At 61.2% G+C, this 54489-nt stretch carries 65 protein-coding genes and 4 pseudogenes (1 of these 69 only partly in view); 30 read left to right on the plus strand and 39 right to left on the minus strand.

Annotated elements, in window-relative coordinates; all coding sequences use genetic code 11:
* Positions 1 to 66: 66 nt before the first annotated feature.
* The 4 genes from ASF58_RS25915 to ASF58_RS27510 all read right to left on the minus strand — a co-directional run bounded on the left by ASF58_RS25915 (position 67) and on the right by ASF58_RS27510 (position 2159).
* Positions 67 to 243 carry a hypothetical protein gene (locus tag ASF58_RS25915; protein WP_156375703.1) on the minus strand — a complete coding sequence of 59 codons (177 nt, stop codon included), beginning with the start codon at positions 241 to 243 and terminating at the stop codon, positions 67 to 69.
* Complete coding sequence (locus ASF58_RS15440; protein WP_055954187.1) at positions 234 to 1163, minus strand: toprim domain-containing protein; 930 nt, start codon at positions 1161 to 1163, stop codon at positions 234 to 236. Before ASF58_RS15440 ends, ASF58_RS25915 begins: the two co-directional genes overlap by 10 nt.
* Positions 1154 to 1597: a hypothetical protein gene (locus tag ASF58_RS15445; RefSeq protein ID WP_055954190.1), complete on the minus strand. Its 444-nt coding sequence runs from the start codon at positions 1595 to 1597 to the stop codon at positions 1154 to 1156. The genes ASF58_RS15440 and ASF58_RS15445 overlap by 10 nt, the downstream gene beginning before the upstream one ends.
* Before the next feature lie 304 nt (positions 1598 to 1901).
* Positions 1902 to 2159 (minus strand): helix-turn-helix domain-containing protein, encoded by a 258-nt coding sequence (locus tag ASF58_RS27510; RefSeq protein ID WP_156375704.1) that lies wholly within the window; start codon positions 2157 to 2159, stop codon positions 1902 to 1904.
* A 125-nt stretch (positions 2160 to 2284) separates the two neighbouring features.
* Between ASF58_RS27510 and ASF58_RS25920 the strand changes: the two genes are divergently transcribed.
* The 5 genes from ASF58_RS25920 to ASF58_RS15470 all read left to right on the plus strand — a co-directional run bounded on the left by ASF58_RS25920 (position 2285) and on the right by ASF58_RS15470 (position 10567).
* The gene (locus tag ASF58_RS25920; protein WP_156375705.1) at positions 2285 to 2863 is read left to right on the plus strand and encodes a hypothetical protein; all 579 of its coding nucleotides are present in this window, start codon (positions 2285 to 2287) and stop codon (positions 2861 to 2863) included.
* A gap of 376 nt (positions 2864 to 3239) precedes the next feature.
* Complete coding sequence (locus ASF58_RS15455) at positions 3240 to 3782, plus strand: GNAT family protein (protein WP_156375706.1); 543 nt, start codon at positions 3240 to 3242, stop codon at positions 3780 to 3782.
* On the plus strand, positions 3782 to 4693 hold the full coding sequence (locus tag ASF58_RS15460) for a hypothetical protein (protein ID WP_055954199.1): 912 nt from the start codon (positions 3782 to 3784) through the stop codon (positions 4691 to 4693). The genes ASF58_RS15455 and ASF58_RS15460 overlap by 1 nt, the downstream gene beginning before the upstream one ends.
* A gap of 9 nt (positions 4694 to 4702) precedes the next feature.
* A complete protein-coding gene (locus ASF58_RS15465) occupies positions 4703 to 7060 on the plus strand; it encodes a hypothetical protein (protein ID WP_055954202.1) in 2358 nt (785 codons plus the stop codon).
* Entirely contained in the window at positions 7061 to 10567 is a 3507-nt protein-coding gene (locus ASF58_RS15470; RefSeq protein ID WP_055954205.1) for a hypothetical protein, read from the plus strand.
* Here ASF58_RS15470 and ASF58_RS15475 read toward each other — a convergent pair.
* The 4 genes and pseudogenes from ASF58_RS15475 to ASF58_RS27225 form a co-directional block, all read right to left on the minus strand.
* Positions 10564 to 10938, minus strand: a complete 375-nt coding sequence (locus tag ASF58_RS15475; RefSeq protein ID WP_055954208.1) for a hypothetical protein — start codon at positions 10936 to 10938, stop codon at positions 10564 to 10566. The two genes, ASF58_RS15470 and ASF58_RS15475, sit on opposite strands and share 4 nt — an antisense overlap.
* Positions 10939 to 12886: 1948 nt before the next feature.
* On the minus strand, positions 12887 to 13163 hold a 277-nt coding region (locus tag ASF58_RS15485), incomplete at its 5' end, for a flagellin (protein ID WP_280137547.1).
* A 52-nt stretch (positions 13164 to 13215) separates the two neighbouring features.
* A pseudogene (locus ASF58_RS27220) lies at positions 13216 to 13734 on the minus strand (flagellin); the annotation flags it as partial.
* 1284 nt (positions 13735 to 15018) lie between these two features.
* Positions 15019 to 15318 (minus strand): annotated as a pseudogene (locus ASF58_RS27225) (flagellar protein); the annotation flags it as partial.
* A 219-nt stretch (positions 15319 to 15537) separates the two neighbouring features.
* Here ASF58_RS27225 and ASF58_RS15500 point away from each other — a divergent pair.
* Positions 15538 to 15945, plus strand: coding sequence for a flagellar biosynthesis repressor FlbT (locus tag ASF58_RS15500; protein ID WP_055954220.1), 408 nt, complete (start codon positions 15538 to 15540; stop codon positions 15943 to 15945).
* A gap of 121 nt (positions 15946 to 16066) precedes the next feature.
* Here ASF58_RS15500 and ASF58_RS15505 read toward each other — a convergent pair whose 3' ends face one another.
* The 5 genes from ASF58_RS15505 to ASF58_RS15525 form a co-directional block, all read right to left on the minus strand.
* A complete protein-coding gene (locus ASF58_RS15505) occupies positions 16067 to 16288 on the minus strand; it encodes a hypothetical protein (protein ID WP_055954224.1) in 222 nt (73 codons plus the stop codon).
* A gap of 1001 nt (positions 16289 to 17289) precedes the next feature.
* Positions 17290 to 17958, minus strand: coding sequence for a Fic family protein (locus tag ASF58_RS15510; protein WP_055954226.1), 669 nt, complete (start codon positions 17956 to 17958; stop codon positions 17290 to 17292).
* Entirely contained in the window at positions 17939 to 18130 is a 192-nt protein-coding gene (locus ASF58_RS15515) for a hypothetical protein (protein WP_055954228.1), read from the minus strand. Before ASF58_RS15515 ends, ASF58_RS15510 begins: the two co-directional genes overlap by 20 nt.
* 295 nt (positions 18131 to 18425) lie before the next feature.
* Positions 18426 to 18893: a MucR family transcriptional regulator gene (locus ASF58_RS15520; RefSeq protein WP_055954231.1), complete on the minus strand. Its 468-nt coding sequence runs from the start codon at positions 18891 to 18893 to the stop codon at positions 18426 to 18428.
* 102 nt (positions 18894 to 18995) lie between these two features.
* Positions 18996 to 19259, minus strand: coding sequence for a hypothetical protein (locus tag ASF58_RS15525; protein ID WP_055954234.1), 264 nt, complete (start codon positions 19257 to 19259; stop codon positions 18996 to 18998).
* Between the two features lie 44 nt (positions 19260 to 19303).
* On the opposite strand from ASF58_RS15525, the pseudogene ASF58_RS27230 reads away from it, so the two are divergent.
* A pseudogene (locus tag ASF58_RS27230) lies at positions 19304 to 19435 on the plus strand (IS1595 family transposase); the annotation flags it as partial.
* 29 nt (positions 19436 to 19464) lie between these two features.
* On the opposite strand, the gene ASF58_RS25925 reads toward ASF58_RS27230, so the two are convergent.
* The gene (locus ASF58_RS25925) at positions 19465 to 20154 is read right to left on the minus strand and encodes a hypothetical protein (RefSeq protein WP_156375707.1); all 690 of its coding nucleotides are present in this window, start codon (positions 20152 to 20154) and stop codon (positions 19465 to 19467) included.
* A 33-nt stretch (positions 20155 to 20187) separates the two neighbouring features.
* Between ASF58_RS25925 and ASF58_RS25930 the strand changes: the two genes are divergently transcribed.
* The gene (locus ASF58_RS25930) at positions 20188 to 20439 is read left to right on the plus strand and encodes a hypothetical protein (protein WP_156375708.1); all 252 of its coding nucleotides are present in this window, start codon (positions 20188 to 20190) and stop codon (positions 20437 to 20439) included.
* 616 nt (positions 20440 to 21055) lie between these two features.
* Here the strand turns inward: ASF58_RS25930 and ASF58_RS15535 are convergent.
* The gene (locus ASF58_RS15535) at positions 21056 to 21493 is read right to left on the minus strand and encodes a hypothetical protein (protein ID WP_055954240.1); all 438 of its coding nucleotides are present in this window, start codon (positions 21491 to 21493) and stop codon (positions 21056 to 21058) included.
* Between the two features lie 13 nt (positions 21494 to 21506).
* Positions 21507 to 21752 (minus strand): helix-turn-helix domain-containing protein, encoded by a 246-nt coding sequence (locus ASF58_RS25075; RefSeq protein WP_082513098.1) that lies wholly within the window; start codon positions 21750 to 21752, stop codon positions 21507 to 21509.
* A 111-nt stretch (positions 21753 to 21863) separates the two neighbouring features.
* Here ASF58_RS25075 and ASF58_RS15540 point away from each other — a divergent pair, with 111 nt between their 5' ends.
* The 9 genes from ASF58_RS15540 (at position 21864) to ASF58_RS15580 (ending at position 25636) form a co-directional block, all read left to right on the plus strand.
* The gene (locus tag ASF58_RS15540; RefSeq protein WP_055954243.1) at positions 21864 to 22214 is read left to right on the plus strand and encodes a hypothetical protein; all 351 of its coding nucleotides are present in this window, start codon (positions 21864 to 21866) and stop codon (positions 22212 to 22214) included.
* A 57-nt stretch (positions 22215 to 22271) separates the two neighbouring features.
* A complete protein-coding gene (locus tag ASF58_RS15545; protein ID WP_055954246.1) occupies positions 22272 to 22469 on the plus strand; it encodes a helix-turn-helix domain-containing protein in 198 nt (65 codons plus the stop codon).
* Positions 22466 to 22933, plus strand: coding sequence for a hypothetical protein (locus ASF58_RS15550; protein ID WP_055954248.1), 468 nt, complete (start codon positions 22466 to 22468; stop codon positions 22931 to 22933). Before ASF58_RS15545 ends, ASF58_RS15550 begins: the two co-directional genes overlap by 4 nt.
* Before the next feature lie 67 nt (positions 22934 to 23000).
* Positions 23001 to 23441 carry a hypothetical protein gene (locus ASF58_RS15555; RefSeq protein WP_055954251.1) on the plus strand — a complete coding sequence of 147 codons (441 nt, stop codon included), beginning with the start codon at positions 23001 to 23003 and terminating at the stop codon, positions 23439 to 23441.
* 67 nt (positions 23442 to 23508) lie between these two features.
* Positions 23509 to 24321, plus strand: a complete 813-nt coding sequence (locus tag ASF58_RS15560) for a hypothetical protein (RefSeq protein ID WP_156375709.1) — start codon at positions 23509 to 23511, stop codon at positions 24319 to 24321.
* A 75-nt stretch (positions 24322 to 24396) separates the two neighbouring features.
* Complete coding sequence (locus ASF58_RS15565) at positions 24397 to 24861, plus strand: hypothetical protein (RefSeq protein ID WP_156375710.1); 465 nt, start codon at positions 24397 to 24399, stop codon at positions 24859 to 24861.
* 4 nt (positions 24862 to 24865) lie between these two features.
* On the plus strand, positions 24866 to 25165 hold the full coding sequence (locus ASF58_RS15570; protein ID WP_055954259.1) for a hypothetical protein: 300 nt from the start codon (positions 24866 to 24868) through the stop codon (positions 25163 to 25165).
* 28 nt (positions 25166 to 25193) lie between these two features.
* A complete protein-coding gene (locus tag ASF58_RS15575) occupies positions 25194 to 25460 on the plus strand; it encodes a helix-turn-helix domain-containing protein (protein WP_082513099.1) in 267 nt (88 codons plus the stop codon).
* Positions 25457 to 25636 (plus strand): hypothetical protein, encoded by a 180-nt coding sequence (locus ASF58_RS15580; protein ID WP_055954261.1) that lies wholly within the window; start codon positions 25457 to 25459, stop codon positions 25634 to 25636. The genes ASF58_RS15575 and ASF58_RS15580 overlap by 4 nt, the downstream gene beginning before the upstream one ends.
* A 471-nt stretch (positions 25637 to 26107) precedes the next feature.
* On the opposite strand, the gene ASF58_RS15585 is transcribed toward ASF58_RS15580, so the two are convergent.
* The 4 genes from ASF58_RS15585 to ASF58_RS15600 form a co-directional block, all read right to left on the minus strand.
* Positions 26108 to 26347 (minus strand): hypothetical protein, encoded by a 240-nt coding sequence (locus tag ASF58_RS15585; protein WP_055954265.1) that lies wholly within the window; start codon positions 26345 to 26347, stop codon positions 26108 to 26110.
* A 154-nt stretch (positions 26348 to 26501) separates the two neighbouring features.
* On the minus strand, positions 26502 to 27236 hold the full coding sequence (locus ASF58_RS15590; RefSeq protein WP_082486924.1) for a Crp/Fnr family transcriptional regulator: 735 nt from the start codon (positions 27234 to 27236) through the stop codon (positions 26502 to 26504).
* A 311-nt stretch (positions 27237 to 27547) separates the two neighbouring features.
* Complete coding sequence (locus ASF58_RS15595; protein WP_055954271.1) at positions 27548 to 27850, minus strand: ribbon-helix-helix domain-containing protein; 303 nt, start codon at positions 27848 to 27850, stop codon at positions 27548 to 27550.
* Positions 27847 to 28494 carry a ParA family protein gene (locus ASF58_RS15600; protein WP_244477353.1) on the minus strand — a complete coding sequence of 216 codons (648 nt, stop codon included), beginning with the start codon at positions 28492 to 28494 and terminating at the stop codon, positions 27847 to 27849. Before ASF58_RS15600 ends, ASF58_RS15595 begins: the two co-directional genes overlap by 4 nt.
* 713 nt (positions 28495 to 29207) lie before the next feature.
* On the opposite strand from ASF58_RS15600, the gene ASF58_RS15605 reads away from it, so the two are divergent.
* The 4 genes from ASF58_RS15605 (at position 29208) to ASF58_RS25935 (ending at position 32249) form a co-directional block, all read left to right on the plus strand.
* Positions 29208 to 29540, plus strand: coding sequence for a hypothetical protein (locus ASF58_RS15605; protein ID WP_156375711.1), 333 nt, complete (start codon positions 29208 to 29210; stop codon positions 29538 to 29540).
* A gap of 8 nt (positions 29541 to 29548) precedes the next feature.
* Positions 29549 to 29767, plus strand: coding sequence for a hypothetical protein (locus ASF58_RS15610; RefSeq protein WP_156375712.1), 219 nt, complete (start codon positions 29549 to 29551; stop codon positions 29765 to 29767).
* 5 nt (positions 29768 to 29772) lie between these two features.
* Positions 29773 to 30741: a site-specific integrase gene (locus ASF58_RS15615; protein ID WP_244477354.1), complete on the plus strand. Its 969-nt coding sequence runs from the start codon at positions 29773 to 29775 to the stop codon at positions 30739 to 30741.
* 989 nt (positions 30742 to 31730) lie between these two features.
* Positions 31731 to 32249 (plus strand): hypothetical protein, encoded by a 519-nt coding sequence (locus tag ASF58_RS25935; RefSeq protein ID WP_156375713.1) that lies wholly within the window; start codon positions 31731 to 31733, stop codon positions 32247 to 32249.
* 11 nt (positions 32250 to 32260) lie between these two features.
* Here the strand turns inward: ASF58_RS25935 and ASF58_RS15620 are convergent, their stop codons facing one another.
* The 6 genes from ASF58_RS15620 to ASF58_RS15645 all read right to left on the minus strand — a co-directional run bounded on the left by ASF58_RS15620 (position 32261) and on the right by ASF58_RS15645 (position 35164).
* Positions 32261 to 32512: a hypothetical protein gene (locus ASF58_RS15620; protein WP_055954285.1), complete on the minus strand. Its 252-nt coding sequence runs from the start codon at positions 32510 to 32512 to the stop codon at positions 32261 to 32263.
* Positions 32513 to 32705: 193 nt separating this feature from the next.
* The gene (locus tag ASF58_RS15630) at positions 32706 to 32933 is read right to left on the minus strand and encodes a hypothetical protein (protein ID WP_055954291.1); all 228 of its coding nucleotides are present in this window, start codon (positions 32931 to 32933) and stop codon (positions 32706 to 32708) included.
* Positions 32930 to 33352, minus strand: coding sequence for a DUF5681 domain-containing protein (locus ASF58_RS15635; RefSeq protein ID WP_055954294.1), 423 nt, complete (start codon positions 33350 to 33352; stop codon positions 32930 to 32932). Before ASF58_RS15635 ends, ASF58_RS15630 begins: the two co-directional genes overlap by 4 nt.
* A gap of 9 nt (positions 33353 to 33361) precedes the next feature.
* Positions 33362 to 33607 (minus strand): hypothetical protein, encoded by a 246-nt coding sequence (locus ASF58_RS15640; protein ID WP_055954297.1) that lies wholly within the window; start codon positions 33605 to 33607, stop codon positions 33362 to 33364.
* Entirely contained in the window at positions 33604 to 33789 is a 186-nt protein-coding gene (locus ASF58_RS25940) for a hypothetical protein (protein ID WP_156375714.1), read from the minus strand. The genes ASF58_RS15640 and ASF58_RS25940 overlap by 4 nt, the downstream gene beginning before the upstream one ends.
* A gap of 235 nt (positions 33790 to 34024) precedes the next feature.
* Positions 34025 to 35164, minus strand: a complete 1140-nt coding sequence (locus tag ASF58_RS15645; RefSeq protein WP_162242056.1) for an AAA family ATPase — start codon at positions 35162 to 35164, stop codon at positions 34025 to 34027.
* Between the two features lie 91 nt (positions 35165 to 35255).
* Here ASF58_RS15645 and ASF58_RS15650 point away from each other — a divergent pair.
* Positions 35256 to 36469, plus strand: a protein-coding gene (locus ASF58_RS15650; RefSeq protein WP_156375716.1) for an IS3 family transposase whose coding sequence is annotated in 2 segments (ribosomal slippage) — positions 35256 to 35535 and positions 35535 to 36469 — 1215 coding nt in all. Because the reading frame shifts where the segments join, the coding sequence is not laid out codon by codon here.
* Positions 36470 to 36686: 217 nt separating this feature from the next.
* A complete protein-coding gene (locus ASF58_RS15655) occupies positions 36687 to 37226 on the plus strand; it encodes a MucR family transcriptional regulator (protein ID WP_055954304.1) in 540 nt (179 codons plus the stop codon).
* 165 nt (positions 37227 to 37391) lie between these two features.
* Here the strand turns inward: ASF58_RS15655 and ASF58_RS15660 are convergent, their stop codons facing one another.
* Positions 37392 to 37814, minus strand: a complete 423-nt coding sequence (locus tag ASF58_RS15660; RefSeq protein WP_055954307.1) for a type II toxin-antitoxin system VapC family toxin — start codon at positions 37812 to 37814, stop codon at positions 37392 to 37394.
* Positions 37811 to 38059, minus strand: coding sequence for a plasmid stabilization protein (locus tag ASF58_RS15665; protein WP_156375717.1), 249 nt, complete (start codon positions 38057 to 38059; stop codon positions 37811 to 37813). The genes ASF58_RS15660 and ASF58_RS15665 overlap by 4 nt, the downstream gene beginning before the upstream one ends.
* Positions 38060 to 38164: 105 nt before the next feature.
* Between ASF58_RS15665 and ASF58_RS26535 the strand changes: the two genes are divergently transcribed.
* Positions 38165 to 38656: a hypothetical protein gene (locus ASF58_RS26535; RefSeq protein WP_082513102.1), complete on the plus strand. Its 492-nt coding sequence runs from the start codon at positions 38165 to 38167 to the stop codon at positions 38654 to 38656.
* 32 nt (positions 38657 to 38688) lie between these two features.
* On the opposite strand, the gene ASF58_RS15670 is transcribed toward ASF58_RS26535, so the two are convergent.
* From ASF58_RS15670 to ASF58_RS25095, 3 genes are read right to left on the minus strand one after another with little or no spacing between them, the layout of a single operon-like run.
* On the minus strand, positions 38689 to 39120 hold the full coding sequence (locus tag ASF58_RS15670) for a hypothetical protein (protein ID WP_055954315.1): 432 nt from the start codon (positions 39118 to 39120) through the stop codon (positions 38689 to 38691).
* A 27-nt stretch (positions 39121 to 39147) separates the two neighbouring features.
* Entirely contained in the window at positions 39148 to 39540 is a 393-nt protein-coding gene (locus tag ASF58_RS25090) for a type II toxin-antitoxin system VapC family toxin (RefSeq protein ID WP_082513103.1), read from the minus strand.
* Positions 39533 to 39781 (minus strand): AbrB/MazE/SpoVT family DNA-binding domain-containing protein, encoded by a 249-nt coding sequence (locus ASF58_RS25095; protein WP_082513104.1) that lies wholly within the window; start codon positions 39779 to 39781, stop codon positions 39533 to 39535. The genes ASF58_RS25090 and ASF58_RS25095 overlap by 8 nt, the downstream gene beginning before the upstream one ends.
* Before the next feature lie 397 nt (positions 39782 to 40178).
* Here ASF58_RS25095 and ASF58_RS15675 point away from each other — a divergent pair, with 397 nt between their 5' ends.
* Positions 40179 to 40799 carry a recombinase family protein gene (locus ASF58_RS15675; protein ID WP_055954317.1) on the plus strand — a complete coding sequence of 207 codons (621 nt, stop codon included), beginning with the start codon at positions 40179 to 40181 and terminating at the stop codon, positions 40797 to 40799.
* Between the two features lie 42 nt (positions 40800 to 40841).
* Here the strand turns inward: ASF58_RS15675 and ASF58_RS25100 are convergent, their stop codons facing one another.
* The 4 genes from ASF58_RS25100 to ASF58_RS15685 form a co-directional block, all read right to left on the minus strand.
* Positions 40842 to 43829 (minus strand): EAL domain-containing protein, encoded by a 2988-nt coding sequence (locus tag ASF58_RS25100; RefSeq protein ID WP_162242057.1) that lies wholly within the window; start codon positions 43827 to 43829, stop codon positions 40842 to 40844.
* A 476-nt stretch (positions 43830 to 44305) separates the two neighbouring features.
* A complete protein-coding gene (locus ASF58_RS25945) occupies positions 44306 to 44527 on the minus strand; it encodes a hypothetical protein (protein WP_156375718.1) in 222 nt (73 codons plus the stop codon).
* 100 nt (positions 44528 to 44627) lie between these two features.
* Positions 44628 to 44993, minus strand: a complete 366-nt coding sequence (locus ASF58_RS25950; RefSeq protein WP_156375719.1) for a hypothetical protein — start codon at positions 44991 to 44993, stop codon at positions 44628 to 44630.
* A 71-nt stretch (positions 44994 to 45064) separates the two neighbouring features.
* Positions 45065 to 46549, minus strand: coding sequence for a PAS domain-containing methyl-accepting chemotaxis protein (locus ASF58_RS15685; protein WP_055954323.1), 1485 nt, complete (start codon positions 46547 to 46549; stop codon positions 45065 to 45067).
* Between the two features lie 848 nt (positions 46550 to 47397).
* On the opposite strand from ASF58_RS15685, the gene ASF58_RS15690 reads away from it, so the two are divergent.
* From ASF58_RS15690 to ASF58_RS25105, 3 genes and pseudogenes are all read left to right on the plus strand, one after another.
* Positions 47398 to 47628: a hypothetical protein gene (locus ASF58_RS15690; RefSeq protein WP_055954326.1), complete on the plus strand. Its 231-nt coding sequence runs from the start codon at positions 47398 to 47400 to the stop codon at positions 47626 to 47628.
* 314 nt (positions 47629 to 47942) lie between these two features.
* Positions 47943 to 48164: a hypothetical protein gene (locus ASF58_RS25955; protein ID WP_156375720.1), complete on the plus strand. Its 222-nt coding sequence runs from the start codon at positions 47943 to 47945 to the stop codon at positions 48162 to 48164.
* A gap of 99 nt (positions 48165 to 48263) precedes the next feature.
* A pseudogene (locus tag ASF58_RS25105) lies at positions 48264 to 49363 on the plus strand (IS630 family transposase).
* 306 nt (positions 49364 to 49669) lie between these two features.
* Here the strand turns inward: ASF58_RS25105 and ASF58_RS25960 are convergent.
* Both ASF58_RS25960 and ASF58_RS25110 read right to left on the minus strand, forming a co-directional pair.
* Entirely contained in the window at positions 49670 to 50074 is a 405-nt protein-coding gene (locus ASF58_RS25960) for a hypothetical protein (RefSeq protein WP_156375721.1), read from the minus strand.
* Between the two features lie 355 nt (positions 50075 to 50429).
* Positions 50430 to 51487, minus strand: a protein-coding gene (locus ASF58_RS25110; protein WP_200930212.1) for an IS630 family transposase whose coding sequence is annotated in 2 segments (ribosomal slippage) — positions 50430 to 50995 and positions 50995 to 51487 — 1059 coding nt in all. Because the reading frame shifts where the segments join, the coding sequence is not laid out codon by codon here.
* Positions 51488 to 51631: 144 nt separating this feature from the next.
* On the opposite strand from ASF58_RS25110, the gene ASF58_RS15710 reads away from it, so the two are divergent.
* Positions 51632 to 51865 (plus strand): hypothetical protein, encoded by a 234-nt coding sequence (locus ASF58_RS15710; RefSeq protein ID WP_055954339.1) that lies wholly within the window; start codon positions 51632 to 51634, stop codon positions 51863 to 51865.
* A 345-nt stretch (positions 51866 to 52210) separates the two neighbouring features.
* Here the strand turns inward: ASF58_RS15710 and ASF58_RS15715 are convergent, their stop codons facing one another.
* Positions 52211 to 52777, minus strand: a complete 567-nt coding sequence (locus ASF58_RS15715; protein WP_162242058.1) for a PAS domain-containing protein — start codon at positions 52775 to 52777, stop codon at positions 52211 to 52213.
* Between the two features lie 191 nt (positions 52778 to 52968).
* Here ASF58_RS15715 and ASF58_RS15720 point away from each other — a divergent pair, with 191 nt between their 5' ends.
* Entirely contained in the window at positions 52969 to 53310 is a 342-nt protein-coding gene (locus ASF58_RS15720; RefSeq protein WP_055954345.1) for a hypothetical protein, read from the plus strand.
* Positions 53311 to 53627: 317 nt separating this feature from the next.
* On the opposite strand, the gene ASF58_RS15725 is transcribed toward ASF58_RS15720, so the two are convergent.
* On the minus strand, positions 53628 to 54489 hold the end of the coding sequence (locus tag ASF58_RS15725; RefSeq protein ID WP_055954348.1) for a CheR family methyltransferase. The gene runs 1652 nt beyond the window's last position; the window shows 862 of its 2514 coding nt (coding positions 1653-2514); its start codon lies beyond the right edge, outside the window — the gene reads right to left on this strand; it ends in the stop codon at positions 53628 to 53630.

Here is a 54489-nt window from a genome sequence, read left to right on the forward strand (position 1 = left end):
GCCCGTCGTCTACGAGCAGGAGACCCGGCCGCACCCGTCACCTGAGACCCTGCTCAGCCAAGCCCCCTAACCGTCCACAGAAACGGGGCAATCCCAATGTAGGATCGGAAACCGAGCGCGCTGCTTCGGCTTGGGGCGCTCCTGGTCGATCCGGTCGAACCCAGCCGCCTCGTCGTCGTAGATGGGCGCGAAGGGGCGGCGGTCCATGTGGTCGCCGGGATCAAAGCCATTGCTCAACGCCATGTGGTCGCGCCTCCCTTCACCACGTCGTTGAGGTCGTTGCCGATCTTCGGGGTGATGATGTCCACGGATCGGCTGGCGCGATGCCAGCGGGTGCCTACCTCGCTGCAGGCGCGGTCACTGGCGCCACCGTCCCCAAGTTCGCCGAGGAGGGTCAGGGTCTCGATCCCGTCGAGGACCGGGAAGGCGGCGACGTTTGCGGTGGAGCCGAGAGCCCAAGTCGGTCGGATGCCGAGCTGGCGGGCAGCAAGGCATGTCTCGATGCCCTCGCCGATGGCCAAGCCGGTAGAAACCGTATCCTCGGCATCCAGCATGACCGCCGCACCGGTTGCGGTGCCAAGCATCTTACGGCCGACCTTCACCCCATCAGGGGTCAGGGCGGTGCGATGGATGCCGATGATGTCGCCGGTTCGGACACATCGGAGCGCTGCCACCATGGCCGGCGCGGTCATGCCCTCTCCAAATGGGCACCGGGAGTGGAAGCGCAGCACATCGCCTGCGATCTCCTCGGGAAGGTCCAGGCAGCGGGAGCGCAGATAGGTCTCAACGATGGTGCCGAGCGGGGTGCGCGCCTCCTCCCAGATCCGCCCAGCGGCCTTCTGGCGGCGAATGATGTCGGCGCGCTCCCGTGCCTCGGCCTGCTGCCGGGCCTTGGCACGACGAGCTTCCTCGGCCGGATCAACGGGGCGGTCCTGGCGCCACCGATCCAGGGCCATGCCGAGCGCATCGGCCACGTAGTCCCGGCAGGCGCGGAAATCATCGCCTGCATGGGAGTGGACAATGAAGCCATCGGGGGAGCCTGCGGACAGGCGCACCGAAAGGCTTCGGTCCTTCGCGGAATGGTTCGGGCCGGGCGCGAGCACCTGGTTGCCGACGACCTTCCCCCGCAACACGCGGGCGATTTCAGTCAGGCTTACGCGCATGTGCGACCGTCCTCCTTCTCAAGGCGGTCGGTGATGTCCGCCAGCCAATCGGCTTGCGGCACCGTCAGCTCGCGCCCATGCGTGGCTATGGTCCAGATGAAGTTGCGTTCGCGCCGGCTCAGGCGGCCTCGGTCGTTGTCCCGGCAGTAGCGAGCCATTTGCCGGTGATCGGCGGTCTGCTTCTCGGTGAAGACCCAGGCGTGCCGCCGCTGCGGGCGGTAGGCTGGGGGCTGGCCCGCACGATACGGGCTCAGATTGGCGAGTGGGCTTGCCGGGGTGCTGATCGCATCGGCCAGCGCGTGAAAGTCCAGGCCGGCGCCGGCGAGGGTCCGGCCGATGGCACGGCAGGCGCCGAGGGCTTCCCCGTCCGTGTCACTACCGAGCACGGGGACGAGGAGCCGAACGCGCGAGGGGATGAGGGATCTCGCGTTCATCGTGCGAGCCCTCCCCATTCCTCACGGAAGCCGTAGGCGTTAGCCGCAATGACGGCGGCGACCTCAGGGCCAACCCTGAACCGGGTCTGCACCCGCCGGGCACGAAGCTCGTCGGGGTGCGGGCCCTCAAGGGCCGGCATCGGAACCGCGGATTGAGATTGATTGCGGGGCTTCGGAAGCTTATATGAAGGCACAGCTTTTGACCTATTCGGCCCTGCGCGAGTGACCCTCGTTGCGGGGCCGATTTTTTTCGCTTCAGGGCTGTTTGCAGAGCCGGCGGGCCGGGGCTCGCCAGCGGCGAGCGTCAGGCGGCGGCCTGCTCAGAGCAGATGCCGAGTAGCCGTTTCAGAGGAGCAGTCGGGACGCGCCATTGGCCCCCGACTTTGAAGGACGGGATGTCTCCCGCCTCTCTAGCTTTGTAGGCGGCGTTCCGCCCGATCCCGAGCAAGAGCCCGGCCGTGACTACGTCGACGGTGGGGTGGGAGAGAGCGCCGTGGATATCAATGCCAGATCCGCCCGCTCGCAGCGCCGTATCTGTGTTCGAAGGAGATTGCAGGGTCATCGCGCCTCGCAGACGGTTAATGCCACGACGGGACTTACGAAACCCATAAGGCAGCGGTAGTCACCTCTTGTCAAGCGGATACGTTCTCGATATCAGGTACGAATTAGTACGTTGAGGGACGACCGATGACCGATGAAGCGCCAAGCCCAAAAAAAGGCGGTAGACCTGCGAAGTACCCTGGCGAAGGCAAGCGCCCGACCGTCACGTTCCGCTGCCGGAACGCACTTCAGGACAAACTCCAGGCATCGGCAAAGGACAGTGAGCGGTCTCTGAGCGAAGAAATTGAACGCCGGCTAGAGCAAAGCTTTGACGCCCGCGAAACTGTGGAAACCATCACTCGGGAATTGGCAGTTTCCTCTGTCGATCGCGTTTTCGAGAGCCTCTATCGCGATGCTGGGGGCGGCGAAAACTTTTTCACGGGCATCCAATTTGCGCGAACCTTGGCGCATACGCAGCAAGAGGCTGATGGCATTTTCGCGGGCGAAGATGAGTGGTTTAGGAACTCACACAAACTCCGCTATGTGAAGGAAGAGGCCGCAAAGCAGATCCCGTTTCTCATTGATATGCTGGTCAAGCGCCTTGACCCTGACGCCCCGAAGGCACTCTCCAGCTTGTGGGAATTGGGTGCCGTTTTTCGAGAGCCGCAGTCTCAGCCCCCCTCGCTCGGCAAAGAAAATCCTGGCTCCATAAGTGACGATGACTAGCCATTCCGTCAACGCATAGATAAACCGTCAGATTACATCAGCATAAGGTATGATCTGTCATAGTCAAAACCGGAACGATACCGCTCTATTGACTTGGGTATGCACGCAGTTCGCAAGACAAATTGGCAGAGATGTGGGTAGATGATTTCAGGCATCACCTTCGGGGTACTCTGCACATGCGCTGCAAGCTTCCTGCGCACCTTTATATCCGGGTAGATCGAGACTTGCGGTTGGCCCTTCGTGAGGGCGCCGAAGCGGCTGGGGTGAACGTCTCAGCTTTCGCCCGTCATGCCCTTCGCTCGGCGTTGCGGCCCCGCTCTTCCTCTGATCCTGACGGCGGCCCGTCGCCTTCGGCTCCCTCGATGCAGGCGGCGGCGTGATGGAGTACGCCCCGACCCAGGCCGAGCTTGCCGCACGTATCGGCGAGATTTGGACCGCTCCCGAGGACGGCAAAGCGATCGTGAAGTTCGCGCCGCCGGATCTGGCGACGGTGCAAGGCTACTGCCTGGAGGCCGTAGGCCATTTCGCGGCGAACGATGCGCGGTGGGTCTCTGTGATCGGCGCGGATCGGGACCGCGGCCTGATCTTCGTCTTGAACAACTTCACGCTCAACGGTGACGCGGAGCTGATGCCCCTCGGACACCTGGGGCTCTTGAACCGGGATGCCCGCGGGCTCCTCTGCTGGTGGGCCTTCAACGTCATCGGCCTGCGGCGGATCACGGTTCGCATCCGCGGACGCGATCAGCGCCTTCAAGAGTTCGCCCGGCGCCTCGGCCTTCGTCATGAGGGCACACAGCGCAAGTTCTACGGCCCCGCCGAGGATTGCAGCCTCTGGGGCATCACCCACGACGAAGCGCGGCTCCTCCTCAAGCGGGAGCCTGCCGCCGCTCCTGCGCCCTCCAACGCACAGGTGCACTGATGGGGCTCTTTTCAGCGATCACGGGGGATGCATCCCTTAGCGCCTATAACAAGAACAAGCAGGCCATCGGCGCAACGCAGAACCTTAGCGGTGATGCTCTCACGCAGGGGTATGCCAACGCGCAAAGTCTGCTCGGCACGGGCAATGGGTCCGGCGGCAACGCGCTCCAGGCTCTCGGCGCCGGGTATGGCCAAAGCCGGAACGACCTCACGGGCCAGTACGGGCAGACGCAAAGCTTCCTCGGCCAGATCGGGGACGTGTATGGCGGCCTGACCAAGAGCGGGCAGCAGGCCACGGATGCGCGGTCCGATGCGCTCGGGCTGAACGGCGCGGAGGGCAATGCCCGCGCTTCCCAAGCCTTCCAGGGGTCTCTTGGGTACGGCGCCGGCCTCGACGAAGGGCTAGACGCGGTGATGCGCACGGCCTCGGCGCGGGGCAACCTCTCGGGCGGAAACACCTCGCGGGACCTCTTCAACTACGCGGCCGACTATCAGAACAAGCAGGCAGGCAACTACATCAACAACCTGTCGACGGCAGGCACAAACTACGCGACCGGTGCTGCCGGGACAGCGGCCGGGCTCGGGCTTCAGGGTGCCGCCTCCCAGTCTCTCGGGTCGGGCCTCTCCAGTTTGGCGCAGAGCTTCGGCCAGAACTCAGCGGGGCTCTACGGGACGGCCTCCGGCCAACAGGCACAGTTCGGGCAGGGGGTGGCGGGCGTCCAGCAGAACGCCGGCAACGCCTTGGTTCAGAACAACTCGGCTCTCGCGGCCAGTCAGAACCAAGCCTCCTCCAACTTCCTCGGTGGCCTTCTTGGGCTCGGGCAGCTCGCGGCGAGCCCAGTCGGCCAGAACGGGGCGACCGGCACGGCCGGCGGGTCGCTGATCACCAGCCTCGCCAACATCTTCAAGTAGGGGGCGCGCATGTCGAGCGGCATCAACTTCGGCCTTCCCGCCACGGATCTCGGTGGCGGTCTCGCGGGGATCGGCCGGCTGCTGGCCCTCAGCTCCGAACAAGAGCGCAAGCGGGCACTCTCAGGTCAGGTCGGCTCGGCGATCCAGAGCGGCGACTATGCCGGGGCGGCCAAGGCGGCGTTCGATGCCGGCGACGCCGACACGGGTCTGGGCTTGGTGAAACTCGGCCAGGCGTTCAAGAAACAGGAGCTTGAGCAAAAGGCGAGCGAGGATTTCGCGCAGGGGCTCGGCGGCATGTTCGGCCAGTCAGCCGGCGGGGCAATGGGAGCCTTGAACCCGTCTGGCGGCGGATCTCCCACCCCAACGCGAGGCGGGGCCGTTTCCTTCGGGGACAGTGCCGGGCCATCGAGCGGCTACCTTGCGAGCCTAATGACCCGTGAGGCCAACAACAACCCGACCGCTCGTAATCCGAACAGCACGGCGACCGGCCTCGGACAGTTCACGGAAGGCACGTGGACCGACTTGGCACGGCGCCGGCCGGAGCTCGGCTTGACCCCAGGCGGTCGGACGGACCCCGACCAGGCGCGGCGCGCAACTGCGGCGTTCACGCAGGAGAACGAAGGACTGCTGGCCAAGGTCGGGCTGCCGGTCACGGACGTGACGCGCTACGCGATGCACTTCCTTGGCAAGCGAGGTGGCGTCCAATTCCTCAAGGGGGCGGAGGGCAACCCGGATACGCCAGCCTCGTCCTACGCTGACCCCTCTGCGGTAGCGGCCAACCGGACGGTGTTCTTCAACCGCAATGGCACACCCAAGACGGCCCGCGACGTCCTCGGGGATTTCAGCCGCAGTTTCGCCGGGCGCAGCGGTGGGGGCGGTGCTCCTGCTCGCACCCAGGTCGCCTATGCGGACGATGAAGCCCAGACGCAGGCACTTGAGCAACGGATGGGGATGACGCCCCCCAGTATGGGCACGCAGACCGCGCAGGCCGACATGCCGGCGCCGGGCGCACAGGAGGCAGCGTTCTACATCCCTGGCACCGAACCCGGTGTTCCGGCCCGGTCGCCCTTCGGAGGCAACCAGCGCGCTCCAGATCTCGACCGCAGCTCCATCGGCAACGCGGCACGGGCTCGGGCGATGCCTACGACGCCTGACACAGGCGCTGGCGTCCCGGCTCCGACATCGTTCGGCGGCGGAGCGGATGGCGCGCCGGTAATGACCCTGCCCGGCGAGGGGCCTGCTCCTGGAAGCGCACCGGTTCAGGTCGCGGACGCTGGCGGATCGGTCGGCAACATCCCGGCTGCCCAGATCGCGCAGTCTCCTCTCGGACAGCGCATCCCCTTCCTGCTCAAGGCGGCGGGGGCGGCCAACCTGCCCGACCATCAACGGCAGTTGGCTCAATCGCTGCTGAAACAGGCCCTCGATGAAAGCAGGGTGCCCGACGCGCAGAAGGACTACCTGCTCGCTCGGTCTCAAGGCTTCTCGGGCTCGTACCTCGACTACCAGCGCGAGCTGAAGCGCCCCGGCGGCCCAACCGTCTTGAAGCCAGGCGACACGGTGTACGACGAGCGCAGCAACAGCGCCCGCTACTCGGTGCCCGAGCGGAGCCGCAGCAACGTCACGGAGGATGTCGAGGCACGTCGCGCCACGGCGGCCGAGAACGGCCTTGTCTCCGGATCGCCTGCCTATCAATCCTACGTGCTCACGGGGAAGATGCCCCGCGAGGATGCGCAGCCGCTCACGGCCGGCGACAAGAAAGCCATCCAGGAAGCCGACACGGCGGTTCTTGGGGCGCAGTCCACCATCGAGATGCTGGGGCAGGCCAAGAAGCTGTCGAAGCAGGCTTACGAGGGACCAACGGCGGGGTTCCGAGGGGCCGCGACCAGCTTGTTCGGTAACGAGGCCGGCGTCGCGACCCAGGACCTCGACAACCTCGTCACGACCCAGGCGCTGCAGAACCTCAAGAGCATCTTCGGCGGCAACCCGACCGAAGGCGAGCGGGCGATCCTGCTCGATATCCAGGGTTCAAGCTCCAAACCCGATGTGGTTCGGCAGCGGATCTATGATCGGGCCATCGGCCTCGCGAACCTTCGGCTGCAACAGAACCAGGAGAAGGCCGCCGAGCTACGTGGGCAGACCTACTACAAGCCGGGCTCCGGTCCTCGGGGGCAGGGGGACGCCATGCGCGCTTCGCCTCCCTCACGGGAAGCCCCCTCGGGCTCTGCGGGCCAGGCTCGGGCCTTGCCGGCACCTTCCCAGGCCAACCGACCGAACGCCGTCGCAGCCCCGGATCGGTTTCAGCAGCTTATGGGCTCCGGCCTCTCGAAACAGCAGGCTTACGAGCGGCTTCAGCAGGAGGGCTATTGAATGGCCGGCGGTGTGTTCGACCCTGCGGAGTTCGCGGCCTTCAAGTCCGGCGCTCCTGCGCCCTCTCAGGCGCCCCAGGCGGGCGCCGGGGGCGGGGGCTTCGATCCTGGGGAGTTCGCGAGCTTCAAGGCCAGCCGGGGCGCTGGCGGGGGCTCTCGCGCAACCTCAGAGCCGAACCCCTTTCGCGAGGAAGGGGGCGCCGCGTCCTTTGATGAGCGGTTCGGATCGGGGCGGATGGCGCGGACGGCTGACACGTCGTCGGGGCTGGGCGAGGGAATGCGGCGGGTTGCCGATGAACGCCTCGTCGGTAAGCCTGACGCCTCGACCCCCTTCCTTGCGGCGCTCTACAGGGGCGGCAACGCGGCGGGCCTGAACCTCCCTCGGAACGCCGCGGCCGGGATTGCGACGGGCCTTGGGGCGCTCGGCGTGCCTAGATACGGTGATCGGTCCTTCTCTCAGAACTACGAGCGAGCCGGCGAGCAAGAGGAAGCTTTCGCCCGACAGGCGCCGAAATCGGCCCTGGCTGGCACGGTGGGTGGTATCGTCGGTGGCGCGGTCGTTCTTCCGGGCTTCAGAGCCGCGGAGGGGGCTGGCCTCGCGGCTCGCACGAGTTGGAACGCCGCTACGGGGGCGGCCTACGGTGGTGCCGCGGAAGCCTTCGACAAGAAGACGCTAGGTGACACGGCGGCTGGGGCTGCGATCGGCGGCGTTGCCGGCGGTGTCGGCGGCTTAGCTCTTGAAGGGGTGGCGAAGGTTATCGGCTCGTTCCGGTCGGCGCGGGTGCCCTTCCGTGATGAGACCGGGCAGCTGACCGAACAGGCGTATAGCGCCCTGCGTGGCGCCGGCATCGACCCGGCGGAAATCACGCCCGAGCTTGAACAGCGGATCATGGCGAGTTTCAGCGCCAAGGGGCCGTCAGAGGGCGCGGCGCGCGAGGCGCTGGCAGCCGAACAGGGCATCACGCTGTCCCGGGCGCAGGCGACGCGCGATCCCCAGGCTATCGCGATGGAGCAAGGCGCCCTTGCCGGTCGGCAGGGTGGCCGGGCGCAGGAGATCGGGCAGAGCTTCACGGATCAACAAACGGCCGAGATCGGCGCAGCCCGTGGCCGGCTTCAGTCGATGGCGGCCGGCAGCAACCCCCTGGTGGAAAATCCACAAGCGGCCTTTGAGGCGGTCGCGGATCGGACGCGCGGCGCCTCGGACCAGTTCACCCGCCGGGCCTCTGCGGCTCAGCAGGCGCAGGACGACGCCTTGCGGGCCGTGCGAGGCGATGTCCCGCCGGATGCCCTCGACGGTGCTCGGGCTGCGGTCCAGGGCGTGAGGGAGGCTGCGGAACAGTCGCGTGGGGCCTATCGCGGTGCATACGACGAGGTGGCGCAGATCCCGGGCACCTTCGCGCCTGGCGCCCTTGATGATGTCGGAGCCAAGGTGACGAAGTCTCTCGGGCCAACGGTCCCGGTTGATCCGGTGCTGACCCCGGCGGCGGCCCGTGCCCTCTCGGACCTCAACAACCTTCCTGGCATCCTCGGGCTGCGGGAAGGCGAAACGCCGACGCTCCAGCAGGTCGAACAGGTCCGCAAGCGGTTCGGCGCCTACTACGGCGGGACGGCGCAGAACCCGACCGACCGGCGCGCCCTCGGGGCCGTGCGGGAAGCCTTCGACCAGCGCATCGAAGACCTGATGAGCATCGGCCAGTTTGGGCAGCGCCAGCCGGCCCGTGCCCCCGCGGCCGATGACTTCCCGGGCCTGCCTGGGGGTGCCCCTGACGCGGCGATGCCGGCCAATGCCATCCTTGCCCCTCAGCCTCGGCAGGGCGAACCGGAAAGCCTCCTGCGCTACCTCACGCGCGAGGGCATCCCGTTGGACGATGAGGCACGGGCAGCAGACCTGAACCGGCTTTACACGCCCGGCCGGGGCATCCTGGCCCGCCGCAACGCTCCGACCTGGGATCAGCTTCGCACCCGCTTGGTGGATGAGGGCTTTTTCCATCCTGACGAAATGGACGCGGCGTCATCGCGCGACGTGGCCGACAAGGTGCGAGAGTTGATCCAGGCCGAGCGGATCGGCGGGCGGAAAACCTACCGCATCGAGGACGAGGGGCGAGCCGGTAGCACGCGGCGCGTCACTGATCGGGTCGCGGACGAGAACGGCGACAACCTTGTGCAGGTCGATCGCCAAGCCCGACGCATCGAAATTGATATGGAAGGGTACGGCCTGCGGCCCCAGGATCTCGACCGGGGCGCCCTGCGCGAGGCCGCCGAGGCGATGGTGCGGGGTGAGGCTGACGACGCAGCAACTGCCTATGACCGGGCGGTGTCCCGTCGCGGTGCTGATGCTGGCGAGCCTGCCGCGGCGCCTCGATCCCTAGGCGACGACGTGCCGTTCCCTGAACTTGGGGAGGGCTTCACCCCTCAAGACCCGCGCTCCACGTCCCTGCCGATCGGGGACACGGCGCCGGCTGAGGCCATACGGCGGGCTCGGGGGCTGTTCCGTGATTACAAGCAGGCTTTCGCCCCTCGCGGTCCCGGGGACGTAGCCGGGCAACGGCTGCAGAAGATCGTTGAACGGGATGCCTCGCCCAATGACGCCATAACCGCCCTCTTCGGCACGACGACGGGCCGGATCTCGGGCGGGCAGTTGCAAACCCTCGATCGGCTTCGGGCGGCGGTGGGAGACAACAGCCCGGCATGGTCGGCGGTGCAACAGTCCATCGTGACCCGGTACGTTGGCGGCGAGGGGCGCGACCTGGGCCGGCGCCTCGACTACCTGCTGAGGGGCGAGGGGCGCGATCTGGCGACCCGCTTCCTCTCCTCGGATCAGCGTATCGGCCTCGCGCGGCTGCGGGCCTCGCTGACGCAGACCGAACAAGCGCACCAGGCGGTGCCCGCTTGGGTCGAAAACCTCGAACGCTCTGGGTTCGATCCGAACGCCATCGGAGCAAGCCTGTTCGGCTCGGGCATTCCTGGCGCCCGCGTCGGTGCCGTGAACGAAGCGCGGGCGGCCAAGGGCTTTCTAGGCGAGGCAAGCCCTGAGTGGGCGGGCCTGCGCCAAGCGGCGGTCCAGCGGCTCACGGACGAGGCGCAGACGGCGAAAAAGACCGTTGAGCGCATCCGGGGGTTCACGGACGGTCCCGGCTCCGGGGTGGCGCGCGAGCTATTCAACGAAACCGAACTCGCCAACCTTCGGCGGTTCGCTAACGCTCTGAACGCGACGATCCTCCCGAACGGGCAGCCTCGGCCGGACAGTGGCCGGGCGCTTGGGGCGGTGGCTAAGGCGTTCGATCTGATCGCGGGCGCGGTGGCCTTCAAGGCTGGAGGACTTGGGGCGGCAGGGGCGGCCTACGGGGCACGGGATGCCGGCCGGCGGGTCCTAACAAGCGGTGTCGGGGCCTCTCGGGCTCGGCAGTCCTTTGAGGGCGGGGCGCCTGCCCTGCGGGCTCTTTCACGGCCTCTCGAAACCAGCCGTTACGCCTCGGGGGCTGGTCTCGCAGTTGGGGACGCGCGCTAGCTGGCGAACACGCCCGCAACCATGATGCCGGCGAGGAACACGGCGGCGACCATAGCGAATGCGCGGTTTGCCTTTGGCTGGCCGCGCGAGAAGATGAAGGCGTGCAACAGGGCGTAGACGATCGCCCCGCCCATAGCCTGCGCCCCTAGGGCGACCATGAACAGGTCAAAGCCCCCCGCAAGCGGGCGATGCCGGGAAAAGTAGATGAAGGCTGCAAGCGCCCCAAGGTATGCGAGCATCCCGAGAACTAACGACCACGGCGGCTCGCCCTCGCGCTTCTCGATCTGCGTCCCTTTCCACGCGAGGGCGAACAGGAAAACGTTGAGGATCGTTGCGGCCGCAATCGGCGGGTAGAGCGTCGTTAGGGTCAACCGCTCTTCTCCTCGAGGCCACGGTCAAGATGGCGCCGCGATGCAGTCGGTGCAATGCAGGGGAGGAGACCAGACTTCGCCCGGCTCTATCAGAACGAAGAAGCGTTTTTTGCTCCCTCGCTCGCTCTATCTCGGACGACGTAGCTTCGGGGCGGTCTTTCGGGGCTCGTCAGGAGGCATGTCCCGAGGGGTAAGGGCTTCCTCTGCTAGCCCAGAAAGGGTGTCTGCGCACGGCAAGGGGCTCGCCACAGAACCAGCGACAGCCTTTTCATTTTCGGCCCCCCGTTAGTACTACACAGCCCTAACGCTAGTGAGCGATTGGAAAGGGTTTTGCCTAACACAAGTGGTCATAGTCCTAACGCCTGTAGAGCAATCCCTAACGATAGGGCGACTGCACACTTGCGTTAGGAGTTAGCCTACATTCGTTAGGACGTGGCCCCCTTCTGTTAGGCCCCTGCTTCGAGGCCGTTAACCCGGCAACTCGCCATGCTGTCGCGACAACGTTCCGGCAACTCGCCGGCCCCCCTTACCCCTGGTTGGGTCCGGCCTATGATGCGCGCGAGGGGATCTATCTGTTGTTCGTTCTATCGGCCAGCCGAATGCCTCCGGTGCATAGCTGCGCCGGCCCTGCCGCTCTGAAAGGGACCAGAGATCGCGCTACCAATGGGCAAAACTCTGCCGCTTCGGCAGCCTCTTGACCGGTTCTGCTGGTCTCGTTGTCCCCAGAGTTACCACCCTATCCGTGGGGTGCTTCGTTTTGCACCCTATGCCCTCTGGCTGCACGGCGGGCTCGGCCAGCGTTAGGCGTGGGGGCTGAAGCCGGGCGCCACGTCGAACCCAGGCTTGCCACTCGCGGCTGATGATGCGGACGAGGTTCGGGCTGTTTTTCCGTCCCTCGTGCCGGCGCTCCTGGATCGTCAGCAGCCCGTCGCCCTCGGCAAGGCGGATCGCCCCCTGGGCCAGGCGCCGGCAGACACCGGCTCGGGCCGCGATAGCGTCGATGCAGAGGCCGCAGACGCCCTTAGCCGCGACCTCGTCCCCGATAATGCGCAGGACGGCCCTCTGGCCCTCCGTGAACCGTGCAGCGATCTGAGGTGGTAAGGGACCCGAACAGGCCAACAGGCGCCTCCGCTCCCGGGAGGCGGCCCGATCAGGGCTCCTGACGCTTCTACGCGGCGGGAACACGCTCGCACGTCCTACCGGGATGCCGATCGGTTGGATGCCCTCGCGGATCGCGCTACGGCGACCGTGGAGCCGTTCGGCGAGGATCTGGGCCTCGTGGTCGCCCAAGGCGCCGGCCCCATGCCCCTGCCAAAGCTGGCGGGATAGCTCGTCCATCTGCGCGAGCGTTCGCGCACCTTCGATCGCGGCCTGCATGGCGGCGTGAAACATCGGTCCCGGTCCCTGCTCGGGCCGCGGCAAAGCAGGAGGAGCGGCAAGTGCCGTCCCCGTCAAAAGGCAAAGCGCCATCGTCTCGGGAAGCGATCCCGATTGACACCTGAGCGGTGTTGTGGCTGATGAGGGGAAGCAGCGGCCCTCAAAAGCCCCACGATTTCGACGGCCCTACCCTTGCCGGGGTGGGGCCGTTGGCGTTTTGGGCTTAGGTCTTTCTCGCGGCGCTAATCCCTGATGGTTGTTGGCTCACGACTCGTCTCAAAGGGCGAGAGCAGCCAGACATGCCATGTCGGCTGGCAGGCATGGTTAAGTCAACGGTAGGGAAGTCCGAAGCGCCGATTACGCGCCGTACCGCTATCACGTAGGTGCACATGCTCGGGCGTCTGCAAGCGGGATCGTGTCTTGCTCGGGCTGGGCTTCGTGGAAGCCTTCCCGGAGCCTCCGACATGGCGGATCAAGGATCGCTCGACCCACGGCTTCTTGTAAGCCTCAACCCAAGCGAAAACGGCCGGGGTTTCCCCCGGCCGCTCTTTAGTCGTTGAAGCTAGTCCGCTTAGCGGAGGAGCTGCAGGATGCCCTGCTGCGCCGTGTTGGCGAGCGAGAGGGCCGAGATGCCGATCGACTGACGGGTCGACAGGGCCTGCGAGTTGGCGGCTTCCTCATTGAGGTCCGCGTTCGTCAGGTTGGCCGCACCGGTGTCGAGGATGTTGATCAGGTTCTTCGAGAAGTCCTGACGGTTCTGCACGATCGACAGGTTCGATCCGAAGGTCGAGGACTGGGCGCGAAGCTGGCTGGTGGCGGTCGTGACTGCGCGGCTCACGCGGTCACCGNGAAGCGTCGGCGAACGCGTCCGGCACCGTCGATGAATTCAAGGGCTCGCCCTTAGCGGAGGAGCTGCAGGATGCCCTGCTGCGCCGTGTTGGCGAGCGAGAGGGCCGAGATGCCGATCGACTGACGGGTCGACAGGGCCTGCGAGTTGGCGGCTTCCTCATTGAGGTCCGCGTTCGTCAAGTTGGCCGAGCCGGTGTCGAGGATGTTGATTAGGTTCTTCGAGAAGTCCTGCCGGTTCTGCACCACCGAGAGGTTGGAGCCGAAGGTAGAAGCCTGAGCACGAAGCTGGCTGGTCGCCGACGTGATTGAGGTGAGAGCCTTATTAATCTCGTCGTCGGACTGGAAGTCGCCCGTCACAGAATTAAGCCCAAGACCGTCAGCATCGATTTTCGTGCCAGCGATGCTGAGTGACGACGAGCCCGTCTCGTTAAAAGTCACCTTCAGAGAGTTTTCGGCCGGATCAGTACCAGAGCGATAGAGCAGGTTGATGCCATTGTAGCTAGCATCCTTGGCAAGCTGCGTGATCTGCTCACGCAGATCATTGAACTGCTTGGCCAGAGACTGACGGGTCGTATTGACAGCACCGCCATTGACTGCATCAGAACCGATAGAAGCAGTGTAAGAGGTCGCGGCCGTTCCACTGCCTACCGTCGTAGCCTGAGCCGCAGCAGTGGTACCAAAACCAAGATTTACGCTATTGACGCTCGCGACGTTCGTCACAAGGAAACCAGCCGGCGAGTCGGCACCAAAGTTCGTGGAACCAATTTCGAGCTTACCAGCCGAAGTCAGTGTCGCAGTTGCCGCGATACCCTGATCGCTGATTTGCTTCTTGATAGCGGCAAGTACGTTATCTTTAGAGGCGCTAAGTCCAAGCTTGTTAGTACCGTCATAGAGCGTGTCAGCGGTAATCTTGATCGTTTTCGTAGTAGTACCGTCATTGATAGTGAAGCTGGCTGCGGCATCCAATGCGCCGCCCTTCGTTCCAGTATCCAATGCAGCCGCCGTACCGAAGCCGAGGTTGGGCGCGCCATTGCTCGCGATATTGTCAACCTTGATAGCCCCGGAGCCTGATCCCTTAGCAGTCGAACTGAAAACTAGAGTATCAGAATTAGCACCGCCGAGTGACGCTGTTACAGCAGAATTGCCCTCGGACAACTGCTTCTGAATAGCAAGAAGAACGTCAGCTCTTGCAGCGCTCGTGCCGAGAGCTGTAGAACCAGCAGAAATAGTGTCTTTATTGATAGTAACCGTAGTCTCTTTGCCGTTCTCGTCTGTTACCTTAAAACTAGCATCGAGAGTACCGGCAGCTCCCAAGGTAGTAGTTGCACCAAGAGCAGCGCCTGCGGTCACCGTTCTTGCGGTCCCAGTCAGGTCAAGAGTTGCTGCGAGCGCGGCGCCAGCGGTCGCATGAGCTGCAACTGCCGAAGTATCTTTGCCGAAACCAATATCGTTCGTCGACCCGGCCGAGTACTTCACACCTACCTTCGAGTTCGCGCCACTTGCAGTAGTCGCAAGATTAATACGACCGTCTGCTCCGACCGATGCGGTCAACTTACCCTTCAAGGATGTATTATTGGAGATTTGGTTGTTGATGACGGTGACGACGTCTTGGGCTTTCACATTCGTCAGATCGGACGAGACGTTACCCAGCGTCGACTTATCGAGCTGAATGTGAGCCGAGGTGGTGCCGCCATCAAGAGAAAGGTCGAAAGACGCATCACCACCAGTCGAGAAATCCTGCGTACCAGTGGCAACGCCGCCAGCCTTGTTAGCAGTGCTCGTCCCCTGGTAGCTCGTACCTGCGGTCAGCGTCGCGACCGTTGCCGCAGACCCGCCAGAGGAAGTGCTCTTATCAGCAAGAGCCTGGTTGGCGGTGGACTTGGCCGAGTCGACCAGCTTCTGGATCGAGGTGATGCCCTGGTTGGCAGCCTGGATGGTCTGGACGCCGTTGGAGATGCCGTTGAGGAGCTGGCCCAGATCGCCCGAGCGGCCCGAAAGCGCCTGCGAGGTGAAGAAGCTCGTCGGGTCGTCGAGGGCCGAGTTGACCTTCTTACCCGTAGAAAGGCGGTTCTGAGTGGTGGTCAAAAGGTCCGCCGTGCCCTGCAGTGAGAGCAGGTTCTGCCGGGTAGCAGCGGTAAGGGTGATGCCAGACATCGAGTTTGATCCTTTGGATCGAAAAACCCTCTAATTTCGAAGGCACGTCACTTGGGGGCTCGACTCCCTAATTGCTGATTAAATCAATCCGCCAAGTTGCCATCACCTAAGGCGTTTTGGCTGTATGGTTAATCAATCATTAACTCACCCGACATATGGGAATTCGAGAAACAATGCGCCGAGAGGGCATGATCGGCTAACTCAAAAGGAGTTTAAGCAGTGGCATTAAAGCTGACGATCAGACCTGGTGAGACGGTCTACATCAATGGCGCGGAGATCTGTAACGCCGGCTCTGGCGTCAGCCTCGTCATCAAGAACCACTGCCGCATCCTGCGCGAAAGCGAGATGATCCGCGAAAGTGAGGCTACGTCGCCCTGTTCTAAGATGGTTTTTGCGCTTCAGCAGATCGTGCTGAAAGAGAACCCCTTCGAGGAGCTGAACGAGCTTTCTCGGTTGGCCGTCCAGATCTTGCAGGCCATGCCGAGCGCGGCACCCCAAATTCTGGAGATCCAGCAGCTCCTCAGCGAAAAGAAGACGCACGTCGCGTTCAAGAAGGGCAAGGCCTTGATGGTTCTTGAGGCCGAGTGCTTCCGCGAAGCTGCGGCCGGTCGCACAACGATGGGCTGATCCGCTCTCTTGGTAGTTCGGGCGCTACGGTAGATCCGGCCGACTTGAACGCTGTCGTCGGTCGCCACGTAATCGCGCCACGCATCCCGGCGATCCGGCCACGTTCGCGCCCATATAATCGTCAAGGCTTGCTGCCCTTCCCGAACTGCCAGAGCGAAACGCCGCCCGTGGGCTTACCGGGCGTATTTCGATAAAAGGTCGTGTTGGCGAACCGCATCCGGGTTTCAGTGATCGCGGACACCGGCTCGGCCCCGATTATCAAGGCGCCGCAGTAGTCAGGACGGATCGTCCCGGCCTCGGGGTGAACCCCGAACAGGCCCAACGTCGTCCAGCCGAGCCGCACCGCCTCGTCGACCCATCAATCTAGGAAGGTGACGGCGTTCTCATGGGTCGCGGCCCAATTCGCGCCCGTAAGGCCAGGGCAAGGCGACACGTTGGGGCGAAGGTCTAGGAAGGCTTTGCGCCAAAGGGCGGGATCGGCAGGGACGAGCTTCGGTTTCGGTGAGGCTGACATGGGGGCCGGCGGCTGTTGCAGGGCCGGACGGAATAGGGGAGGTGCCTTGCCCGAGCTAGGGGGGGCAAGCGGCCCTGACATCATGGCTCCCGGCCTATCAGAGGCATTCGTACCTGCGATACAGCCTCTCCAGATCGCTCGGCTTGCCGCCGCTCTCGCGCCACTGCGCGCGGGCATGTTGGCGTGCAGAGATGCGCTGGCAATCCTGCCGTGCTTTGCTTTCGTGGCTGGCCTGGATGTATGCCGGGGTGCCTTTGATACGTTCGTAGGCTTGCCTCTTAGCGAGTAGGCACTTCTCTCGGTAATCCGGGTAAAGAGCGACCCGTACTTGCGGAGAGTATTTGTTCAGAATTTCTGCGATGCGGGCTAGTTTGAAGCCCTCTGAGCGCAGCTTGTGGGCTCTGGTCCACCATGCAGGCCAAGGGATTTCGCCCGGGACGGGCGTAGGAGGCCGGTAAGGCAGCTTCCGGTTCCGGGGTTGCGTGAAGATCCCCAGCCGATGGCGCTTGCTCTGGCAGCTGCTGGGAGTTCGGCTTGGAACGGGTTGGCCAGCCTTGAGAAGAGCAATCTCCGCCTCGCTCCAGCGCCAATGAGGCCCGACACGTTGGCCAGCGATAGCGCGGCGCCGATCCATCGGCATCCTCCTGCCCGAAGCAGCCCCCGCCGCCCGATCTGCTCACGGGCTGGCGGGGTTGGGTCGTCCATCTCACGCTGAGCCGGGTACGCAACTTGGCTCGGCGGCAAGATGACAAGGGGCGGTTAGCTGGGCGTCAACCGCATACCTTCTCCCATGTCCCGTTTTCGCCGTGCGAGCTACGGAAGCGGACCATCTATCCAGGCATCTGCCCGCCGGCCTGCTCAAAGAACTGCGCGAGTTGGTTCGCTAGGAAGGCGCCTAGCAGTTGCTCCATCTTCGATAGGTCCAGACGGCCGTCTATCCATGCGGCATCGGCCGCATCAAGGGCCTCGAAGTAGGGCTTCCGGTTATCTACGATCTGATCCGGTATCGTAGGTGTTCCAATCAACTCTGCTTTCATGCGGGTAGACAGAACAACATACGATGTAATGCGGGACGTTCGGCCGTTCCCATCCGCGAACGGGTGAACCCAATTGAGCCGCCACATCACGTAGGCTGCCAGATGGAGTGCGGTCGCATCCCAGTGGGCGTTCACGTAATCGCACATCTCCTCGATTAACTCGGGGACAAGATGCGCTCCGGGCGGTTCATGCTTGCTGCCGCCGATTTCAACGCCGCCGGGCCTGTAGTTGCCCGCATATAGGCTGATGCCCTTTAGCGCCTCGCGGTGAAGTGAAAGAATGAGCGACGGCCGCAGTCGGAATTCGCCCCCCCGGTCGAGGGCAGTCCGTACGGCTGCAATGCCAGCGTCGAACTGGCGGAGGCCGTTGCGCGCTTCGGCCTCCGCACGTTCTTGCGCATCGGTGATGAGATCGGGTTCGAGCGCGCGGCTATCGCGCTTCTCAGGCCCCCCGGTGCTCATCCTGCTCCTTTGCGAGCTTGTCCGCCTGCCGATCCACCATCTCGCGGGTGATAAGCCGGTTCTCAAAATGCGTATTGCCGTAGGCGAAGCTCCGACGCTGCTCCTCTCGATGCTCGGGGGAGGGCTGGACGTGGCGGGCAGCCTCAACGAGCTTTTTCAGTGCGTCTGTCATGGCCTTACCTCAATGCTTCCTGTGCCCCATCTCGCGAGCCGGCTTAGGCTGTGACAATGCGAGGGCGCAGACGCTACAACTCCGCACCCTGCGCATCGTAGCCCTCCTTCCGGACTTATGGACAGGCAATTTGTGATACGCGCCTTTGAAGTTCGGAACTGTGTCGGATGTTCCTCACTCGGATAAGGCTGTGATCACGCCGCCTCAAGCCATCGCCGCAGGTTCGCAGCAGCACCTCGATGGAAGCCGAACTGGCATCGCGACCCCGTGTAAGCCGCGATGCGAATAATTGAGCTTACGCGGTCTTCTTACGACCCTTGGCCTTTGGCTGCTCGTCTTCGCTGCGATCGGCTACCCGACCGAGACCGATGGACTTCGCCAGAGCCGAACGCTGGGCGGCATAATCCGGGGCGACCATCGGGTAGTCGGCCGGCAAGCCGTAGCGCTGACGGTAGCTCTGCGGGTCAAGTCCATGGCCGGTCAGGTGGCGCTTCATGGTCTTGTAGGTCTTGCCGTCTAGGAAGCTGACGATGCCGCTCGGCGTCACCGACTTGCGGATCTGGGCCGGCGTTGGCTTCTCGATCTCGGCCTCTGGTGCGGCTTGGACTGTCCCGTTGGCAAGCCCCACGAGAGCGGCATGGATGCCTTGGATCAGGGTCGGCAGTTCGGAGACTGGAGTGGAGTTGTTCGACACATACGCGGAGACGATCTCGCCTGCGAGGTCGACGAAGTTGGTGGTCTGATTTTCTGTGTTCTCTGACATGCTGCTATTCGGTTGTGGTGCCCCCACGCGGTGGCAATCGTACATTCAGCGCCGGTCTTCAAGTAACGTTCTTGGATTTCATGGGGAGCGTCAAAACGCGCCTCATACGAAGTCTGCCCACGAGTCCACTTCTACCGGTTCACTCAAGGCATCGAACGCGGCATCGAGGCGACGAAGGTCCCAGATCACGCAGGCATCGATCTTGAACGGCTGCGGCATGCGTCCGTCCCTCACGCACGCGTCGAACTTCGTGGTGCTGATGCCGACGTAGCGCGCGGCCTCCTCGCGTCGTAGGCCACGCCTAGGAACGACCTCCAGCCTGATCAGCGTATCGGCTTCGTCCCGTCCCTGCTTCGTCCTCGGCATGGTGGCCCATCCTTTTTCATAGACAGGTCAAATGTGGCCAGCCTCATGCGAAGCACGCACCGTTTTGGAAGGAGGACAACCGTCGCCTCCCGAACGGCGAGGCGTTCACGCGGACGATTGGCCTAACGATGGTTTCGCCTGTCAGCCGGACGTGGAAGGGGTACTGGCAGCGCTAAGCGTTTTTAAGCCTACCAGTCAACGGTGACTATATTGATGGCCAAAGACCGGCAATGTTCTGGCACTCAGCCGCGATATCTTTCATTCTCTGAGAAGTAGATTTAACTCCCTTGAATACTTTTGAGCATCCGACGTCAATAACCTGACAATACGGCGCATGTACCAACTCTTCATCATTACATAACGATTTTTTGCAGTACTCCTGCACAACAGCAGACACATATCCGGCCGCATCTTCCGTCAAAGGGTGAGTCTTGGAGAAATGAAGCTTAATAGCTCCAATGAAGGTTTTGCCCTTTGGCCCTTGCCCACGCAATATAATTTCCGGTCTTACGCTAATCATAACGTTCCAATACGTTAGAGGTGGCGCATTTTGGTGTCCCGGAACAACGTCTGCTCCAAGTAAGTCAATATCATCCAACATCTCAGAAAATCTATCAATTGCGTCAATGTTCGAATTGATGCGACGGGCCGTACCTACTTTTTCTGTGTTTACCTGAGATAGCGAGTTTCTTTGGTTGGTCAGGCAAGTCGGATCGATTGCGCCTCCACACAAGTATTTTGCAACCGCATCTTCAGCCTCTCGATGGTATGCTCCAAGTTTAAATTCTGGGTCAGGATATTTCCTGTCTGCTAAAATCTTACGTTGCCTAGCGGCTTTGCTTTCCATGTACTCAGCAAGTTTGTTTACAGAAATGCTCGCCTGTGCTAACATCATAAATCTCTAATGTTCCAAAATAGGAGAAGCGCTGTGTCAACGCTTCAGGTTGTCGCCACCCTTTCGAATGACGAGTCGCTTTGCATCGGAGAGATTACACAGGCGGAGGCTGAAACGGCTATGGAAATCGAGCCGTCGTTTGATGGCTTCGGGCTGTATCTGATGACTGTCAGCAAAAATAATCCTAAAAGCCCTGCAACAGTGCTTGCAAAATTCTGCTCAGAGGAAGCGGCTCTTACAGTTGCCCGTTTCCTCAGGACTTACGGACATTTGGAGGCAGCCTAAAAAATCTGTGGATTGCTCGATACTGGAGGGCTGGGTTGGCCGGCTCAAACACACGCCGTTTGGTGGCCTAGTGCACTCCACACCTGCCTCGCCTGCGTCCGCTCCCCCTCCACCATCCGGCTCGCGCGCATCTCGCTAAGAGATGCCATCCGCCATCGGGTTTTTCTCTCCGTCTGCAGGCGGCTCGGGCTCAGCAGGCGGACGCACTTCGTACCCTGCTAGAAAGGCTCGTAGATCCTTCCCGACCTGCGAGTAGCTCCATTGATCTACCCATCCGGAGCTGTGCCCGTGCCGAGCCTTCACCCAGTCGAAGAACATGTCGTGTGGGACGAGAAACCATAGTCGCGGCTTGTGGGGCGTGTAGGAGAGATCTGGGAACAGCATCCAGAGGCCGCGCCGGGCGTATCGCTTCCAATCCACCAACGGGCGAGACTTGAGCTGTACGCCGAGCAACGCTCCACTTTGCAGCCGAAGCACCAGATCCTCGCCCTCTATGTCGGCTTCTGGTCGGTACACACGGTACCCGCAACGGATCAGGAGCGCGGTAGCTTCGGCGCGGTTTGCGGCTTCAGTAACGGCTTGAGAAAACCGATCCATCTGATCCTCGCCGATCAGTTCAGGCCGTAGACGGGTCCATGGCGCTTGAAGCGGTAGGATCACCCAGTCGGCTCCACGCCTCAAGGTACGCCGACAATGCGTAGGCTTTCGGCTGAAGCCAGTAGGACACCTTCCCGGCATCGTTCACACCCCGATGCGCTCCAGTTCTCACCTCATCCAGGGTCAGGACGTAGCAGGACGGCAAGGCGGTGTTCGCGTTGGTCGTGACGACCCACCAGGGTGAGCGCAGCGTCTCCAGGCTCCCACCGAGCGGCACAGGGACCTTCTTGGACAACGCCTTGGACTGGATCGGGAGGACGATCTTCTCGTCCGAACTGGCAGCGTAGAGGTCCGCACCTCGCGCGTTCCGCACAGTCGGCATCACGTGCCAGCCTCGCCGGGAGAGTTCCCGAGCCACGTGGTAGAGGCCGGCGTTCCCGGTCAGCTGGTGGCTCACGACCTATCCTCGCCTACTCGGTCGCAACCTTCCTCTCACGAAACCGGATGCCGGCCCCTCCCCCGTTCTCGGGGATGAACTCAAGGCCGGCGGCTTCCAAGGCTTGAGCGATAACAACGAGTGTTGCGCTTCGTGGGGTACCGCTCTCGCCCTCGAACTGACGAACCGTGACGACCCCGACGCCTGCAGCCTTAGCAAGGTCTGCCTGGGTCCAATTCAGGAGGCCTCGCGCGGCCCGGCATTGTGATGGCGAAATCATACGGCAGATATGATTGATCCATCGAAAAACGACAAGACCGTCTAAAAGGACTTGATCCGTCTAAATCTGTCACTTATAGATAGATCCATCGAAAAACGACGGATCTCTCCAATGTCCCTCAACCGCTCGATCTCCTGGACCGCCGCCACCCGCACCATGCGGCAGGACCGCACGTTCGTTGCTCCGGCTGCCAACCTGGCCGAGCGTATCGCTCGCGAGGAAGCTCGCAAGGCCGGCATCCGCGTCTACAGCGAAGCGAAGGCTGCTCTCGCCACTGCCAAGGCCCGCCCCCTCTTCACAGCTGCCGGCTTCGATCGCAGCGCCATCATGCTCCTGGCGAACGCCATCGTTCGCGAGCAGCGGGCCGCCGTCCTTGGCCGCTCCTACCGCGGCCTGATCGGCAAGGCCCTGACCCAGGCTTGGGCTGCTGCCAAGACCGCCCGCCTCGCCGCTGCACATTGAGGCCAAGCCATGAGACCGAGAAGCAACGTCGACCTACTCACCCGCAGGGAGGGAAACATGCCGCCGATCGCGTACCGCCCCAAGGATGCTGCTGCCGCGCTGGGTGTCAGCAAGTCCACGATCTACCAGATGATCGCAGAGGGGAAGTTGGAGGCCCGCAAGATCGGGTCGGCCACGGTGATCTCTCATATCGAGCTGGTCCGCCTTCTCAATGAAGCACCTCTGACGCCCGCTGCCGAGGCGGCCCGCAAATGACCTTCCACGCTGTGACCCGCCGCGGCCTGTTCGGCGGCGCCATCCTTCTCGGTCCCCTCCTCCGCACGGGCATGGCAACGCCGCCCGACCCGATGCTGGCTGCGATCCGTCTCGCGGAAGCTGCCGACACGGCACACCGCGCGGCCGGGCTCCTTTCGGCCTCCCGCATGGCCGGCGGCGTCCTGACCCCGGAATGGCGGGCTGAGCGGATCTCCACGGCTAAGGCCCGGTTCGTCGCCCGCCTCACCCTTCACGGCATGACCCCGACCACTCGCGACGCAGCTGCCGCCCTCGTCCGGTACTACAGCGAGCGCGTGAGCCACGCGCACCCCACGGGCGCCCACGGGGCCAGACGCGCCGCCCTGCGCCGCCTGCGCGAGGTCTTCGCCCGTCCCGGTGCCTATCCGCTGGATCGCACCGCCTGGGCTTCCCTGTCGCCCTCGCTGCCCATCCCGGCGGACTGATCGGCGCCCAAACGGGACCCACCCCCTTTCAACCTTCCTGACCACCCCAAGCCCCGGAGCTCCGGTTATGGCAACGACCCCACACGCCCACGTCATCGAACACGTCCCGTTTCACGCTGACCCCATCCTGGCCGCGATCGACCACCACGACGAGGCTTGGTCCGTCTGGCAGTCCGCCTCTGACGCCTTGGTGGCGCGGCGTCACGTCGAAATGGAAGGCGCCTTGGCTCGCCTACTGGCGACGCCCTGCGCCACGCAGTTCGGCGCCCTCGCCCTCCTCCGTCATCTGCGCTGGCACATCCAGCACGACGGCATCACGGATGCGGCGGTGCTCGACCGCGCCGCGGATCTGGCGCTGTACCTGCGCCTCGACTTCCCGGCGGCCGAACCTGCCCGTGCGCGTCTCGCGCCAGCCCTGCGCCTCCTGTGCGGCCTCGGGGAGGCGGTTGCCGCTCTGTCCCTGATCTGCGGCGGCCTCCTCGTCATCGGCGTCGCCACGCTGGTCTGATCCCTATCCACCTACGTCTCAATGGACCTACGGCGCTACGGCGCTAGCAATCTACGGAGCTACATCCATGCGCAATCCCTTCAGCCGCCTCGCTCTCCGCGATACCGCCCGCCCCTCGCTGCGCGACCGCGCTGCGGCTCTCAAGGCTTCAGCCTCCCGCGTGATCCGCCGTAAGCCGGTGGATGCTAGCCCAGCCATGCCCGACGTTACTCCCTCCGCCTTGCCGGCCGCTGATCCCATCCTGGCAGCTATCGATGAGACGCGGCGCCTGACTTGGGCTCGCAATAGAGCGGCCGACTTGCCTCAGCCGGCCGGGTCGATCGATCCCCTCCCCGAACAGGAAGCGGCAACCACCGCGTTCTGGACGCACGTCGATGGCGTGCTGCTCAAGACCGTTCCGACCACGGCGGCCGGTTGCGCGGCCCTGGCTCGCTTCGCTGTCGAGTTCTTGGCGGATGAGGGTTGGGTTCTGGATGAGCATGAGGGCAACGAGCACACCCGCATCCTCGACCTGATCGCCCGTAGCCCGATGCTCGGCAGCGAGCACGCGGGGCGCCCTTTTGCACCGGATCTCTCGGGCCTCTCGGATGATGCGCTGATCCGTACCTACGATGCGTTTAAGCACGCCTCCGACTTCGCGGGGCTGACCACCTGGACCTTGTACGACGAGGCGGGAGGCAGCCGCATCCTCAACGCCGAGATGGACCGCCTGTCGTTCTTTCAGACTGACATCGCGGACGAGCTGGCTCGGCGTGGCACGCCCGGCAACTCCGGCTTAGCGGCCCGTCGGGCCGACGCCCTGATCCATCGGGCCGTCGCCTGCGGGGATTACGAGGAGGCCGCGCGCCTCGCCTCGGAAGCTGACGCCAAGCGCATCTGACGCTGCCGCCCTCGACGCGGTGGCACCCTGCCCCCGCGCCCTCCTTCCTGTCCTTCACTCAAAGGAGCGCCACGCGTGCCCTCTCTCAAGCTGTCCAATCCATTCCGCCGGGGGGTAGATCGCCCTTCCCTGAAACAACGTGCGGCTAGCCTCAAGGCCACTGCTGCGCGGGTGATGACCCGCACGTCTACCGACCCAGTGTTCTCTGCGATCGCCCGCTACCAGGCGGCCAGGGACGCCTGGGACGCCTATTCCGACCGGATCAGGGATGAGGGCTGGGACGCCTTGGGCGGCATCCATGCGGCGAGCGAGGAGGATGGCCGCCTTAGCCGCGCGTGGTCCGACATCTCCACGGAAGTGCTCGAAACCGTGCCGACCACGGAAGCCGGCCGCCTCGCTCTCGTGGCCTTTGTGGAGACGTGGGTTGGCGACCACGGGAACGCAGACGGCTCGCCTCAGGACGGCTCCGAGACCGTCTTCGCTGAGGTTTATCCGGCGCTGCTCAAGGCGCTGCGGGCCTCCGTCACGGCCAAGGGCTGACCCGATGAGCAACATTCACACCTTCGCCCCGCGTCGTCGCCCGGTTGCCGCCGTGGTGCTGCCGGCGCCCTCCCCGGCCGAAGTCCGGTGCCAGATCGAGGACGCAGCGCAAGCTGCCCTCGACACCGCCGACCGGCTGATTGCCCTCCTCGACCAGATCGAGGGCGACACCGACCAGGAGGACGGCGCCGACGCGGAACCGTCCCTTGGCGCCCCTGAGAACCACCACGCCTCGCAAGTCGTCTGGCTGCGAGGCTCCTCCTCCGACACAGAACAGGACGCCGGTCCATGCAGCGGGGTTTGATGGGCTGCCAACAAGGCAGGAGAGCACCATGACAGACCCGAAGACCTTCCCGACCGAGAGCAAGCGCCGACCGCTCATTCGCGAGAAGCCAGCCCCCGTCGCCTATCGGATCAACGACGCGGCCGAGGCAATCGGGATTGGCCGGAGCAAGCTCTACGAGCTGATCATGTCCGGGAAGATCCCCGCCAAGAAGTGCGACGGCATCACCTACATCCGCGCCGTCGACCTCCATGCGTACATTTCGGGCGGCGAGGATGTCGGCCCCCTTTCAAGCATGCCGGAGCCCGACCAATGAAAACCCGACTGACCATGCGCGCCGCCCTGGCGCTCGGCCTACCCGCTGTCGCCCGCGGCCTGGGCCGTCTTCAGCGCCTGCGCTGCCGGCTCCTCGATGAGGCCGGGCACGAGGCCGGACGGGGCAACATCATCTCCGCTACCATCCTCGTTGCCCTGTACGTGGTCGCTAGCTGATGCGCACCGTCCCAGCCATCCCGCAGATAGTACCGGTGCCGTCCTTGGTAGGCCTCGCCCAGATGAGCTTCGAACTCTGGCGCATGCGTCGGATCACGACCGGGCTTGCTCGGGCAGAAGCGCGCGGCGACGAAGATGCGGTGGCTCGCTGGCTTGCTCGGGCGACCAGAGCCGTCGCGGATCTCGACCGGGCACAGGTTCAAATGCGCCCCCGACGTCAACCTCGCCGTACAAAGCGTCGTAGGGTTCTAGTGTGCTAGCACCGTAGCGGAATAGGGTTCTACTAACGAAGGGCGCTGTAGCAGTACGGCGCCCTTTCTCCTGACAAGCAGCCCAAATCGGACGCTTGGTGCCTGCATCGAGGGTCCGAATTGGGTGGGGAGCGGACCTTAGCCTGTCACCTCGAAGCGGACGTTTCGCTTCCGACCAAAGGATGTGGCGTCCCATCCGGCTCGGTAGATGGAAATCTGTTCACCGGATCAGCCAGGTGCCCGTGTAGGTCATGGCAGCCGAGTAGATGGGATGCCCATCCTCGTCCGTCACCAGCACAGAGAAGGCTTGATGTTCGCCGTCCCTGGGCACCTCATGTGCTGTGATTTCAGGCAGGACTGTCTTCGCGTAACAAGCCGCCTCTTCAGGACCAGGCAGGTCTGTACCTTCCTCGTCGCGAAGAATTTTGCCGTCATGGATGTCGAAAAAATAGCGAGGCACAGGGCTCTCCACGCATCAAAGGCGGGAGCACAATCTGTCTCTCAAGCGCGGAAGGCCTGGGATATGGCCGCGATACCTCAGCGTAGCACAGTACCCAACGAAAAACTTAACAAATGGGTTTTTCTCTTGTCACTGGGGTAACGTCTGATACCGCCTACATGGCGGGGTACGGCGGAGCCTTCGGATGCAGATGAAGGTAGTTCGGATTGAAGCCTGCATAGGCCTGGATGGCCGCGACATTGGGCAAGGTAACTCGTCGCTCCTTGAGAACAACCAATTTTAGGCCTCGCAGCTCTTGCAGCACCCGGTTGACGTGTACGTTCGAGAGCCCCGTGGCGTCGCCGAGGTCTGCCTGGGTTAGCGGGAAATGGTAGCTGTTCTCTGTCGCAAGCCCAACCTCCTGGAGGCGGATCAAGAACTCGCAGAACAGGTGTGCGACCTGCTTGTCGGCTGAACGACGGCCCATGCACACCAGCCATTCCCGGAGGATCGCCTCATCAACCAAGCCAGCCCACTGCAGGGCACGGCCTAAGATCGGATAGTTCCTACTGAGTTCATTCATAACTGAGCGCGGAATACGAACCACATCGCAGGAGCTGATCGCTCCGATGCAGTGATCCATAGTCCCAAGGATCGACACGTTTAGGTCGCAGAAATCTCCCGGGATCAGGAAGGCAACGATCGACCGCCCGCCGTCTGGAAGCACCTTGTAGCGGCAGGCGAAGCCTTTCTGGATCAGGTGGACGTGATCGGGCACGTCTCCCTCCAAGATAAGCGCAGTCCGAGCTTGGACATCGCGAAGGCGCTCACTCGCTCCCATCAGGGCCTTTTCTTCGGATCCAGAAAGTACGAAACGGCGTCCAAGTTTCTGGATAAATGGATTGAGCATGTACCCTCCCGGGCCATGCCCAACCGTCAGTATGCAAACCTTAGCTGCGATTATCTAGAAGATTGCGCTGCGGTTTGGAATATAATTCCTTCGCCATGCCAAAATGATAATTGGGCCAGTACGTCTTAGCGCGAACGAATTGCCAATCGATTTCTTAAACCGGACATTTGGCGAGAGAGCATTGGGTTTCCGCAATCCACCCTGCCCAGGCGTAGGTCAGCCTGCGCCAACCTACCTCGAAGCAGACCTTCCGAGTTTCCGAGAAAGGTCGTGAACAGACGGTACCAAGCGTCAGATTTGGACAACTTGCTTCAGGCGACCGGCGGCTTCCCGTTCTTCGTGAGCACGTCGTTGATGGCTTCGGTCATCACGTCCTGAAGGGTTCGCTCGCCATCCAAGGCGATGTGCTTGAGCGCCTTCCATGCTTCAGGGCGCGCCCGTACGAGGATGCCGCGCCGGCCGTCCGGCTGACGGCTACGCTTGATGGCGTCCGTCGTCACGGCCTCGGCGGCAGATGCGTCTTCCATCTTCTCTAACGGCGCAGCTGCGGCCGGATCCTGGGCCTTTTGGGAGAGGCGGGACCCCAGGTTCGCGAAACTCGGCTTCTTGGTCACCGCTTCTTCCCTTCCTTGATGCCGAGGGCTCGGCGGGTTTCCTGCCAAAGCTCGCCCACCTCTGTTGCCGCCGCGCTACCCGGCTCGAACTCCCCAACCGCCTGACCGCTGGCCAACGCATGGGCGAACGCGGCACGGGTGGTGATCTGCCCAGCCCACGGCGTCGCCTTCATCCCGAACAGGGCTTCGCGGGCCTCGTTCACGACGTGAGCCGAGGCGGTGCCACGCCGAGGAGGGGCCGAGTTGATGACGGGCAGAACCGGCTTGTTGATCGCCCGGGCCATTTCCAGGGTGGCGGCCACGGCCGCGATATCGAATACGGCCGGACGGAAGGGGATCACGACTAGGTCGGCAACCCGCATGGCTGCCGCGATGTCGGCGGTGTTGTGCGGCGGCGTGTCGATCAGGACCCAGCCGACGCCATCGCGGCGGGCGGCCTCGACTGTATCGGCCAGCTCGCGGGCTTCGCACTTAACGAGAACGGGCGTCTCGGCCTGGCGCAGCTCGTGCCAGAGGGCGAGGCTTCCTTGTGGGTCGCAGTCGATCAGGACGGCGGGCGCATCAGGCGCATCTGCGTAGACGGACAGGTGAGCCGCAAGCGTGCTCTTGCCACTACCGCCCTTCCGGCTGGTGAAGGCGATCACTCTCACTTGGGCGCCACTTCCATGCAGTTAGATTTTTTGGTGAATTCGACGGAGTAGATGTAACAATGTTGCATTGTTCCGGTCCAACCGTTCACCGCTATGACCACCCACCCACTGGATGACGGGAGAGTGGTGACGCTTTGCCTTCCTACGAAGGCGATGGCCAAAGCGATCATGGCGCCAGCGCCAGCGATCGACAGCGCGATCCCACGCAACGTCCGTACTCCTCAAGTCCGCTGCATGCGTAGCGCCCAACGGTGAAAGCGGCGTTACCCGCTTGCGCGCTTCGATCCTAGTGCGCTGGTGCAATAGCGATGCATAGCGCTTTCAGCGTTTTTCAGTACGTTGCTAGCACCGTATATCCGTATGGCGCTATTGCTTCGCCGAGCTGGTGCGCCTAACTTTCGATAAGTCGTGTTCTCGAAAGTTTCAGCGTTAGGAGAGGCCTATGGCAAGCGGTACAGGCGATAGCGGCGGCCTTCCCTTCCTTCCACGCGAGTGGCTGCGTCATGCAGATGGGATCGCCCGCCAGTCGTACGGTCTAGCGTCCGTTGCGGACGTCCCGCCCGAGCATCGTGGCTTGCTCCTAGAGCGTGTCCGCGAAATCATGGAAGGACAGAACGTCGTTCCCCCGGAGAACTGGCAGGCCACGCTTGCTCAACAGTGCGGCTGGGACCAGGGCAATGCCTGAGTTGCCGCCGCAGGCTATCCGCTTGACGGACGGAACCGGAGGCCAGCGGCTCCCGGTCAAGCCGGCATTCGGTTCGCCCTGCAACGGCTGCGGCTACTGCTGCGCCGAGGAGCCCTGCGCCATCGCTCGGGAGAACATCCCCGACCACCCGGAGGAGGGGCCCTGCCTCGCCCTCGAACACGAAGGGGGTCGGTTCGTCTGCGGCATGATCCGGCGGCCCGGTCATTACATGCGGCTCCCGAACGACTGGGCGGACGGGCATCTGGGCGGCCTGTTCGCGCAAGCCCTCGGGGCAGGCCGCGGCTGTGACGCTGGCGATCCCGGGCCCTGCCCATCCCTCCAGACCGACGCGTGAAGCCGAACATGCCCAAGGACATCAAGGATGCGATGCCTCCGTTCATGCAGACCGGCATCGAACAGTGGGTCCGCGATAACCCCGACCAGGCCCGCGCGCGCCTGCTCAAGGTCTGCACGGAAATGCTGGCGATGCTGGGAGCGAGCGTCCCCACCTCGGCCATCAACACGGTCATGGACGCCGAGGCGGACAAATGGGGGGCCGTACGCCTCCCGCATCTGGATTGATCCCTGTGGCCGACATCATCTCCCGGCCGGAGGTCCTACCCTCCGAGTTTGCCCCGATCGTCCAAGCCTACCAGCGGGCGAGCAAGGCCGCCTCGACCGTGAAGGCCTACCGGAAGGACTGGGCGCTGTTCGGTGCCTGGTGCCAGCGGCACGGGTTCCAACCTCAGCCCGCCACACCCGAAGCCGTCGCGGCGTTCCTGGTCTCAGAAGCGGACGCGGGTCGGGCCGCCTCGACCATCGGCCGGCGCTGCGCCGCGATCCGGTACGCACACAAGCTCGCAGGCGAACCGGACCCGACCAACAACGAGGGTGTGCACGCGACCATCAAAGGCATCCGACGCACCATCGGCACGGCCCCGAACCAGAAAGCGGCCGCAACCGCCGAGGTGCTGGCCGCCATGCTGATGCGGACCCCTGACACCCTGACGGGCAAACGCGACCGGGCCTTGCTGGCGCTGGGCTTCGCGGGTGCCTTCCGACGCTCCGAGCTTGTCGCCCTCGACGTGGCGGATCTACGCGAAGATCGCGACGGGCTGCGCGTCATGGTCCGGCGCTCCAAGACCGATCAGGAGGGCAGGGGGACCGAGAAGGCCATCCCGCACGGCCGCTTCATCCGACCGGTCGCCCTCGTCCGCGAATGGCTCGATGCAGCCGCGATCAGCGAAGGCCCGGTGTTCCGCCCAGTATCCCGCTCAGGTCGGGTGCGCGAAGCGGCGAAGTCTGCCCTTCCACCGCGCCTCACGACCCAGGCCGTTGCGGACATCATCAAGGGCTATGCGAAGGCCGCCGGCCTCGATGCCTCAACCTTCGGCGCTCACTCCCTCCGAGCCGGGTACATCACGACGGCCGCCGAGCGGGGCGCGGATCTCGCACGGATCATGGACCAGAGCGGGCACCGCGACCCGAAGACGGTGGTTGGCTACATCCGGCGGGCGAACGCATTCAAGGATCACTCGGGGAGTGGGTTTTTATGAGATGCCGGGCATTCCAATATTCTGACAGCCGACAGGCAGAGCTAGATGTTTTCGCAGCTTACTGCGGATGTAAAGTCAGTCGTTTCAGCCACGGTAGCGGTTTAAACTGGGGACGTTTTGTCGGATCCTCAAACGGCATCGAGAAAATGAAGAGCTTTCTACACCTTGATGCAGGGGCTTTACCCGAGGAGCTCAGAGATTTTCTGAACAAAGCTCGCGCATACGAGGATGCATAACTTAAGTTAAAATCTAGACGTGGGTCCCCGATATCCCACCGGCCATTTGTTTTGGGCGGCCGGCATGCTGCATTCGGAGCGTGCGCCTACGCGCAATCAGCTGATTTAGAAAACCAAACCGGAAATGGCAGACTTAACAACGTGTTAAAAAACGCAAGGGAATTTGCATGCAGGCGCACCATTGACGTCTGTCTGCGTGAGATAGAAGATCATTGTGCGGCTGGGCCCAGCCCGCAGCCGTAACCCCGCCTCGGCGGGTTCTTGCACCCGCCTGGCCAAACAAAGGCAGGCACATGATAACGTCGGTCCTAATCGGGACGCTCTACATCCTGATCGGCCTCGTCCATATCGTCAGTGGTTTATTGGAGATGCCCATGCACTAAGAACACAACCAACCCATAAGGCTCACAACCTTTAGCTATCAAGACCCTCGTACAAGGTGCCAGCCTTGTCCGGGGGTTTTTTCGTTCCGGACCCACCGTGCCAAATCCGACAACTAAGAGGTGCCGCGAACGTTCCACACCATAGAGATCACACCCCTTCCCTGTCAACGATTTACGCCGACTTGCCCACCAATATGGGACCCTTATAGAATGTACCGTACAATGTATGGACGATACATTCTTCGCTAGGGCAGGGCTACCATAAATTTATGATAGATTTAAGTTTAAATAATCGATCAAACATAGATAAGCAAAAATTTTTTAAATTCAGATTTATGGTCTAATCGCATAACAAAATGGAGAAATCAATTTGGCACGCGGACCCAGAGATACTGCTGATACAATAATAGTTTTAACTTCAAAGACTAGAGACGAGCTCATTGAAGAAGGAGGGTCATCTGGATGGACTTTAGATAAATCTAGAGCTTCTAGAATGAAGTATGTAATTTGTGCATTTGATGCAAACAAGGGTAAAATTGGTAATTTTAGCCATGGACAAACAATTTTGATTGGAAAAATACGCGAAATTATCCCAGATCCTAATCAATTAGGAAAGTACTTGATAATTTTCAGAGAATATGCACCGCCTATTACAAATAAAATAATATGGAAAGACTGGAAAAATCCTGTTCATTATATCAATCTTAAGGCGAACAAGCTTGATGTGATTGACCTAAAGTTCCAACCAAACCTTAAAAGGCTTTATGTTGAAAGCGCAGAGACGGTTCGAGCAAAGAAAATGGATATTATTAATAGTTCAAAGAAAATTATAGCTGACGAGTTTGGTGTTACCATGGAAAACGTGTCTATAAGTATCAAATTTGACTGATATACGTTATTTTACATATTATTATATTGAGGACCATACTTAAGTACCCATTCTTCGACAGAGAGGGGCAGTTGCATCAGCCATAGCACCTCGCCTTTCACAGTCGCCCGGCCATCCGCGACCCACTGGCGCCAGTTGGTCAGAGCGTCTCGGACGGCGGCGTTCCCTACGGGATAGTTCGCGATGATCCGGACGGGGGCACCGACATGTTGCTCGGCCTCGATGCGCTCGACGCGCTTAAGCAGGCTGGCGATGTTCGTCATAGGCGGCGATCCTGAAATCCGGGGGACGTGATGACGAGGAGGGGCCAGCCCTCCCGATGAGCGCCCACCGCAATCTGCTGGGCGATTTGATCCGCGGCATTCTCGTGGCTCGATGCCATGATGCACGTCGCGGCCTGAGGCAGGGCAGGGTGGTACCAGGCCTTCAGGCGGCGTAGGCGCGTCTCAAGAGTGCTCATTGTGCGGTCCGGGGCTGCGGCTGAGGCGCGGGGTCTACGATCCGCCAATGCACGATGTTCTGGCCAAGCCTGTAGGTGCCGGCGGCTTCCATCTCTGCGAGCTTGCCGGGCAATTCGTCATCGCTCTCGGTGATGACCCAGACCCATGGCTCGGCGGGCAAGCTGGTGGTGGCCAGGCTCTCGATCTTGCGCAGGCGCGCGTTGAGGGATGCAGGGCTCGTCATCGGGCGGTTTGCTCCTCGATCCGTAGCAGGCGCTGGTGAAGGTCGACGGCCTCGATCGCCCGCACGTGGGCATCGACGGTCTTGCCGATGTCGGCAGCTTCGGACGGGGTCAGCTCCCCAGCCGCCACGGCCTGCAGCATGGCATTGGTCGCCCGTGTGAGGTCGGCCGTCGTCTCAATCGCGGGGAGTTCGAACGTAACAGGCCGGTCTCTTCGCTGGGGGACAAGGCGGTCCAGGCACATGCGCAGGGCCTGCGTGTCGCCTTCCTTCGCGAGTTCGATGACCCTGCGCGTGATCGCCTCGGCCTCGCCGTCGAGGATCGCGTCGAGGGCCTGCATCGCCTTGCTGCGGGCGCCCTTCGGCCTGCCGGCAGGGTTGCCGCTCTGGCCAGGCTGAAAGCCGGGTTTCCTATCCGTCATCGTCCGGCCCTATGCCTCGCCCGCATCGAGCGGCGCGTTGTTTTGAACAGTGCGTAAACAATGGATCGGCTCGGCTGAGGCTTCAAGCTTTAGGGCCTTCGCGCCCTCTGCCAGCCCATGAAGGGCCGCGGCGGCTGCGCGCTGGCGAAGGTCGCTCGCGTCGTCACGCGCCTCGATCGTCACGGCGGCAATCATCGCCATCTGACGCATCGCCTCGACCCCGGCGGCGAAGGCGGCTTGTTCGTTCGGGCTCATGCGGGCTCCTGTCGGACTGGGGCGGCAAGCTTGGCGTAGCTCGCCCACACCTGGCGCTTGTCGATCGGCGTTAGGGCGTTGAGGGCGCGGGCCGCTTCAGAGAGCGCAGCCGGATCGCGCTCGGCGGTGAGAAGCAACCGGGATGCGGTCTCGCCGCGAGGGCCGGTTGTCAGGTGAACCACGGCGCGCAGGCACCGGCATCTAGCAACGCGCTCCGGGTGGTCCAAACCTACCGTGAAAGGCCCCCATTGGTCCGCTATCGGGATCATTCCGACCCCTCGGGAATGGGCCTCCACGTGGGGGTGCAACAGCGCAACACCCTATAGGGTGTTGTTGCGCCTGTTGCGGCCCCCTGAGAGGGGTAGGCCGAGGCGCAACAAAGTTGGTTGTTGCGTTTTGTTGCGCCTGTTGCGGTCCTCACGATTGCCCCTTTGCGAACCAGACATAGTCGCTGTTCAGCCCAATCGCGTCCTTGGCTTTGAGCGTCTTAAGATCAGCGCTGAAAGTCGCGCGGTTTGAGTTCGTAGGTTTATCGGCGTCCCAGTACCCGTGCAGAGGCAAATAGCGCTTCAGGTTTTCTCGGCTAATAACCCTTGCGTCATGCGGGATATGAACTGTTCCAAGAACAGGCGCTCCCATATCTGCGATTGCAAGGCGGATAACCTTCAGGAGCAAGAGAGGGCGGGCGCCAACTTGAACGCGGGAGCCGGCTGTTGCGCCTTGTTGCGCCTCGCCCGGCAAGCTCGTGATTTCGACCACGGCAGCCGCAACAAACTGGCTTGTTGCGCCCCCTTCCCGAAGGACCATCTGCGCGAGCCGAAATTGCCAGCTTGCGCCGTCCTCAGCGTCCTTCATGTGGTGGATGCTGGCGGTGCTCCCGGCCTCGCCCTTTTCGACGCTCCACATCACGTCAACGGCGCCGTCTAGGGCATTCGACCCGCGCGAGCCCTTCGCCACGTCCTTGCCGGCGTGGTGGACGCCGATGACGATGCAGCCGAAGGCGGCCCCGATCCGTTCGCAGTTGTCTACGAAGGTCGTCATGTCCTTCGCTGCGTTCTCGTCGGCGCCCTTCATCGTGCGGGCCAGTGTGTCGATCGCGATTGCGCGCACGGGCGGGTTGCCGATGCTCGCAAGGTAGGCCCGCACGTCCTCGATCAGGGCGGCGTCGTCGCCGCTGGCATGCCCCAGGTCCGGCGCGACCGGCACCATCAAGAAGGGCACACCTTCGCCTTCTACCGCATAGTGTCGGCGCATCGCGATCATGCGGCGCTTGAAGCCTTCTACGCCCTCGCCCGTGATGTAGACGACGGCGCCCTGCATCACCTCTCGGCCGGCCCAGGTCCGGCCCATCGCGACGTGGAAGAGGGCATCGGCCAGGAGGAAGGACTTGCCGCTCTTGGGGGCGCCGAAGACGATGCCGAAGCCGCTGGCGGGCATCAGCCCTTCGATGAGCCAAGTTGGGTCGTCGCCAATCTGGATCTCGTCGACATGTTGGGATTGCCCCGGTTTGGTGGACACCGAGAACGCTTTCGCGTGAGGTGTTTGTCCGATGCCCAAGACCCGTCCCGCATACCCCGCCGAGTTCCGCCGCTGGGATTGCCCCGGTTTGGTGGACACCGAGAACGCTTTCGCGTGAGGTGTTTGTCCGATGCCCAAGACCCGTCCCGCATACCCCGCCGAGTTCCGCCGGCAGATGGTCGAGCTGGTTCGCGCCGGCCGTGATCCAAACGATCTAGCTCGCGAGTTCGAGCCCTCCGCACAGGCCATCCGCAACTGGGTGGCCGAAGCGGACCGCAGCGAAGGACGGCGTGATGCGAAGCCCCCGCCTGCCGACCCCGGCCTGACAGCGGCCGAGCGCGATGAACTCGTCCGGCTGCGGCGTGAGAACCGACAACTCAAGCTGGAGCGCGATATCCTCTCTCGCGCGACGGCCTGGTTCGCTCGGGAGACCGGGGTTCTTCCGTCGGGGTCTTCCGGTTCATGAACGCGAACCAGGCCGACTTCCCAATCGCTGCCATGGCACGCATGCTCGGCGTGTCGACGGCGGGATACTACGCCTGGGCTGGCCGGCAGCCCTCGGCGCGTCGGATAGCGGACGTAGCCCTGCTCAAGCGAATCCGCACCGTCCATGTCGGCTCGCACGAGACTTATGGCGCGCCGCGCGTCCACGCCGACCTACGCGAACAGGGCGAGCGGCACTCTCGCAAACGCATAGCCCGGTTAATGCGCGAGGCCGGCCTCGTCGGAGCCAGCCATCGGCACGGTGGCCCCGTCACGACACGGCGGGATCGAGAGGCGCGCCCGGCTCCCGACCTGGTCGACCGTAACTTTGCCGCCGCTGCCCCGAACCGTCTCTGGGTAGCGGATATCACCTACGTGCCGACTGGTGCGGGCTTCCTCTACCTCAGCATCGTGCTTGACGCTTTCAGCCGCSGGATCGTCGGCTGGGCCATGGCCAATCATCTGCGTTCGGAGTTGGTTCTGGACGCCTTGGAGATGGCCGTTACACAGCGCAGGCCCCGCGACGTGATCCATCACTCGGACCAAGGATCGCAATACACGTCGCTGGCCTTCGGCAGCCGCTGCCAGGAGGTGGGCGTGCGACCCTCGATGGGTTCGGTCGGCGATGCCTACGACAACGCCATGGCCGAGAGCTTCTTCTCGACCCTCGAATGCGAGTTGCTCGCCCGCCGCCGCTTCCGTTCGCAGGCCGAGGCACGAATGGCCTGCTTCAGCTACATCGAGGGCTTCTATAACCCGCTGCGCCGGCACTCGGCGCTCGGATACCGCTCGCCCGTCGTCTACGAGCAGGAGACCCGGCCGCACCCGTCACCTGAGACCCTGCTCAGCCAAGCCCCCTAACCGTCCACAGAAACGGGGCAATCCCAGCGCCCGTCGTCTACGAGCAGGAGACCCGGCCGCACCCGTCACCTGAGACCCTGCTCAGCCAAGCCCCCTAACCGTCCACAGAAACGGGGCAATCCCAATCCCAGAACCCAGCAAGTCATCTCTCCTCAAGGAGTGATCTGAAGCTGCTGCAGGTCTGCGCAAGCCTCTTTTCCAGGAACATGCAACACTCATGGATGACCAGACCGCTTTGCCGCCGGCCGACTTCCTTGGCCTCACAGCTGATCTCGTTGCTGCCTACGTCGCCAACAACGCTATCCCAGCGAGCGAACTGCCGGCCTTGATGGCGCAGATCTATTCTGCACTGAGTGGCCTGACGAGCACGGCCCCGATCCAATCCGATAAGCCTGCGGCACCGACCTCGGCACAGGTTCGTAAGTCGATCACGCCGGATGCGTTGATCAGCTTCGAGGATGGCAAGCCCTACAAGACCCTGCGGCGCCACCTCACCCTACGCGGCCTTTCGCCCGAGGCGTATCGTGAAAAGTGGGGTCTCCCGGCTGACTACCCGATGACGGCGTCTTCCTACTCGGCGCAACGCTCGGAACTGGCGCGAAGCCTCGGTTTGGGTTTGCAGCGTCGCAAATCATCTCTGGTTACCGAGGGCGATGAGACCACGCAGGATGACGGTGCTCCCGCCAAGCGTCGTGGCCGACCGCCCAAGACCGTTGAGGCTGTCGAAGCCGTTGATGAGGCATCTGCAGAGGCCTGAGGCTAAAAGCTGCGTAGCCCGCCGTCACAGCACGGCTATCGAGGGCTCCCGCTTGCTGATTAGGGTTTCCCCCTTTGGACACTGTGCGCCATCGGCGGCGTTGAGGCTCTGAGCAGCGAGAGGAAACGAGCACGAAGGGGGCGGGAAGGTAAACGTTTCAGGACTTCAGCCTTCCTGCCACGGATCAACGACGGTGATCCCACACGCGACGAAGTCCCGAACGTTGTGGGTGGCCAACTGTGCTCCCCGCGAGCGCGTGATCGCTGCAATCTGTCCGTCGATCTGAGCGATGGGCTGACCCATCTGCCGACGATGCGCGGTAACGTCAGGATAGACCAAGGCGGCATCGCTATCGAAGCTCAGGATGCGGCCAGCCATCTCGATTTCGAAGATGGGTCTGGCCGCTGTCATCAGATCGTCCCGCCGGCGCCCCTCCGGTAGGAGGCGCAATCCGTAGAAGATCTCCGCCTGTGTCAGCGTGGTGGTGAACAGACCCGCCATGGGTTGGCGGACCAGCCAAGCCAACACACGCGGATCGGGAGCTGCCCGCATCAACTCGGAGATTACGTTGGTGTCGAGAATGATCACGCCTCAAAGACCGGCGGTTCGCGGCTAGGCTCGCGCTGGACCTCCGGCAGATCGACGCCGCCAAGGGCCGCAAAGCGCTCGTGAATAGCCTGTCCCAGGTCGCGTGGCCGTACAGGTTCTGTCGACAAGGCTGAACGGAGGATGTCGCGCGCTTCCTCCTCCATCGACTTGCCATGCAAGGCCGCCCGGATGCGCAGGCGTGTTTTGATCGCATCATCGATGTTGCGGATCGTCATCACGGCCATGAACCCACCCATCAGTCAATGACTGCAAAGTAGCGTTTGACTTCATCGGCAGCAAGCACGAGGGTTCACGCCAAGTCGGTCCCTGCAGGCGTGAGGAAGATGCGCATGCCTCCCACCAAGCGTCAGCTTGCAGCCTCGCTCCTGGTGTGCGCGCACATTGCTGATCGCGAGGTAATCGCCGGCTTCCTGGCTGACGAGGCAACCCAGGTCGGCACCAATCCTTTTCGGCAAACCAGCGTCGGAGCTCAGCTCCAAATCTGGGTCGGACACAATTTTGAGTTTCGCTCATCCAGAACGGAGGCACTGGGCCTGCTTTGCCTGCTGAGAACGCTGGGTGAGCTGCCCCGTGACGAGCCTCTCGTCCAAGAGATCCTCCAGGCTGGTCCCTATCGCGCCTACGTCTACCATCGAGGGGATGGCTGCCAAATCGTGGGGTCGGTTCTGCATGCCAGGCCGGGCGTTGCACTTCCCGTCATTCCAAAAAGAGCAAGACGTCGATGTACAAAGAGCACGTCCCTGGCCCAGCTCGATCTGTTCATGATCCCGATGCCATCTGGTGGACCAAGTTCAGGGTGTAATCACCGCGTACTGAGCTAACGGGCCGGCCGGATGATGGCCGTCGTAACGCCTCATCGCGTTCCATAGGGGCCAGCAAACAGATCGCCCGAGGCCTTGCGTCGAAACAGCGTCCGCCAGCGACGGCGGCGATGCTCGGGGCGATCATGGTTCATGTGGCAGCGCTGACAGAAGGCCACGAGGTTCGTGTTGGCGTTGTTGGCCGTGTCGTGGTCGCGGTGGGCGGCCGCCAGCACGACCTTCGTCGCGCGGACGACACCAAGATCCTCGATCGTCGGCAGGGTTCGGAGCGTTCGGCCCTGTCCATCACGCCAAGCACAGACGCTGGCATCCCACCAGCGCCCATCGCCCAGATGGTAGACGGTCTGCCCATGCGGCCGACCACAGCCCTCACAGGCACCACCAGCGCGGCGAAAGCGGATTGTCGCCGAGAGCTGCGGCCAATCGATGGGGTAGAAGAAGCGGTGCTCGCGCCGGATCGGCATCGATCGTGGCGTCCTGTGATAAGAGGATCATCGGATAAGTTCGACAGAGGCGCCGACGGTCTCTGGTAGATCAGCCCAGGCCCGATCTGTCGTGACGGCAGTGGCCTCACGATGCAGTGCCAATGCCAAGCAGGCGCGATCACTGAAGGACAGGCCAAGGCTTTTGGTGAGTGGCCGCAACATCCCTGTACGACGGGCTTGCGCATCATCAAAGGCTTCGACCCGCAAATGAAGACCATCGATTGCCTGAGAAATCTGGCTCTCGGAACCACCTGCATCTACGAGTTTACTGTAGACCTCGGAGAGGTTCACAGCACTGATCATAGCGCGCGGCAGCACGGAGAGAACACGATCAGCACCCTGTTCGCTCTTAAGCAGGCACAGGAGGGCCGAGGCATCGAGTACGAAGCGCTCACTCATGCTCGGCCTCGACGCGACGCTCGGCAATGAGCTCATCAGCGAGGCTGACGTCGTCGGGTACGAACTCACGCACGATATCCTGAGCACGTCGCACGGCCGAAGACAGTGACCGCACGTGCAGGCCATCCTCGCCTAATTCGATCACGACGGTATCTCCGGTGTCGATCCCAAGTTTGCGACGGAATGCAGCTGGGATGATGAGCTTACCGCCATCAATGATTTTGACCGCCTGCGATGCCATGAAGTTTACCCTAAACCTTGCTCAACAGGGTAATCATACCAATTTGTATGGCGGGTATCAACGCGAGGTTGATGCGATAGAAACCGATTGAGAAAATTGCGCTCTGCAGGCAGATTTTTGATGCGGCCGTAGAGCGCGTTGGGGTCATGCGCAATCCATTAAGAACCAACATTCTGTTTGGACCCATCATGGAGTCACAAAATCCTTCGACGACATGGTTCGTGGATCATAGAAAAAATGACGGCTTGCGTTATGTAAGCTGTGCCGTTAGGCAGTCGTCAGCATGCTTGTCACGCAATCGCTCGTTTGCGTGACAAGCATGCTGAGCCAAACCGGGTGGTGAACGAACAGTCGGTGCCCGGGTTCTTCCAGGACGGCCAACGAGGATCGCGGCCTGATGCTGCTCGGCTATATGCGCGTATCCAAGGCCGACGGCTCGCAGACGACCGACCTACAGCGAGATGCGCTCCTCGCCATCGGTGTCGAGCCTGATCGCTTCTACGAGGATCACGCTTCAGGAAAACGCGACAGCCGCCCTGGGCTCGATGCCTGTCTCAAGGCGCTGCGTGAAGGTGATACCCTCGCGATCTGGAAGCTCGATCGCCTTGGCCGCGACCTGCGCCACCTCATTAACACCGTGCACGATCTCACCAAGCGTGGGGTCGGTCTCAAGGTGCTAACGGGGCAGGGCGCCAACATCGACACCACCACGGCCAATGGCCGGCTCGTGTTCGGCATCTTCGCAGCCTTGGCTGAGTTCGAGCGGGAGCTCATCATCGAGCGCACCAAAGCCGGGCTCGCGTCTGCGCGGGCACGAGGCCGAAGAGGAGGCCGCAAGCCGAAGATGACGGCGGCGAAGCTAAGGTTGGCTCAAGCGGCAATGGGAAAGCCTGAGACGAAGATCGCCGAACTGTGCACCGAACTTGGCATCACCAGGCAGACCCTCTACCGGCACGTCGATCCGAAAGGAAGCTTCAGACCAGACGCTATGAAGATCCTCGGACGGCGAACTATTTAAGAATAGAGGCGTTTTATGATCTTTATCAGGCCAAATCGTAATCTAATTATGAGATTTTGGCTTGATTGAAGCATGAATACCAATTTTAGGTGCACCAGCACCCATCATCCTACTGCGGTACTTAGTGACTTCTCTGGTGGAATGCCGCGATAGCGGTTTACCGAAGATGAAGCCCTGGACCTCGCAGCAGCCTTCGTTTCGAACCCAATCGAGCTGTGCTTGCGTCTCGACCCCCTCAGCCGTGACTGTCGCTCCAAGCTGCTTTCCTAATCCGGCTACTGCACGGACAATTGCTCCAGAGGTTGAGGGACAAGCTTCCTGTATAAACGAACGATCGATTTTAATTTTATCAAATGGAAATCTGCACAGATAGCTAAGTGATGAATAACCTGTGCCAAAATCGTCGATAGCCAGTCGGACGCCCATGTTGCGCAAGCGATGCAAACACGCAATGACTGCGTCAGCATCCTTGATGAGCACACTCTCAGTAATTTCAAGCTCAAGACGTTCTGGCGCTAAACCTGAATTGAAGAGAGCATTACGAACCTGCTGCTCAACGTTCGCGTGCTGAAACTGTACGGCTGAGACGTTGACTCCTACTCGAAGATCACCCTGCCACGAAGCCGCTTCTCGGCACGCCTCATAGAGTGCCCAGGCTCCGAGTTCGACGATCAGACCTGTATCCTCGGCCAGCGGAATGAAGTCTGCGGGCGAAATAAATCCTTTTTCGGGATGCGGCCATCGTAATAGGGCCTCGAAGCCCCTGAGGGTGTCGTTCCTGAGATGGATCACGGGCTGGTAGTTCAGGAGGAAACCGCCGCTTCGAATGGCATCCTTCATGTCGATTTCGAGGAAGTTTCGCGAGGTAACCGCCATATCCATGCCGGCCTCATAGAAGCAGCATGTTTGCCGACCGGCGTCTTTGGCTCGGTAAAGGGCGATGTCAGCGTTCTTGAATAGGGTATCGGCTTGATCCCCGTCGTCTGGACCAATCGCCACCCCGATACTGATGCCGACCGTCGTGATATGCCCGCCGATATCCAACGGTTGCCCAACGATCTCAATGAGCCGCTGCGCTGCCGCATTCACACCATGCGGATTGCTCCGACCGCGCAGGATGATCGCAAACTCGTCTCCCCCTAGACGAGCAATAGTGTCCCCTCGCCGGAGTGACCGTCGCATGCGATCTGCCAAGGTACACAACAGGGTATCACCTGCCGGATGCCCGAAGGTGTCGTTGACCGTCTTAAAGCGATCAAGGTCGCAACACAGGACGGCAAAGTGGCTACCGTGCCTCTGTGCCGTCGCGAGTTCCTGAGACAGCCGTTCTTGGAATTGTCGGCGGTTCGGCAAACCCGTCAGAGCATCATGCAAAGCCATGTGCTCAACTTGCGCCTCGGCTCGCTTTCGCGCCGTAGCGTCTGCTGCCGTACCCTCGAAGTAGAGGGGATGCCCTTCCGCATCACGCACCAACCACGCCGTTTCCGAGAGCCAAATCCTTTCACCGGTCGTCTGACTGGTCACTTCGGAGACGAAGTCATCGATCCTGCCTTGCTCCAGTATCGTCCGCATAAATCCACGGTGGCGGTTGCGATCGACATACCAGTCATGATTGAAGCAACCATCTGACACCAATGCGCTGGCAGGGTCCGCGTATCCATGAAGGCTTGCGAGGGCTTGGTTGGCTCGAACAATGGTTCCATCGAGCTTTGCCCGATAGACACCCACGACAGCGTTCTGGAAGAGGCTCTGATACTCGGCTTCGGCGACACGAAGGGCAGTCTCCCTTTTTTTACGCTCCGTTATGTCCGTAAAGGTCCGAACGAACCCACCTGTCGGTAAGGGCACGGAACGCACCTCGATCGCCGTCCCGTTCGGTCGCTCGCGCTCATAGACGCTTGCTTCAGTCTCTCGGCTATCGCTCTTCAGCCAGCGCCGAAGGTCGGCGTCGGCCTTGTCGAACTCGCCAGTGTCGACCTGATGCTGGCGCAGGACATCGAATCGTGCACCTTCATGGAGCAAATTTTCTGACACACCGAGAAGGTCTCGCGCTTTCTGATTGTGAACGCGGATACGGTCGTCAGCCCCGATCATCAGGATGCCTTGGTCTATATTCTCCAGCGTGAGACGAAGGAGATCACTGACGTCGCGCAACTGCTCTTCGGAACGCACAAGATCGGTAATATCGACACACACCCCGATGAGGGCGACGATGGCTCCACTCTCGTCATGTTGCGGTAAGCCTCGCGAGATTACAGTCCGCACTTCGCCGTCCGCCCTCACAAGGTGTCGCTGGCGATCGAACGGCACTATGGGCGTTGGTGATGTGCTCTCACCACTGACACGAGCCCAGTCAAGCAAATCAGAACGATTGTTTGCATGTAAAAATTGAAGGATATCGTCTTTGGATACTTCTTCGTCTTCCAATCCATATCCTGTAAGTCTTCGCATGCTCGGAGACCAAGTTGCTTTCTGGGCCCGCAAGTCATATCGCCAACACCCGATACCCCCGACTTGCTCGATAAGACGCTGATAATCGGCCGCTTCTCGCAGCTTCGCTTGTACGGAGCCCATCTTCTCCAAATCCTGGGAGATTTGGTTGCGCGCTTCATGAAGACGCAAATGGGCGACCACGACATCTGCTAAATCTTGAAGGCTCCGAACTTGCTCAAGGGAAAACGAACGTGGCCGAGTGTCCATTAGGCATAGCGTTCCGACGCGAATGCCTGGATATAGGACCAGCGGTGCGCCTGCATAGAAACGGTGACACGTTGTACCCGTGACCAGCGCGTTTTCTAAGAAACGCGCGTCAACAAGCGTATCCTCAATAACAAGAACATCATCTGATGAAATGGTATGGTTGCAGAACGCGACATCACGCGGTAGCTCGTTGATCTCTGTACCTGAACGAGCTTTGAACCAGTGCCGGTTCTCATCCATCAGCGCAATGACGGCAATCGGTACTGAGAATAGTGCTTGCGCCGTACGACATACCGCGTCGAAATGCTTCTCGGCGGGTGTGTCGAGCACCTTCAATCCTCTTAGGACCGTAAGGCGTTCAAGCTCGGTGGATGATAAGGGGTACATCAAACGCCTTACTTGGTGACGTCATCGCTCACGCAGGGAGAGCCGCCGGACGCCGGCGCTTCCCAAATCACCCTACAAATCTTAATGTTTGATGCGAGTTCAACACAAAATTCAACTGACAAGCGAGTTTTAGGGGAATTTTGGGGCCACGCTGCAAAAGATCCATCATTTAAGATTGTCGCTGCTAGAATACTTGTTTAAATATTATTTTTGATATATGCAGACAGAAGTAACTCATCAAGCTATATATCTAACTACAGCTTTCATGGATTTTGAGAAATTAGTGAAAGTGGATTTAATTAACAGCAATGTTATATTCATCGATGAACATCATTCTTCATTAAACCAACGATCAAACAGATTATCACCGCGTCCTTGGTGTGGAAGCGGAACAAATTGGAAAACAACTCACGTGAAGCTCATTCCTTGAGTTGAGATAGCATGACGTTGCGTGCTTGGCGTAGGTAGCGCAGCTTGTCCCGGTAAGCGCTGAAAAGTCCTTCCTCTTCGGTAATGTCTTCTCTTATTTCCAATGCCTCCATAACGCGGCTAGCTTGGGCGCTGAGCCGCGCTTGAGCAGCGATAATACTTCCGTTTAGATCAAGTAATCTACTAATCCAATCTGCATCGACAGATGACATGGTAATCCTTCATTGTTATTGAGAGTGTAATATCATCAAATATCTAGGATATTAATTTTGCAGATCTGTTCCTGTATTTTTACATTAGATCAGCGCTTTCCTAGTATGCTGCCCCCCTGCCACCCTGGGCAAAAGTAGCGTCGTAGAGCCATTCGTGTTGCATCATCAGTTTAGCAATTTGTGCGCTAAGGACGTCGTAGCTTTTACGCATTTGGCGGAAGTTGGTGTTCGTCTGTTCCTGAAGGTCACGTAGATACTCAAGCTCCTCGATGTCCGCATGATCAGCAAGACAGCGACTACTCTCGCGAAGCGCCAAAAGCCTAACTTGTTGCTCGATTGATGTTAGAGCGTTGACCTCTCCTGCAAGGTACTCTTGTGCATCCATGAGCTTCGATAGGCTGGATTGGAGCGTTCGACGTACCCTGATGACGTCCGGGACAGGGATTGGGCCGTTTGCAAGCACCATGAGATCATGCTCCTCCCGCCATCACTGTTCGGAGTCTGAGCATGCAATTCCGGGCTACGCTACTTGCACTCTCAACGAGCGAGCACACGAGCAGCCTCCTTCGTCGTATCGACGGCCCACGAGACCTCGCTGATCGATGCCGAGATTGTCAGCACGTTCTGTGAGATGGCCCGGACCGCTTCCGCTGCCCCCTGCATGCTCGATGACATCTCGCGCGTCACGACGCTCTGCTCCTCAACCGCAGCGGCTGTGCTGACCACGTAGTCGCGCACGGTCACGACCGTTCCCTGGATCGTTCCGAGCGAACCAGCGACCTGCTCCGAGGCTGCCTGTACGCTGTCGATCTCACTGGAAATCTGGCTTGTGGCACGGGCCGCCTGGGCGGCGAGGTTCTTGACCTCCTGCGCGACCACAGCGAAACCACGTCCTGCTTCGCCAGCCCTTGCCGCCTCAATCGTCGCATTCAGGGCAAGCAGGTTGATCTGGCTGGCGATGGTCTGGATCAGGGCCACGATACCGCTCATCGCTGTGGCGGCTGCTGAGAGCTTCTGGGTGACCGCACTCGCTGCTTCCACCTGCGCATGCGCATCGTCCGTAGCCGTGCGTGCCTTGCTCATGCTGTGCGAGATTTCATTGACTGAGGCGGCCAGTTCTTCGGAGGCGGCGGCCATAGTCTGCACACTATTGGCGGTCTTTCCCGCTGCATGAGTCGCGGACCGGGTCTCCTGCGACGAGCGCTGAACAGCACCGTCAATCTCCGCAAAATTTTGCTCGATCAGGCGCTTGAGGTCAGCCAGCAGGGTGACCTGCGCTGTGATATCGGTTGCGAACTTCACGACCTTGTAGGGACGCCCACTCGCATCTAGAATGGGATTGTAGGAAGCCTCGATCCAGACCTCGCGCCCCTCCTTGCCGATGCGCTTGAACTGTCCCTTCTGGTATTCACCCCGGCGCAGCTTGGCCCAGAACGCAGCGTAATCGGGGCTGCCGCCAAAGGCCGGATCGACGAACATCCTGTGGTGTTGACCGACGATCTCGGGCAGCGCGTATCCTACCACGGATAGGAAGTTATCGTTGGCCTCGATGATGGTGCCATCGAGGCTGAAGGCGATGACAGCCTGAGCCTTACGAATGGCCTCGATCTGCCCCTCGCGATCTGCGTCGAACAGCTTTTGCCGTGTGATGTCGGCAGCGAACTTGATAATTTTGTAGGGTTTGCCCCGACGATCGAACATTGGGCTGTAGGACGCCTCGATCCAGACTTCACGGCCATCCTTGCCTATGCGCTTGAACTGACCGGCCTGGAACTCGCCAGCCCGCAACTTCTCCCAAAATTCGGCGTATGCGCAACTGTCCCGCACGGCGGGATCGACAAAACGTCGATGGTGCTGTCCAACGACCTCTTCTGCTCTGAAACCGACTACGGACAGGAAGTTCTCGTTGGCACGAGTGACCACGCCATGAAGATCGAATTCGATCACTCCCTGAGACCGTTCAAGGGCAGCTAGCTTGGCGCTGTCTTCGGTCGTCGGATGATGGGAGCGACTGAAGAGCATCGTAGAATACCTTTGGAAGCTCCCGCGCGATAACGGCACGTCGTGCCTGAAAGCTGCGCTCTAGCCCTGGGTGAATACTCGAAAACAGGTCATCACCATCGCGCCGTATCCGTTAACAATAGGTTTAAGTTCGCCTATCTCTCAACTGCGATGCGAACTTTCCATCCTGTTTGTGGATGAAACCACGATACAGATCAGTGGATGATAGATGCCGGCCCAGGGCGGCAACCAAACATTGGGGTTTCCGCTGTGAGGGGATGTTTCGGCTCCGCCCATCTGCCCCATAGAGTGCCCCCGGCTGAAGCGGCGCTGCTGTCACTTGACAAAGCCTGCAACGGCAATGTCTTGCACAAGGGCACAAGCCTCGCGTTCTTCAGAGGGCTCCTATCAGTGGAGCCAATGCCTTGACCCTGATCCTGTTGGCACTCATGCGAGACGGCAAAAATACCTCGTTCGCGGGCCTGACAACGAGAGCATCGAGGCGTGAGTTACCATGCCGCTGACTCCCATTTGAGCTTGGCCGTGGGTCTCGGCCGAGCTACCGCCGAGAAATGTCCGATATCCCACATTGGCTCGATCTGGTCATACTGGCGGCGAGGGCGGAGCGGGTCTGATCGCAGGACGCCGATCGACGGGCTCATGAAGCGATCGTCCGGGCCACGGTGCAGGTCGAGGTCCTCGTAGATGACGCCATCAGGGTCAGTCTCAACGAAGCCTGACTTACAGGCGAAATGGAGGCAGGTCCGCTTTCCGCATAGGCTCGGGAAGGCTCCATCCCGCACAGGCGACCAGATACTGACCGATCTGAAGGCACGGATGGCCCACCTGCGAGCCCGATCATCCTGACCGTGGTCGAAGACGGCTTTGGCTTCCTCGTTCACCGCTCTGACGAGAAGATCGGGAAGAAGCCGTTCGAGGGATTCGATGATGCCTTGGACTTCATGAGTTGGTGCACGGCCAACCGCCGCACAGCAGAGCCGCTGTTCAGCCTGCCGATCCACTACCGGGGTGGTCGATGCTGGGTGATCACTCCGGGTGACGAAGACGTGGCGTTTCTGTTGAAGCTTCGTTGGTTGTAGCATCCACTTAGTCGCCAACGTCACGTGCAGCCAACAAAGTGCCAACTTCTAGCAGAAGCATCTCTGTTAGCTTGGACATGACTAAATTATGAGATTTTAATAAGAGATTGTGAAGAGCCAATACGGACTCAGCAATGTTCAGTAATGGATCATACTTATTAATTGTCGCTCATATTCTCTTGATGCCCGGAATGTTGCCAAAGCACTCAAGTAAAACACCTAATATTTATTCGTATCACTCCCACCAATACCCTGGTAGGAAGACAAATCTCACTGGGAATAGACCACCTGCGTTGTGCGGGAATGAGCAACTTATGATAAAAGATGGTGACGAGCCTGAGCATGACGTTCGATGCATAGCCGTGCTAAATAAGATCGCTGAAGCGCTGAACTGCTGCGTTTCCGACTTGGCTGTCTCAGGACCTGACAACCTCAGTCAGACCGCAGAACTGCTGATTTTATGGATGTCATTTGATAACGATCAAGACCGCGAGAAGCTTCTGTCGGCTGCCCAACATATCGCGGCGAAGAATTGATCCTCGCATTCCACTGCTACCTCAGCATACCGGGCAGACTCGACTTATACCAGGCCTCGTTGATCAGGACTCACACTGAGTGGCGGTACTGAGCGGGCTGTGATTCAGTCCTTGGGTTTTCAGCCTGAGGAGGATGCGATGGCTGCTCCAGTGCCGCTGCGATCGGATTCCGACGCGCAAGCCTTGCGCGGTCTGGCCAAGGGTTCACGTGATCCGGCGCAGACCCGCCGTCTGTTGGCGCTGTCTGTGATCGCCGCGGGTGGTCTGCGTTCGGAGGCGGCCGAGATTGGCGGGGTCGGGTTGCAGACGGTGCGCGACTTTCGTCGTAGCCTTCAACGCCGATGGCCCGGCCGGGCTGATCGACGGCAAGGCCCCTTGTGCCCGTCCGCGCCTGAACGCCGACCAGCGCGACGCCCTCAAGGTGCTGGTCGAACAGGGGCCGACGCCGGCCGCTCACGGGGTGGTGCGTTGGCGACTGTGCGATCTGGCCCGGATCCTATGCGAGGATCATGGCGTATCGGTCTTGCGAGCAGACGCTGAGCCGCGTCTTGCGGGCGATGGGCTACCGCAAGCTCTCAGCCCGCCCGCGCCATCACGCCCAGGATTCGGAGGCTGGGGCTCTTTTTTAAAAAGACTTCCCCGACCGTCTGGCGCAGATCGCGCAGGCTGTCGGCCGCAAACCCGTAGAGGTCTGGTTCTGCGACGAGGCGCGGGTCGGCCAGAAGAACACCCTGACCCGCCGCTGGGCAGCACGCGGAACGCGACCTTCGGCCCCCAAGGATCAGCGCACGCAGTCAGCCTACATCTTTGGGGCGATCTGCCCGGCCAGAGGCGTGGGCGCGGGCCTGGTCATGCCCCGTTGCACCACGTCGGCCATGGCCCACCACCTCGAAGAGATCTCCGCAACCGTCGCGCCCGGCGCCCACGCCGTGCTCCTGCTCGATCAGGCCGGCTGGTACACGACCAAGAAGCTGCTCGTTCCGGGCAACATCACCCTGCTGCCTCTTCCGGCTCGCTCACCCGAACTCAACCCGGTCGAGAACCTCTGGCAGTTCATGCGCGAGAACTGGCTCGACAACCGGATCTTCCAATCCTATCCCGACATCCTCGACCAGTGCTTCGAGGCCTGGAACAAGCTTATCGCTCAGCCCTGGCGCATCATGTCCGTCGGAATGCGCCGGTGGGCACATGAGTGCTGATCAATGAGGATTGGTATTACACCTGACGTTTTGATCCGTGCCACGTGCCTGCCACGGTCACTCTAGCGCTGTAGATGCTATTTCCGGAGGCATCCCGCACGCGAGCGGTGAAGCTCTGGTGATCACCATTCGGTATGGCGTCCTTCACCACCTGGGCGAGGGTGAGTAGAACTTCGCTTCGTCCAGCCTCGACGTTTGGGAAGTCGATGCCCTCTTCGTCGTAAAAGCTAATCCGAGCATTCTCAAAATCAAAGAAGAGCCTTAGCATGTACTACCCTGTGGTATGAGCTCTTAGGTAACCCGCGATCATGCATCTGAAGAAATTCTCAAGCTGTCTTCAACGAGAGATACTTTTGCTTCTTCGATCACACGGCGGCGATTCGAAGCTTCATGCCAATCCCGCTTAGCGCTGTTGTTTGATGGGAATTCCGCCAGTGACAAAACCAAGCTACAATCCTCATCGGATGAACAAAGATTCTTCCCAATTTTAAGCAGAATAATCAACCGCTCAATATTTGGCGTCAGACTAGGTATTACGCCTTTTGATTCACAGGATTGCTTTTTTGAACTGCGGGCGGCCAACTCTCTTCCCAATTCAAGCATCAGAATTTTTGAAACAGTAGTGATGCGTTCGGAACCGCATTCGATCAACCGCTTATGAATTGCGATGCAGCTTTCGGCGATGCGATACAGATCGTCATTGTTGCCCATCTTCGGTCATAACCTTGTAATGACCCCGTGCCGCTGCGTTGAATCAGTTACGCATGCGATTGATCAGACAGACGAAAAAGGCCCGCCGAAGCGGGCCAAGTTCGGGTGTCGAGTGGCCCTGGGAGGAACCCACAGCTCAACTATATGGCGAACTTTACACCATTGTCTAGGTCGAAGGGAAGCTCCGAAACGAACTTTGGCGATTGCAATTTCCAAAAGATGAAATGCTTCTTGGAAAACCGAATGAGAATTCAAAGCTATGTTACAGCCTATCAGATCCAATTGTCGGATACCCGACATGAAAACAAAATTTACGATTTATTCATAAGAACGGTATAATACCAAACCTCACTGATCAGAACGCATGGGCCCATCGGCGCAGTCCGATAGACATGAGGCGCCAGGGCTGGGCGATGATCTTGTTCCAGGCGTCGCAGCAGTGATCGAGGATGTCGTCGTAGGATTGGAAGATCCGGTTTCCGAGCCAGTTGTCACGCATGAACTGCCAGAGGTTCTCGACCAGGTTGAGTTCGGGTGAGCGCGCCGGCAGGGGCAAGAGGGTGATGTTGTCGGTAACCGGCAGCTTCCTGGTGGTGTGCCAGCCGGCCTGATCGAGCAGGAGGACGGCGTGGGCGCCAGGAGCCACGGTCGCCGAAATCTCTTCAAGATGATAAGCTATCGCTGACGTGGTGCAGCGGGGCATGACCAAGCCTGCCCCGACGCCCCGGGCCGGGCAGATCGCCCCGAAGATGTAGGCCGAGGCCGTGCGCTGGTCCTTGGGGGCCGAGGGTCGCGTTCCGCGCTTGGCCCAGCGTCGGGTCAGGGTGTTCTTCTGGCCGACACGGGCCTCGTCGCAGAACCAGACTTCTACCGGCTTGCCGCCGACAGCCTGCGCGATGTCCGCCAGACGATCGGGGAAGTCTTTTTAAAAACAGCCGCGGCGCCCGGATCCTGGACGTGATGGCGCGGGCGGGCCGAGAGCTTGCGGTAGCCCATGGCCCGCAAGACCCGGCTCAAGGTCTGCTCGGAGACCGACACGCCGTGATCCTCGGACAGGATTTGGGCCAGATCGCACAACCGCCACCGCACCACACCGTGTACGGCCGGTGTCGGTCCCTGTTCGACCAGCGCCTTGAGGACATCGCGCTGGTCGGCGTTCAGGCGCGAACGGGCCCCGGGGGCCTTGCCGTCGATCAGCCCGTCCGGTCCATCGGCGTTGAAGGCCACGACCCAGTCGCGCACCGTTTGCAGCCCGACCCCGCCGATCTCGGCCGCCTCCGAGCGCAGACCACCCGCGGCGATCACCGACAGCGCCAACAGGCGGCGGGTCTGCGCCGGATCACGCGAACTTTTGGCCAGACCGCGCAAGGTCTCGGCATCGAAGTCCGATCGCAGCGGCACTGGAGCAGCCATCGCATCCTCCTCAGGCTCCAAACCCAAGGAATGAATCACGACCGAGATGCCGACGCTACCCCGCGTGAGTCCTGCTCAGCGAGGCTTGGTATAAGTCAACGGTAGGGCCGTCCCGATCCATCACCAGCAGGATGCTGAGCTACCATGACGAGCGATGACAGCGGCGCGCAGAATCGTCGGGAAACGAGGACCGCGAGGTTGCAGGAGAAGGCCCGCGAAGGGGGCGAGGCACGCGCTGACTACGAAGCGACCCAGCAAGCCACCGAGGACAAGACGGTACGCCTCAAGGCCCTTCGGCTCGCGAAAGAGCAGTCCGACAAGGAAGCGGACAAGAAGGTAAATAAGAAAGCTGGCAAGAAGGCCGATAAAAAGAAATAGCTCACTATCGCGAGTGCAAGCTCTCCGCTGCGGCGTTGGGAGATGCCTGCGCTCGTACCCATATGATCCCCATGATCATCTTCACTCTCAATCCCCATTCCCTGCGGGTCACACCATCTGCAACGGAGCCTGGTCGGTTCGACTGGGCGATCTGGAAGGACAAGGAGGTGGTGCAGCGGTCAGTGCGATCCTTTGGATCGGAAGGAGCCTCGGAAGCAGCTGGCGACACGGCCCTTCGGGCTGTTACTACTATCTGGCAGAACGCTAAGTGACAGGGCTCGCCCTTCTCGCGGTGTGAGACGGTTGACTGCCGCTGAGGTACTTCCGTCTCACACCGCGTAAAGCTCAGTTCATCGCGCCGCGACGTCGCTCGTCCGTGAGTTTCGACAGCGCGCGCCCAACCTCCAGCAGCAGCATATCGCTCATCGTGTGTAGAAGGGGTTCAGGAAGTTCATGGATCGCTTCGCGAGCCGCAAGACAATGCTCAGCAGCGAGTTCTAGGGGGTGCCGAGCCTGGCACGTCAGTTCTGAACTCTCCTCTTGCTTAGCGAGCCGCGATTGCGTGATGTCGATCAGCACACCGTTTCCGCGCTGAGGCCGTCCGTCCTTGTCCAAGGCGATGCGGCCACGATCGAGAACCCAGCGTACGACACCGTCGGCCGAGCACACTCGGTACTCGAACGTGCAGCAAAGGCCCGTCTCCGTGCTACGCTTGATCTCTTGTATGAACCGTTCCCGGTCTTCGGGGTGGACCCCAGCGCGGAAGGCATCGAGTGAGGTACCGGCCGCTGTCTCGGCAGGGTCTAAATTGAACACGAGAGCGACGAGAGCATCGGCATAGACCCGGTCATTCGGAACGTCGTATTCCCATTGTCCGATCGTGTCCGAGGCATCAAGCGCCTGTTGCAGCATGATTTGCGAGACCTGGGCCCCGCGCGTTTGAATACGCCTCACCCGCATCTCCAGCGTCTGAAAGAATGTAGCTTGAGAAATATAATAAGATCAAAAACGAACGATAGCTATGTAGGCGGAAAATTACTGCGACATAGTATACTGTTTGTAACTTCTCGGTTTACAGTTATAAGTTGCGTTGGAGGGGAGCAATGGGCCGTAAGCTGAGCTCGGATGAGGCTGAGGCGTTCGTCAACGACGCTACGAGCTTGCCCAATATGAAGTTTGAAGTCCCCTCGTCGTATGCCCCGGTGCTTCAATCGCGGATTGCAGAGGCGCTGGGTCTTTCCGTAGCCGATCTCCTCCATCGAAGCGCATCTGGGATTGATACCCAAGAGGCAGCCCATGAAGGGCAAGCGACCGAGATGGCGCTGACCCCAGACTGCTTGGATCTCATCGAGGCTTTCACGCGTGTCGAAGACCCGGAGGAGCGCCAACGCCTTCTCAAGATGGTTCGAGACGCAGCTCGAATGAACAAGCACGAGGAGCCCTGAGGATCGCAACCCGATCTGAAGGCTGGCGTGACGCCTTTGGGCCCGGCTGACGGTCGCTCGTAGTTCCTGGCGCAAGCCTGCCCCCGCCGCCCGATCTGCTCACGGGGCCGGCGGGGTAGGATCGTCCATCTCACGCTGAGCCGGTACGCAACTTGGCTCGCAGGTAGGATGGCCGAGGCTGGTTAGCCGAGCCTCAAGCGCGCTATGGCGGCGCGGCACCAAATCGGGAATGCGTGACTCGAAGGAAAAATCTGTCAGGCGGTACCCACTCGCGCAGCCTGCTGCATACGGATACCCGAGAAAAGTGACAGGTAGAGCTAGTCTCTGTCCTCAGGTGGAGCACAGATGATGTTGACAACAAGACCACACATTTTGCCATCGACATGCGACGGCGTAAGTCGGACGCGGTAGCGGCAACCGTCCGTCCCATCAAAATCACGGACGATCGTTCGGCCCTCGGTCATGACCGATTGAGCATCCTCGGACAACCACGACAGTGAGAACGGTCCGGCAAAGTTGTTCAGCCGCCTTCCACGGTCGCTCGCTTGTATGCCGAAGATCTGCGCGGCGGCGTCAGTAATTGTACGAATGCGCAAGTCAGCATCGAGAAACACGCTGGCGATGCCCGTGCTCGCAAACAACACCGTTTGCTCAGCCGTCAGCCGATCCAATGACTCGATCTTCGACTCAAGCTCAACGTTAACCGTATGAAGTTCCTCGTTAACCGACTGTATTTCTTCCTTTGATGCCTCTAGTTCTTCATTGGCTGACTGCATCTCTTCGTTGACTGAGTACAGCTCCTCGTTCGAGGATTTCAGTTCCTCCAACGAGGTTTCGTATTCCTCGACGATCCCTTGGAGCCGTTCGCGCGTTTTCGCCAACTCGTCTTCAAGCCGTTGCACCGCCTCGTCTCGCCCGATCTCAGCTTGTACGTCCCGCTGCTCGTTGCGTAGTGCAGACTCAGTGAACACCACGAGGAACAGTGGTTCGACGTTTGGGCGCTGTGTCAGTGGCTTGACGGTCAACGACAACCGCTGCTGCACGGCGCCCGGTGCCCCGATCTCCAGGCCATGGCGTACAACCACCGCGTCGGTTTCAATCGCCTCTCGTAGCGCAGTTCGTAGTTCGAGGCGCAGCCCCTTGGCGACGATCGCGGCCAACTCATGCGTCGGGGGACCT

Origin of the sequence: Methylobacterium sp. Leaf125 (assembly GCF_001423085.1) — a bacterium.
Taxonomy (GTDB): Bacteria; Pseudomonadota; Alphaproteobacteria; order Rhizobiales; family Beijerinckiaceae; genus Methylobacterium.

Coding starts and splice junctions, on each gene's coding strand:
- ASF58_RS15440 (WP_055954187.1), bottom strand. CDS start 1,163: ATGCGCGTAAGCCTGACTGAAATCGCCCGCGTGTTGCGGGGGAAGGTC.
- ASF58_RS15570 (WP_055954259.1), top strand. CDS start 24,866: ATGAGCAACATTCACACCTTCGCCCCGCGTCGTCGCCCGGTTGCCGCC.
- ASF58_RS27510 (WP_156375704.1), bottom strand. CDS start 2,159: ATGACCCTGCAATCTCCTTCGAACACAGATACGGCGCTGCGAGCGGGC.
- ASF58_RS15510 (WP_055954226.1), bottom strand. CDS start 17,958: ATGAGCACCGGGGGGCCTGAGAAGCGCGATAGCCGCGCGCTCGAACCC.
- ASF58_RS15470 (WP_055954205.1), top strand. CDS start 7,061: ATGGCCGGCGGTGTGTTCGACCCTGCGGAGTTCGCGGCCTTCAAGTCC.
- ASF58_RS15620 (WP_055954285.1), bottom strand. CDS start 32,512: ATGACGAACATCGCCAGCCTGCTTAAGCGCGTCGAGCGCATCGAGGCC.
- ASF58_RS25955 (WP_156375720.1), top strand. CDS start 47,943: ATGATAAAAGATGGTGACGAGCCTGAGCATGACGTTCGATGCATAGCC.
- ASF58_RS15550 (WP_055954248.1), top strand. CDS start 22,466: ATGACCTTCCACGCTGTGACCCGCCGCGGCCTGTTCGGCGGCGCCATC.
- ASF58_RS25090 (WP_082513103.1), bottom strand. CDS start 39,540: ATGAGTGAGCGCTTCGTACTCGATGCCTCGGCCCTCCTGTGCCTGCTT.
- ASF58_RS15555 (WP_055954251.1), top strand. CDS start 23,001: ATGGCAACGACCCCACACGCCCACGTCATCGAACACGTCCCGTTTCAC.
- ASF58_RS15575 (WP_082513099.1), top strand. CDS start 25,194: ATGACAGACCCGAAGACCTTCCCGACCGAGAGCAAGCGCCGACCGCTC.
- ASF58_RS25945 (WP_156375718.1), bottom strand. CDS start 44,527: ATGTCATCTGTCGATGCAGATTGGATTAGTAGATTACTTGATCTAAAC.
- ASF58_RS15580 (WP_055954261.1), top strand. CDS start 25,457: ATGAAAACCCGACTGACCATGCGCGCCGCCCTGGCGCTCGGCCTACCC.
- ASF58_RS25925 (WP_156375707.1), bottom strand. CDS start 20,154: ATGATGTTAGCACAGGCGAGCATTTCTGTAAACAAACTTGCTGAGTAC.
- ASF58_RS25920 (WP_156375705.1), top strand. CDS start 2,285: ATGACCGATGAAGCGCCAAGCCCAAAAAAAGGCGGTAGACCTGCGAAG.
- ASF58_RS15465 (WP_055954202.1), top strand. CDS start 4,703: ATGTCGAGCGGCATCAACTTCGGCCTTCCCGCCACGGATCTCGGTGGC.
- ASF58_RS25960 (WP_156375721.1), bottom strand. CDS start 50,074: ATGGGCAACAATGACGATCTGTATCGCATCGCCGAAAGCTGCATCGCA.
- ASF58_RS25095 (WP_082513104.1), bottom strand. CDS start 39,781: ATGGCATCGCAGGCGGTCAAAATCATTGATGGCGGTAAGCTCATCATC.
- ASF58_RS15675 (WP_055954317.1), top strand. CDS start 40,179: ATGCTGCTCGGCTATATGCGCGTATCCAAGGCCGACGGCTCGCAGACG.
- ASF58_RS15670 (WP_055954315.1), bottom strand. CDS start 39,120: ATGCCGATCCGGCGCGAGCACCGCTTCTTCTACCCCATCGATTGGCCG.
- ASF58_RS15540 (WP_055954243.1), top strand. CDS start 21,864: ATGTCCCTCAACCGCTCGATCTCCTGGACCGCCGCCACCCGCACCATG.
- ASF58_RS15710 (WP_055954339.1), top strand. CDS start 51,632: ATGACGAGCGATGACAGCGGCGCGCAGAATCGTCGGGAAACGAGGACC.
- ASF58_RS15590 (WP_082486924.1), bottom strand. CDS start 27,236: ATGCTCAATCCATTTATCCAGAAACTTGGACGCCGTTTCGTACTTTCT.
- ASF58_RS15610 (WP_156375712.1), top strand. CDS start 29,549: ATGCCCAAGGACATCAAGGATGCGATGCCTCCGTTCATGCAGACCGGC.
- ASF58_RS15520 (WP_055954231.1), bottom strand. CDS start 18,893: ATGTCAGAGAACACAGAAAATCAGACCACCAACTTCGTCGACCTCGCA.
- ASF58_RS15460 (WP_055954199.1), top strand. CDS start 3,782: ATGGGGCTCTTTTCAGCGATCACGGGGGATGCATCCCTTAGCGCCTAT.
- ASF58_RS26535 (WP_082513102.1), top strand. CDS start 38,165: ATGCCTCCCACCAAGCGTCAGCTTGCAGCCTCGCTCCTGGTGTGCGCG.
- ASF58_RS25915 (WP_156375703.1), bottom strand. CDS start 243: ATGGCGTTGAGCAATGGCTTTGATCCCGGCGACCACATGGACCGCCGC.
- ASF58_RS15715 (WP_162242058.1), bottom strand. CDS start 52,777: ATGCTGCAACAGGCGCTTGATGCCTCGGACACGATCGGACAATGGGAA.
- ASF58_RS15665 (WP_156375717.1), bottom strand. CDS start 38,059: ATGGCCGTGATGACGATCCGCAACATCGATGATGCGATCAAAACACGC.
- ASF58_RS15515 (WP_055954228.1), bottom strand. CDS start 18,130: ATGACAGACGCACTGAAAAAGCTCGTTGAGGCTGCCCGCCACGTCCAG.
- ASF58_RS15630 (WP_055954291.1), bottom strand. CDS start 32,933: ATGACGAGCCCTGCATCCCTCAACGCGCGCCTGCGCAAGATCGAGAGC.
- ASF58_RS15560 (WP_156375709.1), top strand. CDS start 23,509: ATGCGCAATCCCTTCAGCCGCCTCGCTCTCCGCGATACCGCCCGCCCC.
- ASF58_RS25075 (WP_082513098.1), bottom strand. CDS start 21,752: ATGATTTCGCCATCACAATGCCGGGCCGCGCGAGGCCTCCTGAATTGG.
- ASF58_RS15655 (WP_055954304.1), top strand. CDS start 36,687: ATGGATGACCAGACCGCTTTGCCGCCGGCCGACTTCCTTGGCCTCACA.
- ASF58_RS15635 (WP_055954294.1), bottom strand. CDS start 33,352: ATGACGGATAGGAAACCCGGCTTTCAGCCTGGCCAGAGCGGCAACCCT.
- ASF58_RS15720 (WP_055954345.1), top strand. CDS start 52,969: ATGGGCCGTAAGCTGAGCTCGGATGAGGCTGAGGCGTTCGTCAACGAC.
- ASF58_RS25950 (WP_156375719.1), bottom strand. CDS start 44,993: ATGGTGCTTGCAAACGGCCCAATCCCTGTCCCGGACGTCATCAGGGTA.
- ASF58_RS15525 (WP_055954234.1), bottom strand. CDS start 19,259: ATGCCGAGGACGAAGCAGGGACGGGACGAAGCCGATACGCTGATCAGG.
- ASF58_RS15445 (WP_055954190.1), bottom strand. CDS start 1,597: ATGAACGCGAGATCCCTCATCCCCTCGCGCGTTCGGCTCCTCGTCCCC.
- ASF58_RS15685 (WP_055954323.1), bottom strand. CDS start 46,549: ATGCTCTTCAGTCGCTCCCATCATCCGACGACCGAAGACAGCGCCAAG.
- ASF58_RS15545 (WP_055954246.1), top strand. CDS start 22,272: ATGCCGCCGATCGCGTACCGCCCCAAGGATGCTGCTGCCGCGCTGGGT.
- ASF58_RS15640 (WP_055954297.1), bottom strand. CDS start 33,607: ATGAGCCCGAACGAACAAGCCGCCTTCGCCGCCGGGGTCGAGGCGATG.